The organism is Psychrobacter sp. TAE2020 (genome assembly GCF_018919485.1).
GTDB lineage: Bacteria > Pseudomonadota > Gammaproteobacteria > Pseudomonadales > Moraxellaceae > Psychrobacter.
The window spans coordinates 2,687,719-2,745,389 of sequence record NZ_JAHLMU010000001.1 but is presented as its reverse complement, the minus strand read 5'-3'; the positions used below and the strand labels follow the sequence as shown (position 1 = coordinate 2,745,389).

The following is a 57,671-nucleotide window of genomic DNA, read 5'->3' as shown; positions in this document are numbered from 1 at the left end:
CACAATATACCCTACGCCCCCTTTGGCAAGACGAGTATAAAAAGCATAGCTTTGTGAGCTGATGCTCCCATCCTTAGCTTCATAACCAGTAGTAAGTGGTGGTAACATCAAACGATTTTTAAAAGTCACACCGCCAATAGTGATAGGTTGTAGTATTTTCATTATTCTTCTCTTCTGCAATAGCCTATAAATAAACTTATTTTACTTTTGTAATAATAAAAATTCCTAATATAAGGTGCTTGTCAGTTAGGATTTACTGCCTCTAGTAAACCAACTGATGCGTCTAGCCCTGATTAGCATTAGTGAGATTGGTTGCCGAAACTAATCAGCACTATTGATTACTAGTGCTAATTAGAGCTAAAAACCTAGGAAAAAACCCTATGTAATCAAAGCTCTGCTAAAGGAAGACTTAGCTTTTCTAATTCTAATAGCTGTAAATCTTTGCGCTTTGGCTCGCCATTATTGCCGTCTTCTGGAAACGGCATAGAGACCCCTGTAAGCTTGTAGCCACGGCGCTCATAGTAAGCCAATAATTCAGGGCGATGACTCAATATACTCATAGTCAAACGGCTAGGCTGCGCGGCTGACTGACGCTTATTACCTTGTAAGTGCCGACTAGCAAAAGTCTCTGCTGCTTTTAGTATCACGTTGCCAATTCCCTCACCTTGCAGCTCAGGATGGACAGCAAACATACCAATATAGGCATTATTGCCAGACGGTACGTTGCTATTAATATCGACAGCAATACAGCCTAGCAGCTCGCCAGTCTCTTGCCCCTCTCGATCACCAGTATTGGTTTTTGGGTAGACGAAAATATAGTGCTTAGGGTCAGCAATGACCGCGGCGAGCTCAGCCTTAGTAGTGCGAACACCAGCGACTAAATCTGCCTCATTAGTCCACCCTTCTGCCTGCCGATAACAACGGTCCAGTAGCTGCTTAAGAGCGTTAAGGTCTTTTGACTGCGCTTGGCGTAAAAACACGGTGTCTTTATTCATATGACGGTCACACTTTTTATAGATAAATGGTAAAAAAGACTGCCAGAGTAGAATGGCAGCCTTTATAGTAACTTTATAAGTGCTAAATAAGTGCTAATACTTACTGTTACTTAGCACTTAAACGCTTAGCACTAACGTGATAAAGCATGCGCTTGCTCAACAAGATTAAAGCCGGCATTAATCTGTGCTCGTGTTGGCGCATGACCACGGCGTAATAGCTCACTAAAAGCCACTAACTCTTTATCACGACCTAAAGTACTAGCAGCGCTGGCACGAGTATCTTCGCCTTTATCATCAAAATAATATTCGATATAGTTGAGCGTATCAGGAGAACCCAGCAATATATTATGGTCAGGGGTAGCTGCATGACCACTATAGCGTAAGCTTTTTCCATACTGCATAGTCCAAAAGAAAGGAATTCGCTCATCTAAAGAAGGCACAGTATCGTCTCCTAAGATAGCCGCCGCCGTAACTAAGCCATGTTGCAATGCTACCCGCCAATGCTCAATACGCATACGTCCCATTTGTCCAGATGCCTTGGCAATATCGCCTAGTGCATAGACACCATCACGCAGCTGCAAATGACTATCGACTTGCACACCGTCGGGGTCATTAACCTCTTTAAGCAAGTCGGTAAGCGGCGATACACCCGTACCTAAAATTATAATATCTGCGTCTAACTTAGTGCCATTTGCCAGAGTAACGCCTCTAACCTGCTGACCGTTGCCATTGATTTCATTAACTGTAGCATCCAGTACGAAGTTAATGCCATTGTCTTCATGCAGTTTAATTAAAGCGTTGCTCACCGTTTCGGAGATGATAGTCTCCATTACTCGCATGCTCTGACCAATAACTGTAATAGACGCCGTATTGCCCGCTTGCGACAACGCTGCGGCTACTTCCATACCGATAAAGCCAGTACCAACGATCACTACGTGTTGATCTTGACTAGCCGCTTTGATAATTTTGGCATCATCCATGCTGCGTAAAGTATAGACTCCTTCTAACTGGGCGCCTGTAATAGGAGGAACGATAGGCTTAGCACCCGTTGCTACTACTAAGAAATCAGCCGTTACATTATGTTCAGCATCATGCTCATCTTTAATAATAACCGTGCGCTCATTAGCGATAACTTCACTAACTGTTTGCTTTAAGCGTAGTTCTATATTGTTTTTCTCCGCCCAATCACTACCGCCAAGCAGCAGTTTTTCCTCAGGCAGGTTACCGGCTAAAAAGGCTTTAGACAGTAATGGACGATTATACGGCGCTTTGTCATCTTTGCTTAGTAGGGTGATTTTGCCACCATAACCTGTATTACGTAATTGATGAGCGGTCATAAAGCCTGCTGCCCCGCCACCAATGATAAGCGTATGCGTGCCACTGAGCTGATCGTTTTTAATAGTCTTATCTATTTTGGCGGCAGTGTTAACGATTAGATTATCACCATCATCAGTCAACTGATATTGGGTGAGCCCCTCAGTAGCTACTGGCTCTAACAAGGTGCCGTCACTACTATCAAAAGTGGCATGATGCCAAGGGCAGATTACCCGATTGCCACAACGTAGACCTGTGCCTAAATCTGCACCAGCATGCGGACACTTGCCATCGAACGCATGAAAGGTAGTGTCATCGCGGGTGATTAAAATGATACTATTATCCGCTTGCTTATATGACTTCATACCGCCATCTTCAATATCGGCTTTATTAATAGTGACTGTTGTAATAGTGGCCTGAGACATAAGTTATCCTTAACGGTGGCGATTGCTACCTGATGAGTTATGATTGATTGCTATTGATTAGATGGTAAAATATCGACTAGCCTTACTGTAAAATAAATATTTTACTCAGCAGCAACTTATTAAATATTATGTTATGTATTGATAGTATGTTATTCATTGATAGTAACAAGACCTCTTAGCATTCGATGTATATTTGTATGTCTGCCACGTTGCAAAACGTAACTTCTGCATTCAACTACTTAGTTCCGCTATAGAAAATCTGCTTTTTAAGCCTTTTATTTGCTTATAGCTGCTTTGCCCTTAACCACAATCATAGACGATTATTTTATGGCTTCTCAAGACCCTAATATTACTGAGCCTATATCTACTGTTATGGCTAGTAATCAGACTTCTGATTCACAACACTTTGACCGCTTAAGCTCAACTGACCTAAGCCCAAATGACTTAAGCTTAGCCATTGCAAACTTCGACAGCTCAAGTTTAGAGGTTGCGGCATTGGTAGATACGGCGCTACTAGCGCAACCAACGTTGCCACCTATTAAACAAGCATACTATAAGTCATCTAATGAAGACTTTACAGTCAATGAAATAATGGCTGTAAACTTTAGCAATGAAGGCGAGCACTTGTGGCTACATATAAAAAAATCAGGCATGAATACCGCCTATATTGCCAAACTACTAGCTGAGTGGGCCGACATCCCCTTACGCGATGTCGGCTATTCAGGACTAAAGGATCGACATGCCCTAACGACACAATGGTTCAGCTTACGCATTCCCAAAAAGCAGTTACCAGAAACCGATTTTGCCCCAATCGACTTAGGGGATAATGAAACGGTAGAAATTATTGACCAACATTGGCATAATAAAAAACTCAACCGTGGCGCCCATCGTGCTAATGAATTTGTTATTACTTTGCGTGATATAGAGTTCACCAATAATCTACAAGTCACTGCTAACCATGCGCTTGTCGAGCAGCAATTGCAAACTATAATGAACACTGGAGTGCCCAACTATTTTGGTCCACAGCGCTTCGGTCGTCATGCCAGTAATATCAGAGAGGCGCTCAGACTGTTTGCTCAGCCTATTGAAAAAGATAAACCCAGCGGCAAAAAGAGTGAACGTAAACGTGTGCCACGCGAGCAACATACTATGGCACTATCTGCAGCTCGTAGTGTTATTTTTAATGACATTTTAAGCGCACGAGTGGTTAATGGCAGCTGGAACACGGGGCTGGCAGGAGAGGTATTTAATCTTGACGGCTCAGGGTCGATCTTTAGTAGTGAGCAATTGGACGATACTTTACAAGCACGTCTTGACATCGGAGATATTCATCCGACCGCGGTAATGTGGGGTATAGATAACGCTAAAGTATCAGGCCCAGCGGCCCAGCTAGAAACGCAGGTAGTACGGCAGAGCGCCTTATTGACTATGCTGGCTACAGGTCTAGAGCAACGTGAGATAAAAGCACAACGACGAGCATTAAGGTTGCCGGTAGAGACCTTGTCATGGCAGTGGCTAGACGAGCAGTCGCTAGTATTGCGTTTTAGTCTGACTACGGGTAGCTTTGCTACTAGTGTATTGGCCAGCTTGACTCAAGCTTTAAAGACAACTTAGGCCACAGCTTACATAGAAGCTTAGGTAATGTTTCACTAACCGCTTCAGTATCTGAAGCGGTTACTGGCAAGCTATGCTTCGTTATCTAGGCCGAGTATTTAAATACCATAAACCGACTCAGCTACAGGTGACTCTAAAATCCCTTCTGCTCGCAAATTATTGGCACTCACCACTTGATTGCGGCCACGATCTTTAGCTTTATATAAAGCTTTATCAGCGGTACTAATTAAGTATTGACAGATATCAGCAGGCAGCTTTACTTTTGCAAGCGCTAACGCTGCCCTTGATTGGCTATGATTGCGTGATCTAAGAAATCTTAATTTACCCTTGCCAAGTTTTCGCCGTGCTGCTGGGGTGTGGCGATTCGCATACTTCTCTTCAATCAGCCTCAATTTATTATGAGTCAAAGTATAGAGACCAAGACTGACTGTGACCATCAAGTTTATATCCTTAGTAACCCGTATGGTATGCTGAGCGATGTTTACACGCAGTTGCTCAGCGATTACCACCGCCTCATCATGAGAGGTATCCGGCAAAGCCATCAAAAACTCTTCACCGCCATAACGGCTAATAATGGCTCGATCCGGTACGGTAGTGGAAAAAATATGGGCTACTTCACGCAGCGTTTGGTCTCCTACTTCATGCCCATAACTATCATTAATATTTTTGAAAAAATCTAAATCCAATAATAGCACGCTATAATCTTTTTCCGGGCCCTGCATAAGAGTTTGCTGCATCTGTTTAAGACCATGGCGGCGATTATTCAGTAAAGTCAATTCGTCTTGGTTAGCGTGTTGCAAGATTTCGTTTTTACTATTATCTAATACTACTAATAAGGTTCGAAAGGCATAAACTATAAAGATAGCTTTGGGCAAAGCCAAATACATATGAGTTGAGCGCCAAAAAAACGCTGATGAAAGCTGTACTTCATTGACGCTATTCCAGCCCAGTGCATCATTCTTGAAGATCGAGGCAGCAATGGCATTTTCGATAGTCATAACCTCATTATAAGTAAGATAGCTATAAGCATCAAACACAGGGTAAGTTATGGTTAGCTGACGTAGATTGGGTAAGTTAATGCCGAAATAAGGAGTAGCAATTGCCAATAAAATCAAAAATACTTGTAACAAAAACACGCGCCAGACATAGACACGTCTGACTAGCATCATACCCAGCATCGAGCCACCAACTAGTGACACTCCAGCATATAAACTGCTATAGCCCATCATTACTATGACAGTAGCTATATAAAAGGTATAAGGCAATATAAGAATGATTTGCCATCTATTTAAAGCATTATCGTCATTTTTGATACGGGATAAGCGCCCTATCATCCACCAAAAAAATAACCCTGAGAAAGTTATACCTAGCCACAACGGATATAAAAAATGTATATCAACGTAATCACTAAGTGCATCTTGGCATATCCATACCATCAGACACCATAGCCAATGTAAAGCTACCTCCATCGTTATAAATAATGCTAATAGCGATGCTCGGTCTTCGGCTGGCAAATCAAAGATAATTTGAGTGAGTTTTTTATAGCTTGGTTGGTAAATCGAAACTGCCATCAATAACTGCCGCATAAAAATAAATAAGGTTAAACAACTTTATAATTTTATATTGGCAACCTTTAAAACAATTAGCAATAATTCACTCATAGAGGGCGCTAATTAAAGATGGACGGTCGTTATTGTTAGTATGACTGCTTATTAACGTCTAAAAATATGAGCTTTACTCGTGGACAGACTATCATTAACATCGAATAATAGATTACGCTAAACTGGCAAAGGCCTGCCAGATAGCTTGCTGATCAGCATTGACAGTAGGCACGTCACCGATGCGTCGCCAAGGCATATTACTACCGTGAAAATCGCTGCCAACAGAAACTGCCAGCTTATGCTCAGCAATACTACGGTCTACCATTCTACGGGTACTTAATGGCTCACTGTTAGCCGGTAGTTCACAGCCATCACCACCAAGCGCAGCAAATTCTTCAATAAGCTTACGTACTCGAGTTGCCGATAGTTGATAGCGAGTCGCATGGGCCAATACCGCCTTGCCACCGCAAGCTTGGATAAGCTCAATACCATGTTGCATACTCAGAGCTTCAATGGCAACATAAGCTGGCTTGTTATCAGCTAAGTATTTATCAAAAGCTTTTTGTACCGTTTTAACTTCGCCACGTTCAAACAACACTTGTCCGATATGAGCGCGCCCAACCGCTTTAGCGTTGCCGCCAGCTTTAGTCAGAATCTGTTGCCAAAGCTCGTCATAATCAATACTTAACAGTATGCTAAGTTTTTCAGTAATGCGTTGACCACGAGTAGCACGACTGTCTTGTAGTTGTTGTAGGGTGGCATGCATGCGCGCGCGATCAGTAAAATCTAAGCCTAGCACGTGGATAATTTTATTGGTTGATTTGTTCTTACCATAGCCACCACTTAGCGTATGCTCACAACTGATCTCTACGCCGTTAATAAGCTGCATACCATGAGAATCGGCGGCTACGCGTGCCTCATCAATGCCTAACAAGGTGTCATGATCGGTTAATGCTAGCACCGTAACCCCAGCGGCGTGGGCCCGTTCTATTACCTCTGTAGGCGCATAAGTGCCATCAGAGCAGGTACTATGACAATGTAAATCGACTTTCATGGTTGTGGCCTTATCCTAGCTTTAGATGTTTTAGAGCTAGATAAATTAGAGGGATAAATAGTCGTTACTTTAAATAAAATAATAGTTCTAAATAAAAATAACGATTCAGAGTAAGTTCTGCTAACTCATTCGCTTATGCTTATTATAGCGGTATATTATAATAGATAACGAATATAGACTGTGTTTGCTTTTTTTTAGTTCAGTAGAGGTGTAAACTATCCTCTACGTTTTTGTAGGATATTCCACCTGATATGAAAGCCTTACTAGACTTCATTCCGCTGATTGCTTTTTTTATAGCTGCTCGTACTCACGGTATTTTGGCAGCCGCGGGCGCTTTACTTGTTGCCACCCTCATCATCTATGCTATCCACTTTATCCGTCAAAAAGGTAAATTTGAGAAGCAACAATGGGTGGTTTTATTACTGACTATTGTCTTTTGTGGCGGGACTTTATTACTACGTGATGATATTTACTTACGTTGGAAGTCCCCTATTATCAATGGTATCTTCGCCTTAACCTTAGTAGTCAGTGTGGCTATCGATAAACCGTTGATGCAATTGGCTATGAAGGATGTGTTCAGTCTCTCAGTGAGGGGTTGGAAAAAGCTAACTTTGGTATGGGCAGTATTCTTCGCCATGATGGCTGTACTACATTATATCACGGCCTTTACTATGTCAGATGAGGCTTGGATTAACTTTAAAACTTATGGCTGGATTCCGATTATGCTAGTATTCGTAATCGCTCAGTTTGCTGTTTTAAAGAATCATCTCAATCCAGCATTGACTGATAAAACCGCTAAATAAGTTACTAAATCCATATACTTTTTCCTATTATTTAAGCCTTGTTGAGGAGTCCTAATGCCCTTATTTGCGATCATTGGTCATGATGTTGCTAACAGTGCTGAGCAACGTAAACTTACTCGTGAAGAGCATTTAGCACGCCTGTACACTCTCGATAGTGAGCAACGTCTACTCGTTGCTGGGCCTACTCCTATTGCACACCACCAAAGCGGCGATACAATAGAGATGTCTGGCAGTATTGTCATCGCTGACTTTGTATCCCTTGAGGCGGCACAAGCTTGGGCAAGTGCTGAGCCTTACTTACGTGATGGTGTATATAGCCATGTCGATATTAAACCTTTTATCCACGTTTTACCTAAACCTATATAAAAGGTCCGCCACCGTGAGTGCATTGTTACCCTCAAAATACTCAACACCTACTAATAAGCTAGTGTCCGTTATTTATCAGCGCTCTAGTTATCAACTTATAGCTGTTTGTCTGATTTTATTTATAACTTTTTCAGCGCAAGCATTACCAGTAGCAGTTGGTGCTCCTTCAGCTCAGCCTGCTATAGTTACTGATATAGCTACTGAGGCTAATACCGAACAGCCGACAGGTGAAGCTGCGACTATAGATAACACTTTAGCCGCGCAATTAAAGCCGTCAAATCAGGCACTTTCTGCTGCCAATCAAAAGTTGCTTAGCCAAAATGCGCAATTACAAAGACAAGTCAATGACCTGCAAACGCAGACTAATGTCTTAGTATATGAGAGTAAAGGCCAGCTGTTTTTATACGGTGCTTTTACCGTACTAATAAGTCTCTTAGTAGGTATCTTTGTCTCTTGGTTAGTGTTTGTGCGGCGGGAACGTTGGTAGTAGTATGCTAATAGCTGGTTTTTTATGAAAATCGTGCTAACTATTTTCATAATACTAACTACTTCCATAATGCTAATCCTTTAAAAAAAATACTCTAAGACCTCTAGCTGTGAATGACGCTACTCTTATAACTGATGGTGTTTATGACCAATAATGCTAATGACCATTCCAATGCCACTAACAGTGCCACTAACAATGCCAGTAAAAATGTCGCTAAAACAGACTCCATAGTACTTAGCGCTCCGAACCCTTTAATAAATGAGCAAGTTATTACCCCTGCAAAAATCGAATGGCAAAGGGACGATAGCGGCAATAAAGTGCCAGTATCAGGGGAGTTCGGTGATGTCTACTTCTCTCATGCCGATGGCTTAGCAGAGTCGCGCTATGTATTTATCAATGGTAATCAACTGACTGAACGTTTGGCAAATCTAACTGAGCAGCAGAGCTTTACTATCGTTGAGTTGGGTTTTGGTACTGCGCTTAATTTATTAGCAGTATGGCAGTTATGGCGACAACTGCGTATCACTCAGCCACAGTTAGCTGACGCTCGCTTGCATTTTATTACTACTGAAATGCACCCCTTATCCCTCGATGACTTAACTAAGATACTGAGCTTATGGGCACAGCGTGCGCCTGAACTCGCTGATCTCATCAAGCAGCTACTAGTGACTTATCCAATGCTTATTGCTGGCGCGCATCGGCTGACCTTCCCTGCTGATAACTTGACCGTCGATATCTGGCTGGGTGATGCAGCCACTAGCTTAGCCAAATTACAGAATCGCACTGCTAGTAGTCGAGCGGCGCACGTCGATGCTTGGCTATTAGATGGTTTTGCCCCTTCTTGCAATGAGTCATTATGGGCCGATGCGGTGTTTGCGCAAATACAGCGCTTGTCACAGCTGGGTACTAGTGTCGCTACTTATAGCTGTGCTGGGGTGGTCAAACGTGGTTTACAAAATAACGGTTTTGCCCTAAAAAAGATCAAAGGCTTTGGCCGTAAAAATGAGATGCTTACTGCGGTGATGACGGCAGAATCGTTGTCAGCGAATGGCGCTAGTGGCAAGATAATGTCGTCGACTTTAGAGCAAAGTACAACAACTGCTATAGAGTCAACTGTAGAAAAAACCAACGGCCATCAAACTGCCTTGGGTAACCCTAGTCATAGTTTAGTCATTGGTGCTGGAGTTGCTGGCTTATCAACAGCATGGTCATTAGCCAATCGTGGTATTAAGGTGACTTTACTAGATAAAACAGCTCCATTAGCAGGAGCCTCCGGCAACCCACGTGCCCTACTAGCTCCTAAAATGACTCCTATCCATCATGTTGATGAGCATCTGCATACTCTGGGCTATCTGTACAGCTGTCGTTTTTATCAGCAGCTCAATGAGCAAGCCGTTCAAACCGGTACAGCCTTAGTACTAGAGCCAACAGGCGCGCTCGATTTGCTAATCAAAGCCAATGTCAACGTTGAACAAATCTCAGCATATCCTCCTAAGATGGCTACTACCTTGTCAGTCGCACAAGCGCAAGATGCTACAAACTTAGGGCAGCAAGCACTAGCCGAAAACTTATATCTACCACAGTCAGGCTTAGTCAATCCGCAAGCGCTAAAAACCTTGATACTTAACCATCCATTGATTACCTATCAGCAATTAACGGTGACTGCTATTAATGAAACTGCCCTGCAGGTTTGTATTACGGGTCATAGTGCTGATACAGACTATTGGAAAAATGCATATAGCGACGCTGGTGAGAAGACTATTAAAAAAACTATCACCGCAGATAATGTGATCATTTGTGCCGCTTTTGAAAGTCATGAATTAGATAGGCGTGTTTTTGATTGTCGTAAAATTCGCGGGCAATTATCTTGGTTTACCCCGACAGCAGCACAATGGGCAAAGCTACCTAAACTACCGCTTAAATATAGCGGTTATTGTGCCCCATTTACGCCGCAAATGGACGACAGTAGCATCAATAATGTGGATGAAGGACGGCAGCAACTATTATTAGGTGCCAGCTTTGTACGTAATGATATATCTACAGAGATACGCGCTGCTGAACATCAAGTCAGTCGTGATAAATTAATAGCAGCTATCCCTGAGTTAGCAGCAGTAATACCTACGGATACTAGTGGCTGGCAAGCTCGTGCTGGGGTACGCACTCAAACCCCTGACTATCACCCGATACTAGGTCAGTTAGGGTCAGGGCAAAGTCGTATTTGGACCTTAAGTGCGATGGGGGCCAAAGGCTATGCTTATGCTCCACTGTGCGCCGAAATATTAGCAGATATCATGCTGGGCAACTTCGCTCCTGCATCTGCTGCTATGCTCGCCAGACTATCACCACAGCGTAGCCTGTTGCAGACGCCGTTGGTTTAGTGGTAGCAAAATATAAAATAGATCGGCTAAAGTTGCTATAACATAGCTACTCTATGGAGCAAAAAATCCAGTTATCCAAATGATTATTGACCACAGTCCCCATACTAGCGCTATCAGCACAATCATCCCCAAAAAATCAGGTATGTGCAGATAAAGCCAAGCAACAATAGGATTGCGCCAAAAGCGACTGTGCTGTTGCTTATCTTCTAACTGCTGATGCAAAAACGGCCGATCCATATGAATAGTATCCGTAATACCATACTCTTCATGGATATGCTTATGGACGATGCTAAGCGTTTTACGGCTAGGTCGAATAAAAATATCCAATAATGTGCCGACTCCAGGCACGATACCCACCACCATATCAATCAAGGCTAAACGTACTGCTGGAGACATCTTACTAGCAGGAACACCCAATTGCCGACCCAACATAAAGGCATAGCTAGTTAATGCTAATCCTGCTATGTCCCCAGCTAGTGGTATCGTCGATAACGCAGCATCTGCGCCAACGCCTTGCTTAGTAAAAGGCACTCGTACTAGCGAATCCATAGTATTAGCAAATTTTGCCAATTTACGCTCAGTGGCAATCACTTGCTCACGAGTCAGCCCCTGCTCTGCAAGCCTTAGCTGATAGTCGATTTTAGGTGCTGTACTAGGAGCAGATTTATTTAACTTCGCAGCTAAACCTTTAGTTTTTAGTAGCTTTGACCGCTTAGATTGGGGCGGTAAATTTGAGTTATCCATTAAAGCTCGTCCATATACAAGAGGCTGCTATCAGCAAGAACAAGTAACGTCCAACCCAAATATTAGCCAAAAAGGCTTGGAAACAAGCAGCGGCTTGCCGACTGGCGCAAGCGCTATTTTGTTTAGCGAACATCATCGCTACTAATGCTAAGCCAAATACGGGAATAAAGCCTAAACGGGTCACTGAAAAATAATGCCACAAAACTATGCCCATTAATAATAAAAACAGAGTTTGCAGTAGCGAGATAATGACTACGTCATAACGTCCAAATAAAATAGCCGTTGATTTGATTCCGATTTTTAGATCATCTTCGCGGTCAGCCATCGCATACTGCGTATCATAAGCCACAGTCCAGCACATATAAGCTAAGAATAACAGCCAACACCAAATATCAGGAACGCCGACTATCGCCACATAAGCCATAGGTATCGCCCAGCCAAAGGCCGCTGCTAAGAACAGTTGCGGTAACTGGGTAAAGCGCTTCATAAAAGGATAAATAAAAGCCAATACCACGGCGCCAAGAGACCAGTAAAACACTTGCACCGGTAAAAAGAATAGTAAGCTGGCACTCAATGCTACTAATACTAAAAACGCTGCAATAGCTTCTTTACTAGATAAGCGCCCATCAGCCAACGGCCGGCCTTTAGTACGAGTGACGAAACCGTCGACTTTACGATCAGCAAAGTCATTAATAGCACAACCTGCCGCTCGCATCAAAATTGCTCCTAGGGCAAAAATGATAAACACTTTTAAGCTTGGTAAACCTGCCGTTACGCCAGTACTAGAGCCTTGCTGTTGCGCTTGGCTCATTGCTGCAAGCAACACGCCCCACAAAGTTGGCCATAACAATAGCTCAATGCCCACGGGTTTATCAAAGCGCGTCAGCTGCATGTAAGCATGAAGTTTGTCTTTGAAATTTAAGGCTGGCCGCTTAGATATCATTAGTTAATGGTCTCTATTTTTATAGTATTTATTTTTGCTGCCATAATTGATTGGCTTCTAGCAGAGATAATTCAGGATACTGTTTTCGTAACGCTTTAATCGAAGCTACTTTATCACTGTGTACTGGCTGCTGGCGTAAATAAGTCAAGTACTCGGTTGGGTCGGTCACTTGCTTTAAGCGCTTTTCAAGCTGGCGAATGTGCCTACGCATAGCAATATGCATCAGTAGCAACCATGCACCTACTAGATAAACCACTATCATTGACATCAACAATCCCCCGTATCACTTAGCTTAAGCAGATAAAGTAAGGCAGCTAATAACCTTTAAATCAAATAACCTTTAAGTGAAATAACCGTCAAAACGTAGTGCTTCGTTCTGCCAAGTTTCAGTCGGCTGCTGTTGAGCCAATAGCGCTGCCTGCGGCGGACGCTTGACGATAACTCGCCCAGCTTGCTGTTGATTATTGCTCAAAAGCGATTGCGCACTTTGTAGTAACTGCTGCTCTTCAACTAGTGTTGGCGGCTGCGCTAAACCATGCAATGCTTGCATTTGCTTACCAACTTTAGCGCCTTTACCGGTCTTACTGTCTTGATAGCTATCTATCGGAAACATAGGGTCTAAATAAATAACATCTACCTTCTGTTTAGTGGCGCCAGAGCTTATAGAATCGTCTGTTTGGATATGCTGTAGAGAGCTGAAATAGCTTAATGCATCAGTATTAATAATATGCAAACGTGACATCAGCTTTTGCCAATTAGGCTGGGTACTCATGCGCTGCTGTTCAGTCAACAATAACAGCGCCATTAAAGGCTGCTGCTCTAGCATAGTTACTTGTGCACCAGTACTCGCTAATATCAAACTATCATGTCCAAAGCCAGCTGTAGCATCAATAACTTTGCTACCAATGCTAAGTTTAGCAGCTTGTAATAACAGCTCAGTTTTGCGCCCAGCACTGACCACTCGCCGTTGCAGCTTGTCCCATTCCGGCGCTACACTTAAACCAGCACTCAATAACGATAGCTGGTTTTTGTGGTCTAATAGTAGAAGCGCTGATGCCGATTCTGCACTCAGCTGTGCGCGACGCTTTTGAGTAAGCTTGTCAGTTATTAGCTCAGTAGTTAGCTCTAAAGATAAGTTGTGCTGACTGATCAGCGCCTGCAACTGCTGAATTTGCGCTTGCTGGACTTCGTTAACGTAAACCAACTTGCAACGTTGAATGCTGATAGCCGTTGTAGATGTTTGCAAAGTGCTCATAACTGCTATCTCTTATGACTATTCATCAAGCTATTCAACAAGCTATTCAAATATTAATAAAACCGCTTAATGATCGATTGTTGGTAAAGTTTGCTGATAAATCTAATTGACATGATCTGCAAAGACTTAGCCTGCAAACTGATAGCCGAATACCCAAGCCGCTACTAATACCACGATGCCAGTAATAATGCGCAACCAAGCAAAAATCTTAAAGTCACGGCGGCTAACCCAAGCCACTAACCAGCGAATAGACAATAGTGCGACTACAAAGGACACTAGCGTACCTATACCAAGCACCCACCAATCTTCACTAGTGGACATTACCTCATGATGCTTAATTAAATCAAGCAACCCAGCACCAATAATAACTGGAATGCCTAAAAAGAAGGAAAACTCAGCTGAGGCTTTACGAGAGACGCCAAGCCATAGCGCTCCTACGATAGTAGCGCCAGAGCGCGAAGTACCTGGTATTAAGGCAAAACATTGAAATAAACCAATCATCAGTGCCGTCTTGAGACTGACATCTTCAGCTTCCTCAGCGATAATGACTTTTGGGCGGTTTTCAACATAAAAAATCAGTAAACCACCAATGATCAGCATGATAGCTACAGTGACAGGATTGAATAAGTAAAGCTTAATTTCATCGGCAAAAGTAAAACCAAGGATCATCACTGGAATAGTAGCAACTATCAAGCTAAGACCGAGCTGGCGAGGGTTTTTTAGCACTTCAGACTTACCAGTAATTAATCCAGTAAGCGCTTGCCAGAGGCGTCCCCAATAGTCATAAATAACTGCTAAAATAGCGCCTAATTGCACTACCACTATGAACAAATCAACTTTTTCTTTAGTCCAAAAACCCATGACATCAGCTGATAAAATCAGATAGCCAGTGCTAGAGATGGGTAAAAACTCAGTGATACCTTCAACAATACCCATGATGACGGCTTGAATTAATAAAACTATATCCACTTTTATTATCCTAAAAACAGCACTACTAACTACTGGATGCTGTCATGTTATCTGTTGATGACTTTTGTACCTTTAAGGGGTTCATTAGCCGTTATAAGAATACTGTTATAAAAATACTTAGGCTAGTATTAATGCTTTATTAGCTTAGTACTGACATTAGCTTAGTACTGACCTTTAGCTGCTAGTAAAGCTTTAAGCTTTACCTTGTTCTTTCAGCGTTTTCCAAGCTTGATTACGCAAATATTTTGGTAAAGCTTGCGCCGCCTCAGTACCACCGCTCGCTACAAACTGGGCGATACCTAATTGCCCAATGATAGCCGCATCAGGATTGATATCGTCATAGCTGAGTTGTCCATCATAATGCTTGAGTAAGCTAGCACCATTGCCAACAATAGGTAAATTGAGTGGCGTTTGACTGTCATAATCTAGCAATTGCTCAGTATCCGCCGCATCCATAGATTCTGCATCTACAGGCGCTGGTTGCATAATACCGTCCATTAGACAATAGTGACCAAAATACACTTGCTGCATCCGTGCATCGAGGGCGCTATACACTTGCGTTAGACCATGCTGTACATAAGCAGACTGCGCTATAGCTTGTAAGCTAGAGATAGCCACGCATGGTAAATCTTGGGCTACCGATAAGGCTTGTACCACAGCAGTATTGATACGAATACCACTAAAAGCACCTGGGCCACGATTGAATATTAATGCTTGCACATCTGCCAATCGCAGCTGATTGCCCTTTAGTGCCGAATCTATCATCGGCAATATTTGCTGGGTTTGCTGACGCTTACCCGTTTCAGTTTGGTTTGATATTACTTTGCCGCTGCTGTCTAAAATAGCAATCGAACATTGATCAAAAACGGTATCCATGGCTAAAAACATGCTGACCTCAGTTGTACTTGCTGGCTTTACAAAATAGCGCCTATCATAGCATTTCAATTCAACAACTTTTATGACTTTCTGCACTTTCCACAGTTTATCCATCGAAAAGTATTGTCGATGCCGAAGCATTCACTAAGCGAGTAAGACATATTTATAAAAACCCCAAAGCTATAGTTAGCATTGAGGTTCTATACTGCGGTTATGATACGGCAATCAGTTTGAGCTAAAAGCGCTTTTTAAAGCCTTTTGGTGCTTGACTCTGCATCTCTTGCATTTGCTTTTGCATATCCTCAGCGCTTGGCAAATTATTAGGATCCAGTCCCATTTGCTTAGCCATTGCCGCTTGGTTGACATCTTTCATACCGCCTGATTGACCGCCGCCACCGCCAAATAACGGACCACCGCCACCTGCAGCGCCACCGCCTCCACCCATCAACCCTTGCATGGATTTCATCATTTTACCGATACCCTCAGGCTTGGAAATCATTTTCATCATTTTTGCCATTTGCTTATGTTGCTTAAGCAAGCGATTGACGTCTTGAATCTCGCGACCAGAGCCTGCGGCAATACGACGTTTACGACTAGGGTTAATCTTATCTGGGTTTTTACGCTCAAATGGGGTCATTGAATTAATCAAAGCTTCCATCTCACGTACTTTTTCTTCAGGCTTAGCATCTTCAACGGCTTTTTGCATATCAGAGCCACCCATACCCGGCATCTTATCAAGGAAGCCTGCCATGCCGCCCATGCTTTTCATTTGTTGAAACTGAGTCAGTAGATCTTCAAGGTCGAACTCGCCACCCTTTTGCATCTTTTTAGCCATTTTTTCGGCTTTGTCACGATCGATTTTTTGCTCAACTTCTTCGACTAGACTTAACACATCACCCATACCTAAGATACGTTGGGCAATACGTTCAGGATGGAACAACTCTAGCGCGTCTAATTTTTCACCGCGACCCAAGAACTTAATAGGCTTGCCAGTGATAGCACGTACTGATAGCGCAGCACCGCCACGAGCATCGCCGTCAGTCTTGGTTAAGATGACCCCAGTCAAAGGCAAGGCATCATCGAATGCTTTGGCAGTATTTGCCGCATCCTGACCGGTCATAGCATCGACTACAAATAGAGTTTCAGAAGGATTGACTGCAGCGGTTAAGGCCTTGATCTCATCCATCATAGCTTCGTCGATAGCCAGACGACCAGCGGTATCAATAATCAAGATATCTTGATACTGAATTTTAGCCTCTTCAATAGCTCGTAGCGCAATATCAATAGGGTTTTCGTCGCTGCTTGAATTGACGAACTTGGCATTGACTTGCCCAGCCACTTGCTCAAGCTGCTTGATCGCTGCTGGACGATAGACGTCAGCCGACACTAGCATAACTTTTTTCTTGTGACGCTCTTGTAGGAACTTGGCCAGTTTACCAGCAGTAGTCGTTTTACCAGCACCTTGTAAGCCTGCTAAGATATAAACTACTGGGGGTTTGCCAGTCATTTCTAACTGTTGATTGGCACTGCCCATCATTTCGGTCAGCTCATCGTGGACTATTTTTACAAAGGCTTGTCCAGGAGCTAACTCTTTTAACACTTCTGCGCCCAGCGCTTGCTCTTTGACTCGTTTAACAAAGTCACGAGTCACTGGCAAGGCTACGTCAGCTTCCAGAAGCGCCATACGTACTTCACGCAAAGTGTCTTTGATATTGTCTTCGGTTAATTGTCCACTGCCAGAGATATTGCGTAAACTCGACGATAGACGTTCGGTTAAGGTATCAAACATAAGTAATTCTCATTAGGTCATTAGTTAATATGTATTCTTTAAATCTGTTGTAGCCAATAGTGTTTTGTTTAGCTATGTTGTCGTTAGCCGTATTTTAATTAGTGTTCATCAACTGTTGCAAGCCACTGGTTTCAATTCACCCGTTTATTATTTAAGCGCTTGTGCTAGAATTTCCCAATAGTAGATCAATATTGATCCTGCGTCGTTAATAATGACTCAACAATATTGACTCGGCTAAAATAATAATGGATATGATTCTCAATTGAAGGCTGTTTTATGATAAATTGTAGGCTTATTCTAATCATACCATTTTAGCATTAACTTGAGCGGCCCTGAGTAATAATAGCCACTAGGTTGCGCTGCTGATAATTAATGAGGCTTAGCTGTGTTACTTGCTTTTGTGATAGCCAGTATGGCTTATATCGCGGTCAGTATCTACATCGGTTGGGCGCTGACGGCCAATAGTACTATTAATAAAGGCCTGAGTCTGGGCCTATTGCTACTGGGAATGCTTGCGCACGCTACCCTATTGTACCCTTACATATTCACTCTTTATGGGCTGAATTTTAACCTATTTAATGTGCTCAGTCTCATCAGCTTATTTTTCTTATTCTTTTATGTCCTGTTCTCATTGTATAGACCGATTGTCAGTTTAGGTATTTTGGCAGCGCCAACTGCCTTTATCGGTATGACTATAGGATTCATTGGTCGAGTGGCTTATCAGCCTTTAACTCATGTCAGTGTCGGTTTAGAAGCTCATATTATACTATCATTCGCCGCTTACTGTGTGCTACTGATGGCCACCGTACAAGCGCTATTTTTGCGACTGCAAATTGGTGAACTAAAACAACACACTATCCATCGTTTCTGGGTCAATAAGCTACCTTCTTTGCAAACCATGGAAGGGCTATTATTTGACATGATCCTAGTGGGTTTTGTGCTGCTCAGTATTGCGCTGGGACTAGGCTTCGTCTATGTAGAAGACTTATTTTCTCAGCATATCGTACATAAAACAGTGTTTAGTGTACTGTCATGGTTATTATTTGGGGTGCTGCTACTAGGGAATTGGCGTGCAGGGTGGCGTGGTAAGCGTGCTGCTAACATCACCATTTATGCCTTTATATTGTTAGCTATTGGTTTCGTTGGCAGTAAATTTGTTTTGGAATTAGTGCTCTAACTAGTATTGTAATTAGGGTATCTACATTACCTTACATTGGCATATGATCTGCAACACTGCTTTGATTCACTAGCAGCTATCGGCCGTCTCTACTTATCGCTGTTCAACCCGCCTTAGTGTCTTTTTCGATCATCGGCATCATTCCAGCCTCAGCCTTGCAATTTTATGCACTACTTTGGTTTTTTTATAACATTTATAGGGATAAATGTTATAATTTAGCCCGTAATAAGGTTGGCACCAATATTGCATTAACAATGCAGCGCTGGTTATTTATAATGCTAATACTAGTATTAATAACCGTACCAGTATTTTGATTTTCCAATCATTATACTCCTCTATTACCACAACGATTTGCACCTCTCATAACATGGCCTTCGACAATGAGTTCAGCACCTAGCGCCGCCTCCCAAGGTTATGGCAAAAACAGACAATGGCTCGCCGAGCTTGAACTTAAGCTAGTACCAACAGCCAATAAAACCTATCTTAAGCAGCTGTCTTTTAGCGGGCCGCTGCGTATTCAACGTCCCTTTTATCCCGAAGGTGGTGTTTGTCATTTATACATCCTGCATCCACCCGGTGGCTTAGTATCTGGTGACCAATTAAAAATACAAGCTCACTGTGTAGCCGATAGCCAAAGCCTATTAACTACTCCTTCTGCAGGCAAAGTCTATGGGCGTGATAGTGATGGCGTCGCTCAAGGTCAGTCAGTAAAGTTAACTTTGCTGGACAATGCTGAATGTGAATGGCTGCCACAAGAGACTATCGTTTTTCGAGATGCCAATGCCCGCTTAGATACCCGGATTGAATTGTCTGCTAACGCACGGTTTATAGGTTGGGACTTAGTATGTCTGGGACGCCCAGCGGCTAAAGAAGTCTTTGATAAAGGCTCACTGAGCCAGCATATTTCCTTATGGCGTGATGGCCGTTTAGTACTCAATGAGCGCTTACAGCTAACTGCTGGTAGCAAAATGCAGCAGAGCCGAGTGGGGTTGGCAGATAACGTCGTATTTGGCACTTTGCTTGCCAGCGGATTTACTCTACAACCAGGCTTTGATGCTAGCCCTCAGTCTGATTTAATCAAAGCGTTACGCGCCTGCCTGTCTAAGCAAGTTTTTACTATCACTCAGCGCCTAGGGGTGCTGCTAGTACGCTATTTGGGCAATGATATGAACGAATGCCGTGATGGCATGTGGCAAGCTTGGGCGCTAATCCGACCTGTGCTACTCCAGCGCCCTGCTTGTATCCCCCGTATTTGGCTTACCTAATTTTACTGACTATATTTAGCTCATCTAAGGAACAACACCATGGAATTAAGCCCAAGAGAAAAAGATAAATTACTGTTATTCACCGCCGGTTTAGTAGCTGAGCGTAGGCTAGCTCGCGGGTTAAGGCTCAACTATCCTGAGTCGGTTGCTTATTTATCAGCCGCTTTGTTGGAAGGAGCACGCGATGGCCGTACGGTAGCTGAGCTTATGGGTAGTGGCCGTAACTGGCTGACACGCGAGCAAGTAATGGACGGGGTGGCAGAATTAATACCAGAGATACAAGTTGAAGCTACTTTCCCCGATGGTACTAAGCTAGTTACTTTGCATAACCCCATTCAATAATACTTGCTCTACTTGTTACTAACAGTATGCTAGAAAAACACATACTCATGGCACAAGGTCATAAATACTTTTTTAACCTAATCGTAGGTCTGATTAAATCCTATCTCCATTAATACTAAATCTTATTTAACACTAGGAACCGAGATGAAACCTGGAGAGCTACAGCTAGCCACTGGCGATATTGAATTAAATGCTGGTCGTGAAAAACGTACTTTGATAGTAGCTAATACTGGTGATAGACCAATACAGGTTGGCTCTCATTATCACTTTGCCGAAGTGAACCCAGCACTGCAATTAGATCGTGAGCTGGCCATGGGCTTCCGTCTAGACATTGCTGCTGGTACTGCCGTGCGTTTTGAGCCCGGTCAGCAGCGCAGCGTGACTTTAGTTGCCCTCGGAGGTTTGCGCCGAGTTTATGGATTTAGAGGCGATGTCATGGGCCCATTATCAACATTAGTAGGAGAAGACCATGTCTAAAATCAGTCGCAGCGCTTATGCAGAAATGTTCGGTCCTACTACTGGCGATAGAATTCGTCTAGCAGATACTCAACTATGGATTGAGATTGAGCACGATCATACTTGTTATGGTGACGAGGTTACTTTTGGCGGTGGCAAAGTTATACGTGATGGCATGGGTCAGAGCCAACTTGGTGATGCTGATACCGTCGACACTATTATTACTAATGTAGTGATTTTAGATCATTGGGGCATCGTCAAGGCTGATGTTGGTATCAAGAACGGTCGTATTAGCGCCATTGGTAAAGCGGGTAATCCTGATATTCAGGATGGCGTGACTATTAACATAGGTGCTTGTAGTGAAGTCATCGCTGGTGAAGGTAAAATACTGACGGCAGGTGGTGTTGATACTCATATTCATTACATCTGTCCACAGCAAATTGAAGAGGCCATCTGCTCAGGTATTACTACTATGGTTGGTGGCGGTACTGGGCCTGCAACAGGTAGTAAAGCAACGACTTGTACGCCTGGTGCTTGGCATATTGCCCGCATGCTACAAGCGACTGATCAGCTACCGATGAACTTTGGCTTTATGGGCAAAGGTAGTGCCAGTTTACCAGGGCCGTTACGCGAGCAGTTAGATGCGGGCGCTATGGGACTGAAGATTCATGAAGATTGGGGCGCAACCCCAGCGCTGATTGATTGCTGCTTATCGGTCGCTGAAGAGTACGATGTACAAATAGCTATTCATACTGATACTTTGAATGAATCAGGATTTGTCGATGATACTTTGGGGGCGTTTAAAGGCCGCACTATTCATACTTATCATACCGAAGGCGCAGGCGGTGGTCATGCACCGGATATTCTAAAGGCTTGCAGTCTTTCTAATGTGTTGCCCTCGTCCACTAATCCGACCCGACCTTACACTGTCAATACGGTAGACGAGCATTTAGATATGCTGATGGTCTGTCATCATTTAGACCCTAATATCCCTGAAGATGTGGCGTTTGCGGACTCTCGTATTCGTAAAGAAACCATTGCTGCCGAAGATATTTTGCAAGATTTAGGGGTTATCTCAATGATTTCCTCTGACAGCCAAGCGATGGGACGCGTTGGAGAAGTAGTGTGCCGTAGTTGGCAAACTGCTGATAAAATGTTCCAGCAGCGTGGTCTATTGCCGGAAGATGAAGCGCTTGGCTGCAATAACTTTCGTGCTAAACGTTATATAGCTAAATATACTATTAACCCTGCTATTACTCATGGTATTTCCCATGTAGTGGGTTCAGTAGAAGTCGGTAAGCTTGCAGACTTAGTATTATGGGATCCGGCTTTTTTCGGTATTAAACCTGCGTTACTGTTAAAAGGCGGTAGCATTGCTTACGCACCAATGGGTGATATTAACGGCTCTATTCCTACCCCGCAGCCAGTACATTATCGTCCGATGTTTGGCGCGCTTGGTCGTGCAGCCTCTGCAAGCAGTGTAACTTTTGTCAGTAAAGCGGCGCTTGAGCGGGATTTGGTCACTCAATTAGGATTGACTCGAGAGCTAGTAGCTTGTGTTAATACTCGCAATATTCAAAAGAAAGATATGATTCATAACGACGCCACTCCAAAGATAGAAGTTGATGCGCAAACTTATGAAGTACGCTGCGACGGCGAGCTATTAAGTTGCGAGCCAGCTGAAGTATTACCACTAGCTCAACTGTATATGTTGTTTTAAGACGCCCCACCTACTATGGAGAAAGAAGTGTTAAAAATAACTCAATATTTAGCTGATAACCAACAGCCAGCTGATGACTATATAACCTTAGCCTTTGAACAGCGCCAAAAAGGTCGCTTTAAAGCGGTGAGCGACCAAGGTATCGAGGTAGGAGTGTTTTTAGAGCGTGGTCAAGTACTAGCTCAGGATGATCGCTTGCAAGCAGAAGATGGTCGTGTCTTCGCAGTAGTCGCTCAACCGGAGTCAGTAGTGACTGCTTATGCCGATGATTGGCCAAGCTTTGCACGTGCTTGCTACCATTTAGGGAATCGACACGTGACTTTGCAGTTAGGCGATTGCTGGCTACGCTTTCAACCAGATCACGTCTTAGAACATTTGGCTGAACATTTAGGCTTACGTTTAGAAGTAGGCGCCGCCCCTTTCCATCCTGAGGCTGGCGCTTATCATGGTCAACACAATCATGACAGTCATGAACCGGGCCATCATGAACATTAATAGTCCAACTAGTGTGCAAGCTAATGCTGTGCAAACTGGTGCTACACAGATCGACGCTAGTCAATTACTGGCGCTGTTACACTTATCCAGCCCTGCCCTACCTATAGGTGGTTTTGCTTACTCTAGTGGCTTAGAGTCGGCCATTGAGCTGGGCTGGGTGACTAATGAGGCCGAGCTTGAGAGTTGGCTTGATGGCATGTTACAAGCAATGGCCCATCTGGATATTCCAGTGCTATTGCGCTTGTGCGCTGCTAGGATCAACAATGATGCTCAGCAAATAGTGTACTGGAATGATTTTTTGCGAGCCAATCGTGAAACTTATGAGTTACTATTTGAAGATGATCAGCAAGCGCTAGCGTTAGTACGCTTATTGCAAGGTCAGCAGCTAGAAGTAGACTCTCTACCTGAAGAGCCTGCTTTTATGAGCGTCTATAGCTTGGCTGCGCAACATTTTGGTCTCAGCGCCCATTGGGCAGCAGTAGGGTATTTGTGGAGTTGGCTTGAGAACCAGTTAACTGTAGCTAGCAAAACTATACCTTTAGGTCAGACAGCGGCACAGCGACTATTAGTGTTACTAAAGCCAATATTATTAGCACACTTTGCAGTAGCGACTACTCTTACTGATGAGCAGCTTGGCTGGAGCCTACCTGGGCAAGTACACGCCAGCTGCTTACACGAGAGCCAATATTCGCGTTTATTTCGCAGCTAATAGCACTGATACTGAACTAGTTTAAAATCGACTGATATTGTCGCTAACGTACCTTGAAAATTCTTTTAAAATCACTCTATCTGGAGCAAATAATGACAACTCAATGTTTACGAGTCGGTGTAGGTGGTCCAGTAGGATCAGGCAAAACAGCTTTACTACGCCAGCTATGCTTAGCGTTACGCAACCATTATGATTTAGCAGTAGTCACCAACGATATCTATACTAAAGAAGATGCTGAGTTTTTACTACGTCATCAAGCTCTAAGTGAAGATCGTATCTTAGGTGTGGAGACTGGTGGATGTCCGCATACGGCTATTCGCGAAGATGCTTCTATGAACTTAGCCGCCATCGACACTTTGCAAGAGCGTCATCCCAATCTAGAGTTAGTGTTTGTAGAGAGTGGTGGTGATAATCTATCGGCAACTTTTAGCCCAGAACTATCAGATCTGACTTTATATGTGATCGATGTCTGCGCTGGTGATAAAATCCCACGTAAAGGTGGTCCCGGTATCACTAAGTCTGACTTATTGATCATTAATAAAACCGATTTAGCCCCTATGGTCAATGCTTCGTTAGAAGTTATGGATAGAGATGCTAAGCGCATGCGTGGCGAGCGTCCTTTTGTATTTAGCAACTTAGTGCGCGGTGATGGAGTCGCTGAAATCATCAACTTTATTCAGCGCGAAGGTATGCTTAGACCCTTACCAGCTGACTTCTCAGTAGAAGTGACTAGTGTGGCCAGCAATGAACAATTGGCTTAGTAAAAATACAATACCTGTTTGACCAGCAAAAATAACTCTAGGAATAAATTATGAACAAAAATAAAATCGGTCAAACCGTGTTACTGATGTTAGTTACACTAGCGCCTTCAGTAGCCTTGGCTCATCCCGGACACGATACCTCAGGTATGCTCGCAGGCATTACTCATCCTTTATTAGGCTGGGATCACTTATTAGCCATGGTGGCGGTAGGTATGTTAGCGGTGATGGGCCGTAGTAAACCGGCATGGCAACTGCCGTTAGCGTTTGTGAGCTTTATGCTAATTGGCGCGCTATTCGGTATCAATGGCATGGCTATTCCAGCCGTTGAGAACGGCATTCTACTATCCTTAGTAGTGCTAGGTGGCCTACTAGCAGTTGGACGCAGCAGTTCGCTATTGCTGCTAACGGTATGCTGTGCACTGTTTGGTACCTTACATGGTAATGCACATGGTATTGAATTAGCTGCAGGTCATGGCGCAATCAGCTATATTGTAGGCTTTATGCTCTCTACTATCGCCCTGCATACTGTCGGTTACTTAGTGGCGAGCAAGTGGCAAACCATAGCTTTGAGAGTCACTGGTGTTGCTATCGCAAGCATTGGCTTAGTAGCTATGCTAAGTGCCATGGCTTAAAGGCTAGCGGTTAAGTGTTAAGATAAGCGATTAATAAAAATACTCCAACTCTACGGAGTATTTTTTTATCTGTTATTTGCTAATTTAAATCGTTATGCTTTTTTAAGTTTGTGCTAATTAATACAAAAACTCTCCCTACGCAGTTGAGGATTATTGTGCTCAGAGTTCCTGATATTTATTCAATAATATAAGTTTGAGTCGTTGTTTCGTTGTTAGGTGAGGTAACCAATATTTCCAAAGAGTCACCGGCTTCACACTCCTGCAACCTGTAAGTATTGATCGTACCGATGTTATTACCAAGCTTACCAACAGCCATATTATCAGGTACTACTTTAACGCCTCCAATTAACTCTATAGCACAGCTGCCACTACCAACTCCAGCAGTTTTATCTATTATCGTTGCTGAAATAGTCGTTTCAGAAGGCATTGGGTTTAAATCGTAAAAGCCACCACTATTTAAATTAGTGAGTATGCCACTCAAAGGATTGCTCGCTATATCACTAACCTTAAATGATACCGTTGCCTGTACACCTGATGGTAATAGCGACGTTCCCATCGTTAGTACGCTGAGCGTCACATTAGTTGCTTGTACAGAAAAATCTAAATTGTCAGCAGCAGTATTGCCTTTATAGCTTGCATTCGCTGAAATAGTATAAGCGCCTGAAACGTTAGGTGCATTGGGTTTTAGGAAAATACGAGCTTTACCTTCACTATTTGTTAGAGTATAACCAGAGGTTGTTTGGGACAAAGCAACACCCTCAGCATCAATTGAAAAGCTAACCTTAGCATCAAAAAATGGACTTTTGTTTGTATATTTTACTTCTATTTTGTAGTAAGCGCCGTCGAGACTGACAGTAGTAATTGCGTTACCGTCAGCATCAAGCAATTTACTTTTATTAATATTGACCGCTTCAACAGCCTGCTGTTCTTCACTATTGTTATTACCACTACTTGCCTACCCACCACTCTCGCTACCATCAAACGGAAGAGCGATTGAATCTACTCCATCCCCACTACAACCTGCTAGAGCTGAGGCTAATTTAGCATTGTGAATTGAAGCAACTTAGAAGCTAGCGGACTATAGAGCATATTTTTGAACTCCAAATTAGCAAAATTTTGCCAAAAAATAAGGCGGATTGCTGGGTAATTTTATATAAACATCAGATAATCAACTTACTATCCTCAACACAGAATTTGTTAATACATTGTATTGTATTTCTAATAACGACCTTACTGAATTTTTGTTTTTTTATAACTAAAAGTTTACTCTTTGCATGAGCAATCAATAACATTACTCTATGGATTCAAGGTATAATAAGCACTTAGTAGGTTAGCGTTTACTATAAAATAATTTGAATTTTTATTGATTATATGGTATAAATGTCGCCTTTAAAATTTTCTGAATTGGTTACCTTGTCATTTGCCTTTAGATGGCAGAAAATCAGCTCAACCTTCATATAGTTTTGTTTGGTGCAATGTGCCTCTTGCTGTGTCCATGCCGCAAATTTGTGCAACTTGCCCAGACTGGTATGAGAATATCTCATACCTAATAGATTAGGAGTTCACCATGTCTAAAGTTTGTCAAGTGACTGGAAAGCGCCCTATGGTGGGTAATAATGTTTCGCACGCAAACAACAAAACCCGTCGTCGCTTTCTACCAAACCTGCATAACCATCGTTTTTGGGTAGAGTCTGAGAATCGTTTCATACGTCTACGTATATCTACTAAAGGTATGCGCATCGTTGATAAACTTGGTATTGATAAAGTGCTAGCAGATTTGCGTGCAAAAGGTCAAAAAGTTTAAGCCGAGCGCTTCACTATTCAAAGGAAAGTTGTTATGAGAGATAAAATTAAGTTGGTATCAACTGCCGGTACTGGTTACTACTACACCACTACTAAAAACAAACGCACTATGCCTGGCAAAATGGAAATGAAGAAATTCGATCCAAAAATTCGTCAGCACGTGTTATTTAAAGAAGCAAAAATTAAATAGTAATCATTAATTTTAATTAACGACTATTATTAGACGCATAAAAAAGGGTTTATCAATTGATAAACCCTTTTTTATTGGCTACGGTTTTAACTAGACCAGTTAACTATAGTGGCTAGGCTCTTTATCATAGACATGAGCATGCCAGTGACTCATTTGCTTTTGCATAATTACTTGAATAGCCGCATGGATCATATGCTGACCTATAGCTTGCGTATCACTGCCTAATAGATCTTTTAATTTATCAGAAAAATCTATAGTCATTAAAGGTTCTTCATCTTTTTCAGTGTCGCGCAATAATAAAGTACCATTTTCAGCTTCGACTAGCTCAAGAGTAGTCTCTTTGGCAAAGCCAGAAAATTGATCAGCACTATCGTTATCTAATTCTATCTCATTATCAATATCGTATGGCATTTGGCCTCTTCCTCATTATCCCGTCTTATACTAGCTAGCCTGACAATCACTCACTCTAATCACCTGATAGCAATGCGGGTAAAATAGTTCTCAACCCATACAATGGACGCTTTTCCCTTAAATTTCAAGGGCAACCAACTAAGCCTTGTATGAGTTTTAGGATTAATTTGGCAAAATAAAGTTTTTACAGCAATTACTTTAACGCCAATAGCGCAGTTTACCTATGGTAAATAGTAAAGCAACAAACATACCCATATAGTAAGTCATTTTTAACTGAAAAGTAGGATCGCGATACTTCATAGGTAGCGCAACTACAGTAGTCGCTAAAGGTAGTATCAGCAGCATCAGCAGCCAGTTCTCAATCACATTAAGCCAGCCTTGTAAACCCGTACCGTTACGCAGCGACGCTAACCCTAATAAGAGACAAGCAACAATAAGACTAGTGAATAAGACGTTGGGCAACTCTTTGGGATAAATAATATTAGCAATACGGGTTGGCATGATTTGCATACGAGTGTCCAGTCATAATAAGACTCATGACTTATTTATAAAATTAATAAAATAAGAGTGGCTATTCAATAACGAATTATTGCTTAAGCCTTCTCTGTAATGGCTACTATTATCTAACAATTAATATAAGGCCGTTAACTATAAGTGCCCATCAACCATAATAACGAGATACAAGAAGTTAAGTATCCTAAACTTATTGCATTCCAGCCTTGAATATTAGTACCTTTGATTTTGTTAAAAATACGCGATCCAATCCAAAAAAGTAAGGGAATACCGATAATAAATGCCGGTACTAACGTCGCTGCATGACGCAGAACTTCTGCCGTATCATGACCGGCTATCATACGCGCGCCATAACCCGCTAAGCTTAGTATCAAGGCAAGTACTGCCATACCAATAGTAATACCCTTAGGGACGATGCTAGGCACCTTAGGGTGCTGATTTGACTTAGGTCGCTCAGCTTGAGGCGTGACAGTATTATGAGCATGCTCAGCTGCTGCTGAACGGGAAATTACGTTCTGTGTGTCCATAAATCACCTCTGTTGACATTACAATCAGTATATAGCTCTTTAATGGTGTCAAATGCTGATAAAGCAAGTTACCCCTATTACAGCCTCTTAGTTAAAACTACTAAATTAAAGCTACTAAATTGAAAACACCTAATTAAAACCTTTAGCCGTTATTCACTGCCGCAAGCTCTGCACGCATAGCGCTGATAGCTACAGCATAATCATCTTGATTGAAAATAGCCGAACCTGCGACGAACATGTCAGCACCTGCCTCAGCGATAGCACGAATGTTATTAGCCTTGATACCACCGTCTACCTCAAGTCTAATGTCGCGACCACTAGCATCAATAAGCTGACGCACGTCACGCACCTTATTTAAGGTACTCTCAATAAAGGATTGACCACCAAAGCCTGGATTAACGCTCATCAATAAAATCTGATCAACTTTATCCATAACATAGTCTAAATAATGTAATGGTGTGGCCGGATTTAATACTAAGCCACATTTTGCGCCACCGTCTTTGATCAACTGTAGCGACCGGTCAATATGAGCGCTAGCTTCTGGGTGAAAAGTAATAACGCTTGCCCCTGCTGCTAAGAACTGTTCAATCATGCCATCGACAGGCGACACCATTAAATGCACATCAATCGGGGCATCAATACCGTAATCACGTAAAGCGCTACAAATCATACTGCCGAAAGTCAAGTTGGGCACATAATGATTGTCCATGACATCGAAGTGAATAACATCAGCGCCAGCTTTTAACACCTTCTCCACTTCCTCACCTAAACGGGCAAAGTCAGCAGATAAGATCGAAGGAGCGATTAAGTATTGCTTAGCGGGGAAAATCATAATGAGCTACCTAGTTACGGTGATTTATTAAATATTGTTTATTATAAGCCATTTATTAACCGTATTTTTTTAGCAATTGCCTATTCAACGGTGCTGCTTAACAGCTGATTTTAAAAGCTATCGGTTAACCACTACTTGCCAACCAACATATCAGCTAAAAATACTGCGCAGATTTTAGCGCTGCTTGTATTGAGTTTTACAATAAGCTCGGCCCACTTCAAAGCCTCGCTTGGCTTGGTGCTTAGTAGCGCGCCCGGTTACTCGCTCTCGCCATAAGCGAAAAGAAGACGGCTTTAACTCTTGACGCATCAGTTTGATTACTGCATCTTCGTTTAAGCCATAGCTATGCTCGATGGCTGAAAACGGGGTTCTATCTTCCCAAGCCATTTCTATTATTCGTGAGAGATGCGACTCATCGAGATTTTCGATATCTACCGCAGTAACTGGTTCTGATGTTGCCTCATTTGAGACAGTAGATCCTGTAGCCTCAGTTTCGCTAAGGCGCTGCTTCTGTTGCAACGCCTTATTCATATCAGCTTGCATAAGCGCCAGTGCAGATTTAGCGCCATTGTGCTCAGAAGACGGCTGTTGCAAGACTCTCTCATCTATTAATAAATTTTGCGCATCAGTGATAATGTCATCGGTCATAAATAGCTCCCTTTTGAGTATTTATTTAACTAATAATATCGGTATTGGCAATGAATAATCGACTATCTATTGTTGGGCAAGTCTGCCGCTTTACAATGATGATCAATGTGATCATCCATAACGCTTTGAATAAAGTAGTAACTGTGATCATGTCCAGCCTGATAACGTAAAGTTAGGGGCTGTTTGGCTTTTTCACAAGCTTGCTGCAATTTAGTAGGTTGCAGTTGTCCTTGCGCCAAAAAATTATCAGCAGCGCCTTGATCAACCAGAATAGTTGAGTATTGCTGACCGACAGTTTCGATAGTATGAGAGGCATCAAACTGCTGCCAAAGTGCTTTATCTTCACCAAAATATTCTGTGAAAGCCGCTTGGCCCCATGCTGACTCACTGGCCGCACAAACTGGTGACAACGCTGATACGCTGGCAAACTTGCTAGGGAATTTAAAGCCCAATAATAGAGCGCCGTGACCACCCATAGAGTGACCCATAATACCTATACTACTGATAGCGAATTCTGCACGGATCAAGTCATATAGTTCATCAACGATATAACTTTGCATGTTGAAGTTTTCTGCCCAAGGCGAACAACTAGCATCGACATAGTAGCTGGCTCCTTGTCCGACAAAATAACGCTCATCGTTAGGAACTTCATTTTCAGCACTAGTATTTTTGGCACTAGTATTTTTAGTACTAGTATTAGGCGAACTACGTGGCGAAGTATCAGGGGCAATAAATATCATGCCCAGCTCACTGCATTTTTTTTGAAAGTGCGCTTTATGAGTGACATTATCCGCATTACAGGTTAACCCTGAAAGATACATAATCGCTGGGCAGCTTTGACCTGTTAAAGCTTTATCAGGGAGATAAATACTAAAAGTCATCGAGGTTTTGGTAGCTGATGACTGATGGCTATAATAGTGCTGCTCCCCATCAAAACAGCGATTAGCGCTTTCTTTGGTCAACTGAGTATTAGCAGGTAAGCTATGAGCATAATAATTATTTATCATTAAAATTCCCTTTGGTAGTCCTCAAGTGGTAGTTCTCAAGTGATAGTCATCGAGTAGAAACTTGATTCTGGTTAGTCTAGACGCTTAATAGGCGCTAGATTATTATTAGGATAGCTATTTGCTACTAGTTAGATTTAATACTAGCCAGATTAGCAGCGATAGGCTCTTATTATACGAACTTTACTAAAGCTATCCGTTGGTTTTCTATAGCACTTTGTTAGGGGCTAGTTGCTCCGGTGGCAATAGGAGGCGAGATAGTGAAAGATTTGTTATCAATAGCGCCATTGTCAGCACTAATGCTAGACACCGAAGGGCGAGACTTATCGAACAAGACTTGCTCAAAAGCTGGTAACGCTGTTTGCATCAAACTACCGATAACCATTTGTGGCTCAGAGGGCTCAAAGCCCATAAATTTTTCACGCTCACTAACTCGTAAACTAGCATCTTTAAAGGCCGTCTCAAAGCTAGTATTCTCACGCAAACTCTCAGCAAAAAATGCTTGACCAAAATAAGTCATCTCAGCACTGTTAGTACAACCAAATGACATTTTATCAGCGGCTGAGGCGGTAATAACTACTGTAGTTGGTGAAGTTAAATCATCAATGAATGAGCCTGAATAACAAGCAGAGACCACGATTACTCGCCAGCGAATACCGGAAGCATCTAGAGCCTCTCGTAGCCAAGCAGCGTCTAAATTGTCCATCTCTAATGGTGGGTTGGATAACTGCACAATATCCTGATCCCCATGAGAAGATAAGGTTAAAAATAGTACGTCTTCATCAGCATTCATCTGCTGACCTATTCTTTTTAACCCCTGCAATATGCTAGTTTTGCTAGCTATTGGCTCATCAAGCCAGCTGTAACTATTATTAATTAAAGACAGCGAGCGACCGCTAGTGCCGAAACGCACATCGAAGAGCTCACGCACTTTATTAATTTCGGAACGAAAAACGTTTTGTTCGGAGAAGCCCGCGACACCCATAAAGTACCAATCACTCGCTCCTGGTACACTAGAATCGATACCATTTAGGGCTTGTTGTAATAAGCGCGGCTGCTCATAAAGGGCAGCCTCTTCTAATACTGGCTGCACTGGAATCTGCTTAAAGATAGGCTGGTCGGCCACGTTATTTTGCCAGATCGTCAGTAGGGCAACGGCACCTACCAGTACAATGATACGTTCCCACCAAGGCATACGTAGACGACGAGCAAATATCCATAATAGCGCTAGCGTTTGCCAGAGGAATAAGATTAAAAATAGTATAGGTAAAAAAGAATAACTCCAATCTGGCAACCAGCCTTGACTACCAATAAACTGCACGATACTTTGTAGCAGCGCTGATAGAGTATCAGCCACCAACCATAGCACTACCGGCACGAACAACATGCCTTGATTGCTCGTACGCCGTGCAAGAATGATGCCGCCTAATAAGATAATAGTCGGCCAAATTAAATAGCTGACTAGCCCTTGCTCATTAAAAACACTGCCATTCTCAGCGGCTAACCATGAGAACAGCACGTTACTGCCTAAGGCTAATGAAGCAAACAGGGCAAACTGCATAAAAGTCGGCTTTACCCAAGAAAAGGCACGAGTCGATCCTACTAACATCCAAAGCGTGGCGATAATATTAGCAGCGAAATTAAGCGAAAAGCGCTGAAGAGAAATGGTTTTTAGCGATGAAATTGACAAAGACTTTGACCTCTAAGCAGTCAAGAAAAATAAAGAGATGGCGAATAATGAATATTATAACTGAATTGAGTAATTTATCCTGCCAATCTAACACAGATGTAACAGACTGTGAGTTAAGACTACAACAATAATTTGTAAAATGGCACAAAAAAGAGGCCTTAATACTAAGACCTCTCCATTAATGCAACTGTACTACTTTAACGGCACTACTCGTAGTAAATAACGGCGAGCAATGACTAAATAACTAGTAAGAATTAACGCATCAAAAGCTCATTAACTCTTTTAAGATAAGCGGCTGGATCTTCTAACTGTCCCCCATCAGCCAATAACGCTTGATCAAAGATCACTTGCGCTAGCTTATCAAAGTCAGCATCAACATGCTCGCTAGACTCAAGCTTTTTGATCAATGGATGATCAGGATTGACTTCAAGCGTTGGCTTGCTCTCTGGCACTTCTTGACCCATTTGCTTGAGCATCTGAATCATCTGTGGTGACAGCTCGCCTTCACCTACTACTAAACAGGCGGGACTATCTACTAAGCGAGTAGAAACTTTAACGTCTTTAGCACGTTCACCTAGCGCTTTTTTTAACTTATCAATAACCGGTTTTAAAGTCTCTTGTGCTTTTTGCGCTTCAGCCTTTTCTTCTTCATCTTGTAAATCGCCTAAATCAACTGCACCTTTGGCGATATTTTGTAGCGGCGTCTCATCAAATGAGGTCAAGAAGTTCATTGCCCACTCATCAACCCGACTAGTCATCAAAATAACTTCAATATTTTTCTTTTTGAACAGCTCAAGTTGTGGGCTATTTTTAGCCGCTGCTAGACTATCAGCCGTTATATAATAAATGACTTTTTGACCCTCTTTCATTCGGCCTTTGTAGTCTTCAAAGCTAGTCGTTACGCTGTCTTGAGTGCTAGTTGAATAACGGAGCAATTTGGCAATACGTTCTTGATTGCCCATGTCCTCGCCGAGACCTTCTTTGATAACGTCACCGAACTCAGTATAGAATTGGGCGAACTTCTGTTGCTTTTCGCTGTCTTCGCTATTGGCCAAACTTGCTAACGTAGTAAGGATACGACGCGCATTACCATCACGAATTGATTTCACATCGCGTGACTCTTGTAGTAATTCACGACTGACGTTCAGCGGCAAATCTGCTGAATCAATTACCCCTTTTACAAAGCGCAGATACATCGGTAGCAGCTGCTCCGCATCATCCATAATAAACACGCGCTTCACATACAGCTTAAGACCATGCTGCTGCTCACGAGTATATAAATCTACTGGTGCGGTCTTAGGAATGTATAACAGCTGAGTATACTGGACACGGCCTTCAACACGGTTATGAGTCCAAGTTAATGGCGCATCCATGTCATAAGTAATGTTTTTATAGAAGTCGACATACTCTTCATCTTCGATTTCTGCTGCTGAGCGAGTCCATAAAGCGCTGGCTTTGTTGATAGTTTCCCACTCATCAGTAAGCACCATCTCGCCACCAGCTGGGGTGTCACTGTCTTCTTCGCTATCGACTACATCTTCTTGCCAAACTTCTTTACGCATCTGAATCGGTAGACTGATATGATCAGAGTACTTATTGACCAAACTCTTAATTTTGCTACGGTCTAAATAACTGTCTTCACCTTCAGAATACTCTGGTTTGAGGTGCAAAGTAATAGTAGTACCGCGGGTCGCTTTGTTGATAGGCTCAACAGTGAACATACCCGTACCATCAGATATCCAGCGTACGCCTTTGTCAGCAGAATCGCCCGCTTTGCGTGATTCGACACTGATAGTATCAGCGACGATAAAACCTGAATAAAAGCCAACTCCAAACTGACCAATCAACTGGCCTTCTTGTTTTTGTGATTCAGACAGTTTGTCTAAAAACGCTTTAGTACCTGATTTAGCAATAGTTCCTAAGTTCTCAATAGCGTCAGCTTCATTCATACCAATACCGTTATCGATAAGGGTAATAGTCTTCGCCTCTTCATCGATCACAATACGAATACGCAATTCGCCATCATCTTCATACAAACTATCATCATTAGTTGCTTCAAAACGCAATTTATCACAAGCGTCAGAGGCATTAGAGACTAGCTCACGGACAAAGATATCTGCATTAGAATAGAGAGAATGAGTCACTAAATGTAGTAATTGAGCCACTTCAGCTTCAAAGCTATGTTTTTTTAATTCTGGGCTCTGACTGGTGGTATTTGCCTGATCAGTGCTCGCTTGATCAGTGCTTTGGCTATCCATTTCTTTTCCATCAACATTTTGGTTATCAGCTTGTTCACTCATAAAAACTCCTTTAATTTTGATTAGAACTTATTATTAAATTAAGCCCACTGCTAATAATAGCTTAGCTTAACTTTAAATACCGCTAGACTGTTTATAAAGTAAGGGCACGGCAAAATATTTCAAGCCACGCCGCTCATTTAATAGTTTTTTTACTGATTTGCGGAGTTTTTACCCCTATCAAGCAGCTTTTGTTTTTATTAAGTGGCTTGTATTCAACTGCCTTGAATAAACAGCCTGCAGGCAAATTAAACTGGCAACGGACGGATAGTGAGGATTTGTTCGCTACGGCCAAAGGGCCCATGGACATCATGAAGCACAGCACTAGTGATACCGATACCGTCAATGCCGTACTGCTGCACGGCCTCAATACCTAGCCAGCGGCCTTTAGGCAGACGATGCATATGAATTTGTAAATCAGTATTAGGAAACATCCACGCTGAGTCGTTCAATCCTAGACCTGCTCTAGGCACTACGCCATTAGCAGTATCGACCATACCTAAGATATGCACTAAGTCAGAAGTCGTCACTCCCGCTATCATCTCTACATTATTGGTCATCCATACCATGCCACGGCCCGGACGACGCTCTGGCTCTGAAACTAAGCGCAAGGTTTTGATAAAGCCACCCGGCCATTTGTGCATCTCCTGCCACTCTGCTAGCTCATCAGGCTGATGCAACGCCTGCTGATCCTCAAGACCTGCAATACTACTAGTGTCTTGGGTTATCAGTCGCCAAGCACGCGCAATGATGCAATCGCGACCACGGCTGCTTAATACCGCTTCTATTAGCTCAATAGTCCTACCAGGACGAATGCAGCGAGTAGTAATAGTCGAGTCATCTAAAGGGATTTGACCCAATATATCAAGGCTAATACGGGCAATACGCATATTAGCTTGGACTGCAAACTCACTAAGCTCATGGGTGAGCAATCCCGTTGCCGATGACATGTGCTGATCGTCCGGATTCCAAGTACCTTGAGTATGCTCAGTAGGATGGTAGTGAGCTAGACTGCTGCCATCTGCTTGCCACTCACGATTAATAAGATGATAATACGCGCTCATAATAGGCCTATATTTTATTTTGTTTTATATTCAGTTTTACTCACTAAGCTGCTGTTTTCTTGACTTGAGAATGTCACGACTCTTAGCGATAAGAAATAGTAAAAAGATCATAAGTACAATTAATACAGCAGAGAACACACTTTTATCTCTGATAAAATATAAGCTATTTAGGCCTAATAAAAATAGCACTAGCACAATAACCAACAAGTTTATTTTCAGTTGCTTGTTAATGTCATGAATACTAGCTTCTGCCAATACAAATTTAGATTTTTGCTTTTCCATATTATTTTCTCTTTGACAGCCCATCTCAAAAAGCATTTATATTGCTTACTTAGCTACTTCCCTTTACTTACCGACCTCAGTCACCGGAATACGTAAGGCTTTGGGTAAGCTGAAAATCACATTTTCTTCTATACCTGCCAGCTCATGTGGTAGCTCTCCACCCCAATCCTGCAGCTGTTGTAGTACCTCTTGGATGAGTACCTCTGGGGCGGAAGCGCCCGCTGTGACCCCAACTTTTTTGATGCCATCGAACCAGTCAGACTTGATTTCATTAGCATTATCGATCAGATAAGCTTGGCAACCCATACGTTCCGCCAGTTCACGTAAACGATTTGAGTTTGATGAATTCGGTGAGCCTACTACTAATACCACTTCACAGCGGCTGGCTAAGTCTTTTACTGCATCTTGACGATTTTGGGTGGCGTAGCAAATATCATCTTTGCGTGGGCCTTGAATATTAGGAAATTTATCACGTAAAGCATCAATGACACGAGCAGTGTCATCCATAGACAGAGTTGTTTGGGTGACAAAGGCTAAACGATCGGCATCTTGCACCATTAATTTTCGCACATCGCTTTCGTTTTCGACTAAATGAATCTGTCCCCCATAACCACGGTTGAAGCGCCCCATAGTACCTTCTACTTCAGGGTGTCCAGCATGGCCAATCAGTACTGCATCCATGCCATCCTGAGCGAACTTAGCCACTTCGATATGTACTTTTGTTACTAGAGGACAAGTAGCATCGAATACCGTGAGATCACGGCGTTTAGCCTCATCCTCAACAGCTTTAGATACCCCATGAGCTGAGAAAATAACGATAGAGCCATCAGGTACTTCATGCAGCTCTTCAACGAATACTGCACCACGATTGGCTAAGTCCGAAACTACAAACTTGTTATGGACCACTTCATGGCGCACATAAATGGGCGGCTCAAAACGTGTTAACGCTTGATTAACAATCGCAATAGCGCGATCAACACCAGCACAAAACCCACGTGGATTGGCAAGATAAATTTGCATAAGGTGGCCTATCGTTAGATAATTTAAATAAAAAAGTAATGAATATAAATAATGTCCCTACTTTAGCATAATTTACTTTTATTACCTTTTAAAATACTATCGTCTCAGTCGTCTTTAGACGGTATTGAGCTAGCAATAGATTACCACCGAGCTACCACCATGTAATCACTACTAAAGGCCACTTAGTTAACCGCATTATTAGGACGACCTTTCTAAGCCCAAGCTTGATTGTTGATAATATTTATTATTCCTTATCTTTTACTATTAGGACACTTTTGTATGACAGGTTCGTTGTTTATTATTACTGCCGCTTCTGGCACTGGCAAGACTTCACTAGTCAAGCAGCTGTTAGCTACTACCAATGACTTAACCGTTAGTATCTCGCACACTACTCGTGCCCCGCGGCCAGGCGAGATTGACGGCCAACATTATCACTTCACTGACGTTGATACTTTTACTACTGCTATTACTGAAAATAACTTTTTGGAGCATGCTGAAGTTTTTGGCAACTACTACGGCACCTCCGAGCAAAGCGTTCGCGCTCAGCTACAAGCAGGCGTTGACGTCATTTTGGAGATTGACTGGCAAGGGGCCTTACAAGTCAAAAAAGTCTTCCCCGATGCCAGAATGATTTTTATTCTGCCACCGAGTCTTGCTACGTTACGCCAACGTCTCTCCACTCGCGGTCAAGACAGTGTGGAAGTGATAGAACAACGCCTTAGCGGTGCAGTCACTGAGATGCAGCAGCATATTCATTTTGATTTTGTCATTATTAATGATAATTTTGAGGTAGCGTTAACTGAGCTCAAAGCTATTATTGTCGCTGACAGACAGACGCTCAAACGTCAACAGCGCCGTCATCAGCGTACTATCACTACTTTACTCGCCAATAATAATAAAGAACTTGCTAATAGTACTGAAGATGGCCTGAACAGCGATGATAGAGCGGCAAAATAGCAATAACTGTGAGTTTAGCTTGCGATCAAATATTAACTAAAAAGCTACTACGCCCTTGAGTGAAAAAATGCTATAATGATTGGTTGTTTCAACAATAAATTTTTATATTTGTTTTTTTATAATTTAAACAAAATATTTATTACTACGTTTATCATAATGCGTGAACTATTCGGCGCTGATAAAAAAACATGAGGTAGCTATCTATGGCACGAGTAACGATTGAAGATTGTTTAGATAATGTTGATAATCGCTTTGAGTTGGTTTTAGTTGCTAGCAAACGCGCGCGTCAACTGGCTAAAGGTATTGCTGAACCAATGGTTAGTGTTGATAATGACAAACCTACTGTATTAGCGCTACGCGAGATTGCTGCTGGCAAAATCACTCGTGATATTCTTAATCAGCCTGAGCATAATTTTGTAACTAGCTCTTTAGACTTAGCTTTGTCAGGTGATCACAGTTTCTAAGATTTAAAACTTGTTCAGTAATAACAACTTGAACCGCTTAGAGCTCGTTATCAACGTACAAATCAAAAACCACAGTCTGATACTGTGGTTTTTGCCGTTCATAGGCAGTTGTTTGGTTTTTTGCCTACTGTGCTTAGTATATTTTTAGCTTAAAAATTATTCTGGCCGCCTTTTTAATAGCTCTCAAGCAACTATTTAGAGAAAAATAGCGAGAACTACTGTTAATAAGCAGCTAAAAAATACCTTGTAATTTTTGTCAAGTCTATACGCTTAACAGTTGACATTTACTGTAATTTAATATTAATTAGAGGGTGATTAGGAGTTCCTTACCCCTACCTATTAAAACCTTAGTTATTGTAAAACTATAATCAACTTTGCCCTTACATTTTGATGTGATAAACCCTAACTATCTATCATATAAGCCACAAACAATAGGATAGCCACTTTATGAGCCAAACTTTACCTAAACTCAGTCATTACATGGTTGATGAAGCTCAATATAGTCTGCTGCGTTCCGTCAGTTATCTGACAGCTGATGAACGTCGTGATGTAATTGACGCTTGCGGGTTTGGTGATGTCGCCCATATAAAAGATAAGCGTAAATCCGGTGAGCCTTATATCACTCATCCTATAGCCGTTGCTGAGATATTGGCAGGTTTTCGCTTAGATCGCGATACTATTATCGCCGCTATTTTGCATGACACAGTAGAAGATACTGAAGTTAGCGACGATCAGCTTGAGCAACGTTATGGTAAAGTCGTCGCTCGTCTGGTCGATGGGGTGACTAAATTAAAGTCATCTAGCCATAACAAGCAACAAAACAAAGCGGCAACTTTTCATAAAATACTGACAGCGACGCTCAACGATCCGAGAGTTTTGATTATAAAGCTTGCTGATCGCTTGCATAATATGTCTACCCTTGATGCCGTTCGTCCCGAAAAGCAACGAGCTACCGCTCAGGAAACTTTAGACTTCTATGTGCCTTTTGCCCGCCTTATGGGCATCAACGATATTGCTGACTATATCGAAGTGCTCTGTTATCGTAATCTTGATTCGGACATGTATAACAAGCTATCGGATAAGCTTTTACAGTACGGACTTGGCCGTAACTTTCAAAAAGAAGCCATCCATCGTTATTTAATTATAGTACTTAGTAGTTTAGGGCTTAGCGGACACGTGAAGATATTAGATAATCGAGTCACTATGTATCGACAGTTCTTCCGTAATCGTGGTGAAATCAACTCTCTATTACGTCAGTATTCTTTTGAAATTGTATTAGATACTGTCGAAGCTTGTGACAAGTTAGCTTATTACTTAATCAAAAAATATCAAATCTCTGATGATAATATCGAAGACAATATTCGCCGTCCACTGCCGGGTGGCAATCAGTCGCTTACCCTCATCTACGAACGTGATAATGACTGTATTAAAGCCACTATTATGACCAAAAAGATGCAGTATGCTTCAAGGCTTGGGGTTATCGGTGCTAAGCACGCTTCTGATATTAGCCAGTCAGTAATCCAAGCCTCACTGCGTAATATGAAGGACTTGATTAATGAGGACTCGTTAGATGATAACAGTCCTGATTTTTCAGCAGCGGTTTCTACTATTAATGAGCTGATGGATTACCTGCATTCGAGCAAGATCCTCTGCTACAGTCCGCAAGGTCGTGCTTATGAATTGCCTCAAGGAGCGACTGCACTTGATTTTGCTTATGCGGTAGGTCCTATGGTTGGTAACGTGGCAGTAGGTGCCAATATAGATGGTAAGCATGCTAAATTAGGTACCATAGTTACTAATGGCCAAACTGTGGAGATAGAAGTTGATAAAAATTCTGAGCCTAAAGCTGAATGGCTAGGATTTGTGTCGACTAACAAGGCTCGTCAGCAGATATTGCGCTGGTTTAAAGACTTGTCAGCAGAAGATAAACTACGTCATGGTCAACAAGCACTAGATCGGGCCTTGAAAACCTATCAAAAAAGTCTTGAGGATTTAAGCGATGGTGATTGGAAAAACTTACTTGAATGGCGTGGGTTGGCCGAAAAAAGTGAGCTATTTGAGCAGATTAGTTTTGGAACTTTGTTGCCACAGCTGGTAGTATCTCGTCTGTTCAATGATGATCTGAGTAGCATGCATACGGAAGATAGTAATGAGCCGATGGTCCAACCACAACAGCTAATTGCCAATGCTGCCGGAGTAGAGCTTGACTTTGCCAATTGCTGTCATCCGATTTATGGCGATCCTATCGTTGGTCATTTATCTCGACATGGCTTAGTAGCCCATCGACATAAGTGCTTTTCGCTAGATGAAATTCGTAAAGATAACCCTTATCAAGTCATTCAATTGCGCTGGCGCGATGACAAAGCCGTGAAGCAAAGCGAGTCTGAAGAATATGGAGGCAAAATACGTTTTCCTGCCTTCCTAAAGCTATCGATCGTACTAAACGATGAGCAAATTAGCGAAGTTATTTATCATCTGCGCCAGCTCAATATAGGTGTAGAAACAGTTGATGTCCGTAACAGCGATACTATCTTACAAATCGTGGTGCGTAGTCGCAGTCACTTGGCGCAAGGTATTCGCGAATTGCGCTCATTGTTAGGCTTCCCTAATATTATGCGCCTATATCAGTTATAATTTTTAGTCGGAGTTTTCTTTTTAACTACCTAGGCTAAGTTAAAGCTAAGCTTGATTTTAAAAAAACAGAAAACGACTTCAGCAGCAGTACTGTACTCATAAACAACACTCAAACCAATAAAGCTGACTAACTACAATCCATCAAGTTGGGATAGTCTAAAAAATATGACTTGTTATTGCTAAGCGCATAGCAAGTCCGAAATCCCTCATTAGCAATTTATGCTATCGATATATAACAAGGATATATTATGAGCCGTCAAACCATTCAAACGGACAAAGCCCCTGCCGCTGTTGGTACTTACTCACAAGCTATCAAAGTCGACAATACTGTCTATATCTCAGGACAGCTCGGTTTTGATCCGCAGACTATGGAGCTAAAAAATGGCTTTGAAGCGCAAGCTAAGCAAGTTTTTGAGAATATCAAAGCGATTTGTGAAGCAGCTGGCGGCACTATCAACGACGTGGTTAAATTCAATGTCTCTTTGACCGACCTGAATGATTTTGCCGCTTTAAACGAAGTGTTTATGGCCAATTTAAGTGAGCCTTATCCTGCCCGTGCAGCCGTTCAAGTCGCAGCCCTTCCTAAAGGTGGCGTGGTCGAGATTGAGTCTATTATGTATATTGCATAAATCAGAGCTCAAATACAGTCAAGATACAGCAAGTAATAACTAGGCCCAAAGCGCTGTTGTAAAAAACGGCTATTTGGGCTTAGTGGCTATTTAGCGATTATTTTTCTTTAATTTTATAAGGCTGAGAGCATTTTCATGTTGCTACAAGTTGCTCTACCAGTTCCTCTCTATCGGGTATTTGATTATAGCTCAGCAGACAGTAACAGGACACAAGGTCGAGCTTTACCTGCTATCGGTAGCCGTGTAGAAGTACCTTTTGGACGACAAACCTTAATCGGTGTGGTCATCAACTATATTGCTAAAGATCAAAGTTCAGTCCCCACACATAAGCTAAAACCTATCACTCGCTGTTTAGATGATGAACCGATTCTAAACGAGCGAATGCTGGCTTTAGCCTCTTGGCTGGCACGCTATTATCATTATCCTTTAGGCGATACATTATCAGTGATGCTACCGAGTTTGATCAGGCAAGGTAAGCCGCTAGATCTACTCATCACCCATTGGCGCATACTTCCTAATATCAATGACGATGACTTTCATGCCAATGCAAAAAAACAAAAGCAACAGTTTGATATGCTTAAATTGCATGGTAAGCGTGGCGCTAGTGAAGAGGTATTATTACTAGAGGGCATGCAACGCGCTTTTTTAAAAACCCTAGAAGAAAAAAACCTTGTAGAGCGTTATATCGAAACTAAAGCCGCCCCGCCAGCGGTCAGCTTAGCCAAAATGCCCTTGGATTTAAACCCGGAACAGCAGCAAGCAGTTACCGCCATAGTCGAAGCTCATAAAGCCAACACTTATACTGGATTTTTACTCAACGGTATTACGGGTAGCGGTAAAACTGAAGTCTATTTGCAGGCTATGCAAGCCGTGCTAGAAGCAGGCAAGCAAGTGCTTATTTTGGTGCCAGAGATTGGCCTTACCCCCCAAACACGAGCGCGTTTTGCTAGTCGTTTTGCCGCTCAAATCATATTATTACATTCAGGGATGAGCAATACCTATCGTATGCAGGGCTGGCAGGATTGCCGTACTGGTCATGCACAGATTATCATCGGTACTCGCTCAGCTGTGCTTTATCCTTTTGCTAATTTAGGGCTGATAGTCGTCGATGAAGCCCATGATGTCTCCTATAAGCAGCAAGATACTTTACGCTATCATGCCGCTGACGTGGCTCTATATCGTGGTTTTCAAGACAAAATCCCAGTGGTATTAGGCACAGCGACCCCTACTCTTGAACACCTAAAGCTCATCAATGAGCATAAACTCACTGAGTATCAGTTGCGCACTCGTCCTGGCAATGCTAAGCCTGCTACTATGCAGCTGATCGATGCGCGCTTACAAAGCACTCATCAACAAGCTCAAGATGATGGCGCCCGTTATGATACCGGTTTAACTGATGTACTGATTGGCGCTATCAAACAAACCTTAGAAGCTGGCGATCAAGTATTGATATTTTTAAACCGCCGTGGTTACGCCCCTGTATTATTGTGTGAAGCTTGTGGTTGGCAAGCGGACTGTCCACGATGCGATGCCCATCTGACTGTCCATTATAATAGCTCATCGCAAAGCAGCTCCTACAACAGTAGCTATTTAAAATGTCACCATTGTGATTGGCAAGCTTATATTCCAACTACTTGTCCTGATTGCGCCAGTCAAAACTTAGATGCTCGAGGTATGGGTACTACAAGGCTCAGCGAAAACCTACATGCTATTTTTGCCAATCCGCAAACCAGTAAACAGCTATACCCTATCATTCAGATTGACCGTGATACTACACGCCGTAAAGACAGCTGGGAGAATATTTACCAGCGCATCAATCAAGGCAAGCCTGCCATTTTAGTTGGCACTCAGATGGTCGCTAAAGGTCATCATTTCCCTAACGTCACGCTGGTTTGTTTGCCTAATGCCGATAGAGGGTTTTTGTCCGCCGACTTTCGCTCACCTGAACATACTGCCCAGCTGATGATTCAAGTCGCTGGGCGTGCTGGGCGTGGTGACAAAGCTGGCCGTGTGCTGATTCAAACCCTGCAACCTGAAAACGAGCTATTGCTAAAGCTAGTCAAAGATGGCTACTTATTGTTCGCACGCCAGCTGCTACAAGAGCGCAAGGTGATGGGATTGCCGCCTTATAGTCATGCAGCGCTTATTCGCTGTGAGGCCAAGACGCTAGCGGCTACCATACAGGCGCTAAAGGATGCTATTGCTAACTTGCCTGCCAACCATAAACTGGCAGTACTAGGCCCTATTGATGCTCCAATGAGCAAAAAGAACAGCTTATATCACTCGCAATTATTACTGTTAGCCAAAGATCGCCAGCAGTTGCATCACATATTGAACTTATGGTGGCAACCAGTACTAGCATTACCTAGCACTAAATACCTTAAACTCACTTTAGATATCGATCCGGTCGGTTGGTAGCTTATAGCTTATTTATCCGTTATCCGTTATCCGTTATCCGTTATCCGTTATCCGTTATCCGTTATCCGTTATCCGTTATCCGTTATCCGTTATAGGCTGCACTTTCTATCGGCGCTAACCACACTAAATCCCATCAGTCTTTACTTGCTTATTACAGCTTAGTAATAATAAATATGCTAAATTTCTACTGGTTAGGCTCTGCTTTATCGGTATAAAGTTAAGTGCTACTAAGAAATATTGAGAGTTGCTATGAGTTCCAAACCTTCCCATCCTGCTAGCGATAGCCATGACCACAGCCACGATCATGGACATCAACACGATCATGACGATCATGACGATCATGATAATTTAGCGGTAAATAAACCGTCAGTACAAGACACTAAGGGCTATCAACGTACTTTATTGATCAGCTTCGTCATCATTACTGGCTATATGTTTATTGAAGCCATAGGCGGCTGGATGACTGGCAGTTTGGCGCTATTATCTGACGCCGGTCATATGCTCAGCGACGCTATTGCTCTTGGTGCTACGCTGATGGCTTTCAAAATAGGCGAAAAAGCAGCTACTCGGCAAAAAACTTTTGGCTACAAACGCTTCGAAATTTTAGTCGCTGGGGTCAACGGCGCTACCCTAATTATCATTGCTTTACTAATATTTTACGAAGCCATCAAGCGTTTTAACTCACCACCGGAGATTGCCACTCAAGGTATGCTTATCATAGCTACTATCGGTATGCTGGTAAACGTTCTAGTCGCTTGGCTGATGCATAGGGGCAATAACGGTGAGGACAGTCACGGACATAGCCATAGCTCAAGCGCTGATAACTTAGATTCCAGTCTCGCCGATCCTTCAGCAACAACCGACTCTCAAGCTCCAGCAGAAAAACCTGCTAACCTCAATATGCAAAGCGCTTATTTGCATGTATTAAGCGACTTGATGGGTTCAGTAGCCGCTATCATTGCTGCTCTATTAATGATGAGCTTTGGCTGGGTGTGGGCCGATGCTGCGGCGTCGGTTATCGTTGCTATATTAATCATAATTAGTGGCTATCGAGTAGTACGTGACTCAGTACATATCTTGATGGAAGGGACACCCAAAGGTATTTCCATAGAGACTGTAGAGCAGCGTTTACTCGATCATCCACAAGTTACTAAGATGCATGATTTACATGTCTGGAGTATTACTAGTGGCTTAAATGCATTGTCCTGCCATGTGGTAGTCGATGACGAAATGAGCATTCGTGAGGCCAGCTTACTGATAGCTGAACTTGAACAACGCTTGTTACAACTAGGCATTAACCATGCAACGATTCAGGTTGAGAGTTTAAGCCATCCGCAAGCGCACAGTGATGGGTTAATCTGTGATATAGCAGAACGTCCAATAAACGCTAACGGTAGTCATATAGGCCACTCACATTAGGTATATAAGCATAAAATTATGATCTCACTTATTAATAAACAGCCAACCTTACTATTCTTTTTCCATGGTCTTGACTCCAGCTGTGAGACCAACAAGTTTACTTGTATAGAGCACACACCAAAATACTGTCTAACCGTCAATCATCGTCAAGGATTTCAACTAGCGCTGAATACTTATGAAGACCTTTTGCAACAAAAAATAGCTGAGTATCCTCAAGTAGTGCTAGCAGGACACTCGCTCGGTGGCTGGTTTGCCAACCACTTCGCTCATAAGTATGGGCTAAAGTCGTTATTAATTGCGCCTTGTATCAACCCTAACGTGGTGCTCTTTAATAGAGCCGCTAATATAGATGACTTACCTTTTCCTCACCATAATAGCCAGATGACTAAAGTGATGATTGAAGTCAATGATGAGATATTAGATGTGGCTACTGCGCGCCAAACCTTAATCAATGTGCCCGAAAGCTGGGAGGTAGATTATTTTGAGGGCGGTCATCATCGCATTGCCCGTGAAGACAAGATTAGAGATTATATTGATGAGCTAACAAAATAATATCAGCGTAAATTATTCATTGTTAACGCTATAAATTATATATACTTGTTTAACTTAAACATTTATTTGATGATACGCCTTATGTCTAGACGCTCTGCTCCCTTTGTTGCCCCCGATTTTATGGAAGGTCAGCTCGATGAGCTTGACTCAAAACAAGGAAAGAAACGCGCTAAAGCGTTGCTATCGACCCTACAAGAAGATATCGCCAGCTTTCGTGATCAGCAGTTCCCCCCTGATATTTTACGTCAGATTTTTGACATGCCTATTTTTGCAGGCAATTTAGCAGAAGTGCAAGCTTATCAGCAGCGCTGGCAGAACTTACTTGAGCGCGCTATGGCTTTTTATCCTGCCGCTTATCTACCGCCTGATCATTTGCCCTTGCCTGCTAGCCTTGAGATCCCTCAGTTTATCTATAATGTTCAGCGTTTACACTTAACCAAAACCCTTGCTAAAGAATCTAAAAGCTTTGGTTCAGTGGCCGCTTTGACAGATAAATGCGGTGATTATAGTGCACAAGAGCTTGAACGCATGGCTGCGGTATTTGAGCAAGATGATGAAGCAAGATTGGTGGCCCATCGTGAGTTTATTGATTTGCGTGCTTATGTTTTTTGCCGAGACAGTAAAGGCAAGATGTTGGAGCCGGAGCGGTTACGTTTCTATCGTACGGGCCTGATTATACAGGCCTTACCAGACTTTAAAGTTGTTGATAGTCGGCAGACCCCACGTAAGCGTCGTAATGACGCTTATAGCCAGCCGTTGGCTAATAATGACTTCTGGAAGATCTATAAAAAGAAATGAATAATCTAACTTGTCACCTCAATTATATTTTTTTTAATAGCTAGGGATTTACTATGTTCGCTGCCGCTGCCGGCTCACCAAATTTGATGCTTCAAGCTACTATATTTTTGGGAGCAGCGCTGCTGTTTGTCCCGCTCGGCAAGCGCTTTGGTATTGCCACTGTTCTTGGCTATTTGATTACCGGCTTGATATTAGGCCCAAGCGCCCTTGATGTCGCAGGCGATGCTGAGAGCTTATTACACTTTTCTGAGTTTGGGGTGGTGATGCTATTGTTCATCATTGGCCTTGAATTGCAGCCTTCACGGCTTTGGGCATTGCGCCGCTCTATCTTCGTACTCGGTGGCTTACAAGTCGGGGTTACTGGTACAATATTGATGGCTATTTTGTATGAGGTTTTCTCTCTACATTTAGATACTGCTTTTATTGTCGGTTTTGGTCTAGCCCTCTCCTCTACTGCGTTTGTATTGCAGATTTTGACCGAGAAGGAGCAGCTCTCTAGTACGCATGGCCGTGAAGCCTTTACTATTTTACTATTCCAAGATATCGCCGTTATCCCCTTACTAGCGGTTATTCCCTTCTTTTCTGGAGTACGGGAACAGAGCTACGACCTTATTTATTTCGCTAAAGTTTTTGCAGTGTTTGCTGGCTTAATCATTGCTAGCCGTTACATTGTGCGACCATTTTTTAAGTTTGTAGCCTCAAGTGGTGCAACAGAATTATTGACAGCAGTGGCACTATTCATTGTCATGGGTGTGTCCATCTTGATGGGACAGATTGGTCTATCAATGGCCTTAGGGGCATTTTTAACCGGTGTCCTGCTTGCCGATTCTGAGTATCGTCATGAGTTAGAGGCTAGTATTGAGCCCTTTAAAGGACTACTACTTGGCTTATTTTTTATGTCAGTCGGTATGCTTACTGATGTAAAACTTATTATAGCTAAGCCGCTATTTATCATTGGTTGTGCCATCGCCCTGATGCTGATTAAGTTTGCAGTAGTAGCAGCCATCGCTAAACTTTCAGGTAATCGCGGACCTACTAGTATTCGGCTCGGTGTCACCTTAGCGCAAGGGGGTGAGTTTGCATTTGTACTGTTTAGTGTGGCCTCAGCGCAAAATGTTCTGCCTCCTGAGCTGGCTAATATGCTCAACCTTATCGTGACTATTTCTATGGCGCTCACGCCAGTTGCTTTTTTATTACTCGAAAAACTCGGAGAGCCATTTTTTGCTAAGAGCAAACCCAGTCGTGACTACGATACTATCCCTGATCACGAGCATCCGGTCATTATTGCCGGTTTTGGCCGTGTCGGGCAGATCATAGGTCGGGTACTACGTATGCATAATATTGAGTTTACCGCTATTGAGCGCTCTGCTAATCGGGTAGATTTCGTGCGTAAGTTTGGCAACCAAGTCTACTATGGCGACCCAAAAAACCCTGAGATTTTACGAGCTGCGGGTATTGATAAAGCGCGAATATTTATTATTGCCGTCGACGATTTGGAACGTTCTATCACTACTGCACAGTATCTGCATCGCAACTATCCTGATCTAGTCATCTTAGCTCGGGCACGTGATCGTCAGCATTATTATCGCCTACGTGAAGTGGGTGTGCGCCACATCTGGCGCGAGACTTATTTATCGTCACTCGATATGTCACGTGAGTCACTGCAGCTTTTGGGCATTTCCCCTGAAAAAGCCCGCGAAACCATTGAGACTTTCCGTGATTATGACGACGATTTGATAGAGCGTCAGCAAGCTATCTATGACGATGAAGCCAGTATGATTGCTTCCGCTCAATCGGCAAGGGCGGAACTTGAGAGCTTGTTTGATGAGGATATTGATAAGGGGCGCAAGTTAGATCTTACTGAGTTTTATGAAGCTCTAAAGAACCAAGCGACGCCGGTTGATAACACTAATGACTCAAGTAAAGATAGTATTGTAACTGAGCCGAAACGGTAATGATTTTTACCTTCTATCCTTGCTATACCCTGTTGATTTTCTAGAGCTATGACTGTGCAAACTATCGACTAAAAAATAGCTGTTTTTGCAACAGCAGCTGTCATAAGTAGCTTCTATAAAAATTAGCAATACTTGATGCTTAAAGTTTAGTCATTAGCGCAGTATGGAGGTGCTTGTTTTTCATTGAGTGAGCTTGTGCAACGCCAGCTATCAGTGTCAGTATGGTGATAGAACATAAAGGTTTGATTATTAAGATGGCGTATAGGAAACCTGACCTTTTGGATAGTGCCAATAATCGCACAGTCTGCTAAAGGCTGGCCCTCTACTTGGGTACTCAGACTTATACGTACTTGTGGATTATCACTATCTACTGGTAAATCAGTAGGACAACGACCGGTTTGCTCATAAATAATGGCTACTCGATTTTGGGCGGTCTTGGTAATATCATAAGCATCGAACAATACTTCATTCTCTTTTGGCTTAGCAATAATGGGCAAGAACTGCACATAAATGACCATCATTGCAAAACCAAAGAAGCCAAAACCTAGGCTAAGACCAAATAGACTTACCCCACCTTCACGTTTGAGATGGGCTTTTTGTACCGCTTCATCACGTGGATTGTCTTCAAGCGCATCAGCAATTTCACGACGCGCCATGCGGTAATAATACGCATCTGTCCAACGGGCCACCATAAATGACCAAAACAGCCAAATAATAGCAGCAATGCCGAAGCGTATCGGCATCTGATAGGCCTCAGGTATAAAAGACATAGCCACAAATTCAAAAGCAACCAATACAATAGCAATATTCAGCTGAATAAATGACCACCCCGCTACGCTGTAGACCAGTGCATCCATATAGCGCTTACGATAGAGCAGCCAAGGAAAAGTAATAAAAAAGGCGGCCCAATGCCATTGGGGTGACAAATAGCCTTGTTGGTCAAATTCTGCAAAACGCTTGAGATAATAGTTTTGAGTACGATGACCAATAAACCATTGATCCAGCTGTTTACGCTTAGTAGCTGTAAGCTTTGGTTGATAAAATGGCGGTGGAGAATCGGTCTCGATAAATAACATGACAGTAGACTCTTCTGTTGGTTATTAAAATAGGGCTGATGAGGTCTTTTAACTATTTTTTAACGTCGGTATTTTTATAAAAACATCTCTCATTATAAGACAACTTATAATGGCTTACGTTGCTTATAAGCAAAAGTGTGATATACGTTCACAGTAGAAACTATTTCGCCTATAATGTGCTTATATTTTTCTCTTATTAAGTGCCACTAATCTTATGAGTCAACATCCTCACCGTGATAAACCTACTGACGACCAAGCTGATAACTTTACAGATATTATTAGTGAGGATTCAGTAGTAGCTTCTGAAGATATGGAAGCCGCTAACAGCAAGCATATGCGTATCGTTAATACTTTTATGAAACGTCGTACTCATATGAATAAAAATGCTGAGCAAGCTCTGACTGATCCAGAGTTTGCCCAATACTTAGTTAATAATAGCTATGGCGATGGCAATTTAGACAACATTCATGATCTACGCATATTATTCGCTGATACTGTTAACGGCAGTGCAGCGCCTCTCACCCTAGAGATTGGCTTTGGCCTTGGCGATTCGCTAATTGAGATGGCAGCTGCTGAGCCTACACGTAACTTCGTCGGCGTAGAAGTACATGAACCCGGTATTGGCAAATGTGCTTATATGGCGGGTACGCAGAATTTAACCAATATAAAGATTATCAATGGTGATGCTATCCAGCTACTCAGACAACTTCCTGAGAATCACATCGATCGTATTCAATTATACTTTCCTGATCCATGGCAAAAAAAGCGCCATTATAAACGTCGTTTTGTCAGCCCAGAGCGCATGGCTATCGTTACTCGTAGCCTGAAACAAGGTGGCTGGTTCCATACTGCCACTGACTGGGAGCATTATGCATTTTGGATGATTGAGGTGCTAGATGATTTTAACGGGATAACCAATCAGGCGGGTAAAGGCAGTTTTACTAGTCGACCCGACTTTCGTCCGTTAACTAAATTTGAGCGTCGTGGATTGCAGAGTGGTCATGGGGTCTGGGATCTTATTTACAGTAAAGACTAAACCAGTAGCCAGCTGATAACTACTGTTACAACAATACACATAGCGACTGCTTAGACAGTCGCTTTTTTAGGTCTATGGCTAAATAGCTGATAGCTTACTTTAGATAGACTAGATTTTTTTGCTTATTCCTCTAAAGGATAGTTTTTCTCGATGCTCGCCCAGCTCATTTAATTAATTATCATTTTTATCTTAGCTGCTGTTTTATGCTATCAGCCGTCAGCTAGTTATAATAAGCCCTCTACAGATAACCGTAGCTGATGTGAAACCTCGCTGTTATTAGTGATTCTAGTAGTAGTGATTACCAATAGTTACCCGTTTTTAACTCTGATATATAAGCGCCAGTAGTTCTGCCGTCTGCGCAAGCATTGACAGTATAAGGGTTTGCTGAGTTCTCCCCAGAAGCTGTGGATAACCCTGTGGATAAGTCACTACTTGACAGCGATCTGAGTTGATAGCCTAAAGGATAAGGTAAAATTGATCACTTTTTATACAATTTATAATTTTAATAAAATCAACAGCTTATACATAATTTAAATAGATATAAAATTATTTTAGATTATTTTTGATTAAGGTAGTAATAATATCTATGTTTCACAGCTTAAGAATTAATACTAATTATTTTATAGCCCTAAGTTAATTAAATATTGACAACGGCACTCAATAATGTTGCAAGTTTATTGAAGTGTTAACGGCTAATAGGTTAGCTACTTGAGGATATAAATAACACTAAAGCTTAAACCGTTATCAACAGCTTTAAATTATAAAGTATAAAGTATAAATAATAATAGCTAACGCTTATTTATAGCATCTTTTGTCTAACAAGTAACCCTAACTAGCTACTAAAATATTAAAAATTTACGCGACAACAATTGTCGCTTAGCGTCTAGGGTCACTAAATAAAAGCCTTGGATTTTGCTATAATTACCTCATCTAGTAAACAGGTGGCCGTAACAGCAAACGTCTAATCCTCTTCTATAATGTCTGTGCAAAGCCTAACTATTATTGACTTTTTATCCTTAATATCGTTGATATTTCCTGTATAGTAAGATGATATGTCACTCATATCATCTTGCACTGTTTGTCTCACTCTCAATGCTATACCTTTGGTATGACCTTAATGGTTATATGATTTAACGCTAGCGATTATAGCAAGGTAAGCACTATTTACTAATTAAACGACTTACTCGCTATTAAGATAGTTTACTTATTAGGTGATGCTAAGTGTCAGTCATTAATTGCTGGCTGAGATGGTTTTATATTTAAATTATCTGTTAATAATATTTGTTGATAACAAGGAGTCCATTATGGACGAGAACAAAGCTAAAGCACTTAAAGCAGCATTAGGTCAAATCGAAAAGCAATTTGGCAAAAATACTATTATGCATCTGGGTGATGATTCAGCCGCTATGGATGTTGATGTAGTATCAACAGGCTCGCTTGGATTAGATATTGCTCTCGGTATTGGCGGTCTCCCTAAAGGTCGTATTATTGAGATTTATGGTCCTGAAAGCTCAGGAAAAACCACTATGACCCTACAAGCAATCGCCCAGTGCCAAAAGCAAGGCGGTACTTGTGCCTTTATCGATGCTGAGCATGCTCTAGATCCAGTCTATGCGCGCAAACTTGGTATTAACACTGACGATTTGTTGATCTCTCAGCCTGATAATGGCGAACAAGCGCTTGAAATCACTGATATGCTGGTACGGTCAGGTGCAGTCGATATGATTGTTATTGACTCGGTAGCTGCTTTGACGCCACGTGCTGAAATCGAAGGTGAGATGGGTGATTCACATATGGGCTTACAAGCACGCTTGATGAGCCAAGCCCTACGTAAAATTACTGGTAATGCCAAACGTTCTAACTGTATGGTAGTGTTTATTAACCAAATCCGTATGAAAATCGGGGTAATGTTTGGTAGCCCAGAGACGACTACCGGCGGTAACGCTCTAAAGTTCTACGCTTCTGTACGTATGGACATTCGCCGTATTGGTGCAGTCAAAAATGGTGATGAAATCATCGGTAACCAGACTCGAGTCAAAGTTATCAAAAATAAAATGGCTCCGCCTTTTCGTCAAGCAGAGTTCGAAATTACTTATGGTGAAGGTACTAACCATTTAGCAGAAGTAATCGACTTAGGCGTTGAAATCGGTGCCGTAGGCAAAGCTGGATCTTGGTATAGCTATGGCGATGAAAAAATTGGTCAAGGTAAAGCCAATTCCGTCATCTATCTCAAAGAAAACCCTGCTATTGCTGAAGAAATTGAAGCCAAAATCCGTGCTGAGAAATTAGGCCCAGTTGATGATGGTAAACCAGCAAAAGTTGAGCAAACTGATAAAGAGCTAACAGCAGAACCAATACAGTAGCAGTTGCAGTTGCTTGCTTAGGCGCTCTGATATAACTCGCGTGATTAACTATTATGCAGATTAAAACCTTAGCCGAAATACTAGCTGAGTCGTCAGGCGACTCGGCTAGTTCTACTGTATCTGAGCGTAAGCAAAATAAAAAACATAAAGCTTACTACTCAAATAATGAACAGCCAACCAAGTCTAGCGTAGACAACGCACTTCTTACCCAGACTACCTATCCAAAGTCTACTATCGACTCTTCGATTCAAGCTGCTAAATCCAACTCCAATAGTAAGAAAAAAAGGAAAAAAGCCTTTCACCCCGCCTCAGACTTTATCGCTGAGCCTAATGACGCACCTGTCTATAAGACTCCTACAGCACAGAGTATCAAACAGATGCTCGCAGAAATCAAGCAAGATGGCTACCTTAGTCAAAACCATGCTGCTGATAGCAATGATGACAGCAATAGCAATAACAAAACTGCTAATCCAACAGATAACCTACCGCCTGCTTTAAAGGCCTATCTACGCACGCCTGAGCAAAAACAAGCCGAGTTAGATGCCATCAAAGCTGAAAGTCGCTTACGTTGGCTGGCTTTTTATTACTTGTCTCGGCGTGAGTATGGTCGAGCTGAACTCAAACAAAAGCTACTCGACAAGGAGCAAGACCCAGATAGCATTGATATCTTACTCGATGAGTTTGCGGACAAAGGTTATCAAAGCGATTATCGTACTACTTTAATGCTGATTCGTGAAAGCATTCGTAAGGGTCGTGGCCGTGGCCGTATTAGACAAGAGTTTTATAAGAAAAACATCGCTATGCCCAGTAATATTGATGAGCTTATTGATATGGCTAACACTGAGTCTGAAGAGTTTAGTGAGTTTGTTGATGAAAATGAGGACAGCTTAGTTGAGGGAGTTGATTGGCTTAAACTAGCAGTCACTGCCCGTACCAAAAAATATGGCGACCATATTCCTACTGAACAAAAAGAAAAAGCCAAACAGCTCCGCTTTTTACAATATCGCGGTTTTAATGGTGACGTTTGCTTTCAAGCGCTCAACTATACCTTAGACACTTTAGATGAACGCTTTTAGCCGTAGAGACTTAAGCTTACTTAGTAAGCTTGCGTGAATTTTTAGTTATAACTAGCATCTGATATCAATTCAGAGTCAAATTAATAATAGCCCAAAAATTTCCACCATATTAGCCCTGCTCCAATCCAAACCACTAAGTTCACTATACTCATTACTGCGCCAACTCCCCACCATTCTGCGAGTGTCACATAGCCTGAGTTAAAAATGACTGGTGCCGTACCAGTTGCATAATGGGTTAGGGTCATCATAATATTACCAGCTGCTGCCAAAATTAGCGCATACAGCATCGGCGGAGCACCTAAGCTTAGTCCAACCGCATAGAAAGCTGCGAATAGAGCAGTAATGTGCGCCGTAGTGCTTGCAAAGAAGTAGTGAATATAAAGATATACTAAAGTTAGAATCGCTACCGCTCCGATCCAACCTAAGCCCGTCATCGCAATCGTAGATTCAATATTTTCTGAAAACCAACTGATTAGCCCTAGTTTATTTAGGTATGAGGCCATCATAATCAAGGCACCAAACCAAATAATAGTGTCCCAAGCCGACTTCTCTTGGAGTATATCGTCCCAAGTCAGCACCCCAGTCAGTATCAAAGTGGAGAGGCCAATAAAGGCTGTAGTGGTAGCATCGACGCTATACTGCTCGCCTAAGAGTAGCGCCGGTATATTGGCCCATAATATAAGCATTAGCGCAAAGACCCCAAGCATGATCTTCTCTTGAGTACTTACCTGACCCATCTCCAGCAAATTGTCTTTTGCAAAATTCTTAGCATCAGGGGTTTCTTTAACTTCGGGAGGATAAATAAGATAAATAACTATTGGCATCAATATCAAACACAACATACCTGGTATAAACATCGCCACTGCCCATGTAGTCCATGACAGCTGAATATCACCACCAGTAGCTTTATTGACTAAGTCAACGACTAAAGGGTTTGGAGCGGTTGCGGTAATAAACATCCCTGAAGTGATAGGGTTAGCGTGATAATTAACCATCGCTAGGTAACTACCGATCTTTTTTTGACTGCCCTCCTCAGGAGTCGAGTGAAAACTTTGGGCAATAGACTTCATAATCGGATGAATAATACCCCCTCCTCGTGCAGTATTAGAGGGAGTAATAGGGGCAATCATTAATTCAGCTGCGGTTAGTGAATAAGCCACGCCGATAGTTTTTTTACCAAAAATTGAGATAAAGTAATAAGCAATACGCCGCCCTAGACCAGTTTTTATCAAGCCTCGTGAGATCATAACTGCTATCCCAATCAACCAAATCAGTGGGCTTGAATAGCTAGATAAGGCATCGGCAATAGCTTCTTTTGGGCTTTCATTAGTAACACCAGTAAGCGCTACTAAAGTTACGGCGATAATAGCAATAGCCCCAATCGGTAAGGCTTTACCGATAATAGCCACAATAGTACCAATAAATAGCGCTAACATATGCCAAGCTTCAGGGGTCACGCCAGTAGGTACAGGAATGATAAACCAAATAATTAAAGCGACTAAAATAGCAATGGCACTGGGTATGGGCTTAAACGGCATCATCTACTCTCTTCTATAATTTATTGATCTAATAGGCTTAATATATAACATTAAATCTTACTAACTTATAATTAAAACACAGTTAATCTGTTAAGTAACCATAAACTAACTCTATAGATGACGTATAACCACTATATGAGTACTGTTTTATAGTAGACAATAAAAAAGAGTACGCTATTTAGCGCACTCTTTAGCTATCTACAAACTCACATTTATAATAACAATCTATTTATCTCTTCATAGTAAATAGCATAAAACTATTATTTTAAGCTACCTAAACGGCTAGATAGTTGACTAATAATTTGGTCGATCTCTTGGTTGGCTTCAGATTCGTGATCTAAGTTACCGTTAGGAGTCAGCTGATTCATTACTTCAGGTAATAGCTCCGCTAAACCTTGACGGACTTCGCTATCATTAGCTCCTGTATGCGCAGCTACTTGCTGAATCTCATTTTCATCAAATAAGCGACTGACTTCGTTAGGATCAAGATTGTCATTTTGTTGGTTATTGCTCATCCAAGACTTAGCTTGGCTCTCATAGCCCATGCCCGTTATCTTAGATAGTGCGCCACCGAGGCCACCATTACGTTGTACCCAGCTGAGTACCATAGGCATTAAAGCAGCTACTAGCATGCCTTTGCCACCGAAGCCACTGCGGCGTTGTCCACCACCTAGCACACTGCCTAAAATATCGCCTAAGCCGCCTGCACCTGAACTCATACCGCCACGTTGGTTACCGCCCATCAGTCCACCTAAGCCGCCTATAATATCATCCAGACCAAAACCATTGTCTTGCTGACGCTCATACTGCTGCGGATTGTAGTCTCGTGGCTGATGGCTACCGCCAGTCAATACGCTACCCAATATATCCCCTAGTCCACCAGTACGACGTGGCGCACTTTGTTGATTAACAGGATTGCGCTGAGCGTCTTGTGGGTCTAAAGCACTACGGGCAACTTGTGAAACTAAATTTCCTAATAAACTCATGGTATTATCCTTTTATTATTGAGATATTGGTTTGACCAAATAACGATTAGTAACTTTCATGTCAGCACCCCTATCAAGGAGATAGGGAATAGCTATTTAAGATAGCAGATATCAATAAGTATCTAGATAGGCATTTTGTTATAGGCTGTAGCACTTAAATAACCAACATTGTAAATTTAGTTATCGGTTAACAGACCGCTTTGGATCAACATATTTAATTCTTGTACCCCACTCTCAAGTCTGCACATAGGTAACCGTAGCCAATATATTTAGCTGTTGCCACTGATCCCTACTCATCTGGTCACGATATACTGTCACT

The 57,671-nt window shown here is 42.3% G+C and carries 56 protein-coding genes (2 of these 56 only partly in view); 28 read left to right on the top strand and 28 right to left on the bottom strand.

Translation table 11 applies throughout. From position 1 onward, the window contains the following. From bilR to KPY62_RS11320, 3 genes are all read right to left on the bottom strand, one after another. Window positions 1-162, bottom strand: partial view of a bilirubin reductase, long form gene (gene bilR, locus KPY62_RS11330; RefSeq protein WP_216582108.1) — the 5' end (the start) only. It extends 1,755 nt beyond the left edge of the window; the window shows 162 of its 1,917 coding nt (coding positions 1-162); the start codon lies at window positions 160-162; the stop codon falls past the left edge of the window. 224 nt (window positions 163-386) lie between these two features. Next, on the bottom strand, window positions 387-995 hold the full coding sequence (locus KPY62_RS11325; RefSeq protein ID WP_216582106.1) for a GNAT family N-acetyltransferase: 609 nt from the start codon (window positions 993-995) through the stop codon (window positions 387-389). A gap of 131 nt (window positions 996-1,126) precedes the next feature. Next, window positions 1,127-2,734: an FAD-dependent oxidoreductase gene (locus tag KPY62_RS11320; RefSeq protein WP_216582098.1), complete on the bottom strand. Its 1,608-nt coding sequence runs from the start codon at window positions 2,732-2,734 to the stop codon at window positions 1,127-1,129. 327 nt (window positions 2,735-3,061) lie between these two features. Between KPY62_RS11320 and truD the strand changes: the two genes are divergently transcribed. Beyond that, window positions 3,062-4,348: a tRNA pseudouridine(13) synthase TruD gene (gene truD, locus KPY62_RS11315; protein WP_228730676.1), complete on the top strand. Its 1,287-nt coding sequence runs from the start codon at window positions 3,062-3,064 to the stop codon at window positions 4,346-4,348. Between the two features lie 98 nt (window positions 4,349-4,446). Here truD and KPY62_RS11310 read toward each other — a convergent pair whose 3' ends face one another. Both KPY62_RS11310 and KPY62_RS11305 read right to left on the bottom strand, forming a co-directional pair. After that, the gene (locus KPY62_RS11310; protein ID WP_216582096.1) at window positions 4,447-5,919 is read right to left on the bottom strand and encodes a diguanylate cyclase; all 1,473 of its coding nucleotides are present in this window, start codon (window positions 5,917-5,919) and stop codon (window positions 4,447-4,449) included. 202 nt (window positions 5,920-6,121) lie between these two features. After that, window positions 6,122-7,003 carry a PHP domain-containing protein gene (locus KPY62_RS11305; protein ID WP_216582094.1) on the bottom strand — a complete coding sequence of 294 codons (882 nt, stop codon included), beginning with the start codon at window positions 7,001-7,003 and terminating at the stop codon, window positions 6,122-6,124. A gap of 251 nt (window positions 7,004-7,254) precedes the next feature. Between KPY62_RS11305 and ispZ the strand changes: the two genes are divergently transcribed. From ispZ to mnmC, 4 genes are all read left to right on the top strand, one after another. Then, window positions 7,255-7,806 carry a septation protein IspZ gene (gene ispZ, locus KPY62_RS11300; RefSeq protein ID WP_216582092.1) on the top strand — a complete coding sequence of 184 codons (552 nt, stop codon included), beginning with the start codon at window positions 7,255-7,257 and terminating at the stop codon, window positions 7,804-7,806. Between the two features lie 54 nt (window positions 7,807-7,860). Next, on the top strand, window positions 7,861-8,172 hold the full coding sequence (locus KPY62_RS11295) for a YciI family protein (protein ID WP_216582084.1): 312 nt from the start codon (window positions 7,861-7,863) through the stop codon (window positions 8,170-8,172). Between the two features lie 13 nt (window positions 8,173-8,185). Beyond that, complete coding sequence (locus tag KPY62_RS13805) at window positions 8,186-8,659, top strand: hypothetical protein (RefSeq protein WP_324033921.1); 474 nt, start codon at window positions 8,186-8,188, stop codon at window positions 8,657-8,659. A 143-nt stretch (window positions 8,660-8,802) separates the two neighbouring features. Beyond that, entirely contained in the window at window positions 8,803-11,037 is a 2,235-nt protein-coding gene (gene mnmC, locus KPY62_RS11285; RefSeq protein WP_216582077.1) for an FAD-dependent 5-carboxymethylaminomethyl-2-thiouridine(34) oxidoreductase MnmC, read from the top strand. 51 nt (window positions 11,038-11,088) lie between these two features. Here mnmC and KPY62_RS11280 read toward each other — a convergent pair whose 3' ends face one another. From KPY62_RS11280 to ffh, 7 genes are all read right to left on the bottom strand, one after another. Continuing rightward, a complete protein-coding gene (locus KPY62_RS11280) occupies window positions 11,089-11,781 on the bottom strand; it encodes a DUF4112 domain-containing protein (protein ID WP_216582062.1) in 693 nt (230 codons plus the stop codon). After that, window positions 11,774-12,724, bottom strand: a complete 951-nt coding sequence (ubiA, locus tag KPY62_RS11275; RefSeq protein ID WP_216582061.1) for a 4-hydroxybenzoate octaprenyltransferase — start codon at window positions 12,722-12,724, stop codon at window positions 11,774-11,776. Before ubiA ends, KPY62_RS11280 begins: the two co-directional genes overlap by 8 nt. 28 nt (window positions 12,725-12,752) lie before the next feature. Continuing rightward, complete coding sequence (locus tag KPY62_RS11270) at window positions 12,753-12,992, bottom strand: hypothetical protein (protein WP_216582060.1); 240 nt, start codon at window positions 12,990-12,992, stop codon at window positions 12,753-12,755. 72 nt (window positions 12,993-13,064) lie between these two features. Continuing rightward, window positions 13,065-13,979 carry a class I SAM-dependent methyltransferase gene (locus KPY62_RS11265; RefSeq protein WP_216582059.1) on the bottom strand — a complete coding sequence of 305 codons (915 nt, stop codon included), beginning with the start codon at window positions 13,977-13,979 and terminating at the stop codon, window positions 13,065-13,067. A 126-nt stretch (window positions 13,980-14,105) separates the two neighbouring features. Beyond that, window positions 14,106-14,948 (bottom strand): undecaprenyl-diphosphate phosphatase, encoded by an 843-nt coding sequence (locus KPY62_RS11260; RefSeq protein WP_216582058.1) that lies wholly within the window; start codon window positions 14,946-14,948, stop codon window positions 14,106-14,108. 192 nt (window positions 14,949-15,140) lie between these two features. After that, on the bottom strand, window positions 15,141-15,836 hold the full coding sequence (gene tsaB / locus KPY62_RS11255) for a tRNA (adenosine(37)-N6)-threonylcarbamoyltransferase complex dimerization subunit type 1 TsaB (protein WP_216582057.1): 696 nt from the start codon (window positions 15,834-15,836) through the stop codon (window positions 15,141-15,143). Window positions 15,837-16,059: 223 nt separating this feature from the next. Continuing rightward, a complete protein-coding gene (ffh, locus tag KPY62_RS11250) occupies window positions 16,060-17,613 on the bottom strand; it encodes a signal recognition particle protein (RefSeq protein ID WP_216582056.1) in 1,554 nt (517 codons plus the stop codon). Between the two features lie 385 nt (window positions 17,614-17,998). On the opposite strand from ffh, the gene KPY62_RS11245 reads away from it, so the two are divergent. From KPY62_RS11245 to KPY62_RS11205, 9 genes are all read left to right on the top strand, one after another. Further along, window positions 17,999-18,790, top strand: coding sequence for a cytochrome C assembly family protein (locus KPY62_RS11245; protein ID WP_216582055.1), 792 nt, complete (start codon window positions 17,999-18,001; stop codon window positions 18,788-18,790). 380 nt (window positions 18,791-19,170) lie between these two features. Then, entirely contained in the window at window positions 19,171-20,055 is an 885-nt protein-coding gene (locus KPY62_RS11240) for an urease accessory protein UreD (RefSeq protein WP_216582052.1), read from the top strand. A gap of 39 nt (window positions 20,056-20,094) precedes the next feature. Beyond that, entirely contained in the window at window positions 20,095-20,397 is a 303-nt protein-coding gene (locus tag KPY62_RS11235; protein WP_216582050.1) for an urease subunit gamma, read from the top strand. A gap of 144 nt (window positions 20,398-20,541) precedes the next feature. Next, window positions 20,542-20,874, top strand: coding sequence for an urease subunit beta (locus KPY62_RS11230; protein WP_201623855.1), 333 nt, complete (start codon window positions 20,542-20,544; stop codon window positions 20,872-20,874). Further along, window positions 20,867-22,573, top strand: a complete 1,707-nt coding sequence (ureC, locus tag KPY62_RS11225; protein WP_216582049.1) for an urease subunit alpha — start codon at window positions 20,867-20,869, stop codon at window positions 22,571-22,573. Before KPY62_RS11230 ends, ureC begins: the two co-directional genes overlap by 8 nt. 27 nt (window positions 22,574-22,600) lie before the next feature. Then, window positions 22,601-23,068, top strand: coding sequence for an urease accessory protein UreE (gene ureE / locus KPY62_RS11220; RefSeq protein ID WP_216582048.1), 468 nt, complete (start codon window positions 22,601-22,603; stop codon window positions 23,066-23,068). Next, entirely contained in the window at window positions 23,034-23,777 is a 744-nt protein-coding gene (locus KPY62_RS11215) for an urease accessory protein UreF (protein WP_228730674.1), read from the top strand. Before ureE ends, KPY62_RS11215 begins: the two co-directional genes overlap by 35 nt. 92 nt (window positions 23,778-23,869) lie before the next feature. Beyond that, window positions 23,870-24,538, top strand: coding sequence for an urease accessory protein UreG (gene ureG, locus KPY62_RS11210; protein ID WP_201623861.1), 669 nt, complete (start codon window positions 23,870-23,872; stop codon window positions 24,536-24,538). A gap of 50 nt (window positions 24,539-24,588) precedes the next feature. Next, the gene (locus KPY62_RS11205) at window positions 24,589-25,170 is read left to right on the top strand and encodes a HupE/UreJ family protein (RefSeq protein WP_216582047.1); all 582 of its coding nucleotides are present in this window, start codon (window positions 24,589-24,591) and stop codon (window positions 25,168-25,170) included. 175 nt (window positions 25,171-25,345) lie between these two features. Here KPY62_RS11205 and KPY62_RS11200 read toward each other — a convergent pair whose 3' ends face one another. After that, window positions 25,346-26,056 (bottom strand): hypothetical protein, encoded by a 711-nt coding sequence (locus KPY62_RS11200; protein WP_216582046.1) that lies wholly within the window; start codon window positions 26,054-26,056, stop codon window positions 25,346-25,348. A gap of 681 nt (window positions 26,057-26,737) precedes the next feature. Here KPY62_RS11200 and rpmB point away from each other — a divergent pair. After that, window positions 26,738-26,974, top strand: a complete 237-nt coding sequence (gene rpmB / locus KPY62_RS11195) for a 50S ribosomal protein L28 (protein WP_201623866.1) — start codon at window positions 26,738-26,740, stop codon at window positions 26,972-26,974. Between the two features lie 33 nt (window positions 26,975-27,007). After that, the gene (gene rpmG, locus KPY62_RS11190; RefSeq protein ID WP_062533708.1) at window positions 27,008-27,163 is read left to right on the top strand and encodes a 50S ribosomal protein L33; all 156 of its coding nucleotides are present in this window, start codon (window positions 27,008-27,010) and stop codon (window positions 27,161-27,163) included. Between the two features lie 99 nt (window positions 27,164-27,262). Here the strand turns inward: rpmG and KPY62_RS11185 are convergent, their stop codons facing one another. The 11 genes from KPY62_RS11185 to ispH form a co-directional block, all read right to left on the bottom strand. Then, window positions 27,263-27,574 carry a hypothetical protein gene (locus KPY62_RS11185; protein ID WP_201623868.1) on the bottom strand — a complete coding sequence of 104 codons (312 nt, stop codon included), beginning with the start codon at window positions 27,572-27,574 and terminating at the stop codon, window positions 27,263-27,265. Window positions 27,575-27,772: 198 nt separating this feature from the next. Then, entirely contained in the window at window positions 27,773-28,084 is a 312-nt protein-coding gene (locus KPY62_RS11180) for a hypothetical protein (RefSeq protein WP_216582045.1), read from the bottom strand. Between the two features lie 134 nt (window positions 28,085-28,218). Beyond that, on the bottom strand, window positions 28,219-28,614 hold the full coding sequence (locus KPY62_RS11175; RefSeq protein WP_228730673.1) for a hypothetical protein: 396 nt from the start codon (window positions 28,612-28,614) through the stop codon (window positions 28,219-28,221). Between the two features lie 142 nt (window positions 28,615-28,756). Continuing rightward, on the bottom strand, window positions 28,757-29,446 hold the full coding sequence (gene rpe / locus KPY62_RS11170) for a ribulose-phosphate 3-epimerase (protein ID WP_216582044.1): 690 nt from the start codon (window positions 29,444-29,446) through the stop codon (window positions 28,757-28,759). 174 nt (window positions 29,447-29,620) lie between these two features. Continuing rightward, window positions 29,621-29,875 carry a TIGR03643 family protein gene (locus KPY62_RS14035; protein WP_227677309.1) on the bottom strand — a complete coding sequence of 85 codons (255 nt, stop codon included), beginning with the start codon at window positions 29,873-29,875 and terminating at the stop codon, window positions 29,621-29,623. A gap of 281 nt (window positions 29,876-30,156) precedes the next feature. Continuing rightward, the gene (fghA, locus tag KPY62_RS11160; protein ID WP_216583353.1) at window positions 30,157-31,098 is read right to left on the bottom strand and encodes an S-formylglutathione hydrolase; all 942 of its coding nucleotides are present in this window, start codon (window positions 31,096-31,098) and stop codon (window positions 30,157-30,159) included. A 220-nt stretch (window positions 31,099-31,318) separates the two neighbouring features. Further along, window positions 31,319-32,788: a C13 family peptidase gene (locus tag KPY62_RS11155; protein WP_216582043.1), complete on the bottom strand. Its 1,470-nt coding sequence runs from the start codon at window positions 32,786-32,788 to the stop codon at window positions 31,319-31,321. Between the two features lie 254 nt (window positions 32,789-33,042). After that, window positions 33,043-35,046, bottom strand: a complete 2,004-nt coding sequence (gene htpG / locus KPY62_RS11150; RefSeq protein WP_216583351.1) for a molecular chaperone HtpG — start codon at window positions 35,044-35,046, stop codon at window positions 33,043-33,045. 287 nt (window positions 35,047-35,333) lie between these two features. After that, window positions 35,334-36,149 (bottom strand): thioesterase family protein, encoded by an 816-nt coding sequence (locus KPY62_RS11145; RefSeq protein ID WP_216582042.1) that lies wholly within the window; start codon window positions 36,147-36,149, stop codon window positions 35,334-35,336. A 36-nt stretch (window positions 36,150-36,185) separates the two neighbouring features. Next, a complete protein-coding gene (locus KPY62_RS11140; RefSeq protein WP_216582041.1) occupies window positions 36,186-36,431 on the bottom strand; it encodes a hypothetical protein in 246 nt (81 codons plus the stop codon). Between the two features lie 63 nt (window positions 36,432-36,494). Beyond that, a complete protein-coding gene (ispH, locus tag KPY62_RS11135) occupies window positions 36,495-37,451 on the bottom strand; it encodes a 4-hydroxy-3-methylbut-2-enyl diphosphate reductase (protein ID WP_216582040.1) in 957 nt (318 codons plus the stop codon). Window positions 37,452-37,730: 279 nt separating this feature from the next. On the opposite strand from ispH, the gene gmk reads away from it, so the two are divergent. From gmk to KPY62_RS11090, 9 genes are all read left to right on the top strand, one after another. Then, on the top strand, window positions 37,731-38,408 hold the full coding sequence (gmk, locus tag KPY62_RS11130; protein WP_216582039.1) for a guanylate kinase: 678 nt from the start codon (window positions 37,731-37,733) through the stop codon (window positions 38,406-38,408). 203 nt (window positions 38,409-38,611) lie between these two features. Beyond that, complete coding sequence (rpoZ, locus tag KPY62_RS11125; RefSeq protein WP_216582038.1) at window positions 38,612-38,872, top strand: DNA-directed RNA polymerase subunit omega; 261 nt, start codon at window positions 38,612-38,614, stop codon at window positions 38,870-38,872. A gap of 447 nt (window positions 38,873-39,319) precedes the next feature. Further along, the gene (locus KPY62_RS11120) at window positions 39,320-41,506 is read left to right on the top strand and encodes a RelA/SpoT family protein (RefSeq protein ID WP_216582037.1); all 2,187 of its coding nucleotides are present in this window, start codon (window positions 39,320-39,322) and stop codon (window positions 41,504-41,506) included. 248 nt (window positions 41,507-41,754) lie between these two features. Continuing rightward, a complete protein-coding gene (locus tag KPY62_RS11115) occupies window positions 41,755-42,135 on the top strand; it encodes a RidA family protein (protein ID WP_216582036.1) in 381 nt (126 codons plus the stop codon). Between the two features lie 135 nt (window positions 42,136-42,270). Then, complete coding sequence (locus KPY62_RS11110) at window positions 42,271-44,553, top strand: primosomal protein N' (RefSeq protein WP_216582035.1); 2,283 nt, start codon at window positions 42,271-42,273, stop codon at window positions 44,551-44,553. 249 nt (window positions 44,554-44,802) lie between these two features. After that, a complete protein-coding gene (locus KPY62_RS11105) occupies window positions 44,803-45,972 on the top strand; it encodes a cation diffusion facilitator family transporter (protein ID WP_216582034.1) in 1,170 nt (389 codons plus the stop codon). A gap of 18 nt (window positions 45,973-45,990) precedes the next feature. Further along, window positions 45,991-46,524 (top strand): YqiA/YcfP family alpha/beta fold hydrolase, encoded by a 534-nt coding sequence (locus KPY62_RS11100; protein WP_216582033.1) that lies wholly within the window; start codon window positions 45,991-45,993, stop codon window positions 46,522-46,524. Window positions 46,525-46,605: 81 nt separating this feature from the next. Further along, window positions 46,606-47,322 carry a hypothetical protein gene (locus KPY62_RS11095; protein WP_216582032.1) on the top strand — a complete coding sequence of 239 codons (717 nt, stop codon included), beginning with the start codon at window positions 46,606-46,608 and terminating at the stop codon, window positions 47,320-47,322. A 53-nt stretch (window positions 47,323-47,375) separates the two neighbouring features. Continuing rightward, a complete protein-coding gene (locus KPY62_RS11090) occupies window positions 47,376-49,277 on the top strand; it encodes a monovalent cation:proton antiporter-2 (CPA2) family protein (protein WP_216582031.1) in 1,902 nt (633 codons plus the stop codon). A 146-nt stretch (window positions 49,278-49,423) separates the two neighbouring features. Here KPY62_RS11090 and KPY62_RS11085 read toward each other — a convergent pair whose 3' ends face one another. After that, on the bottom strand, window positions 49,424-50,353 hold the full coding sequence (locus KPY62_RS11085; RefSeq protein ID WP_216582030.1) for a DUF2628 domain-containing protein: 930 nt from the start codon (window positions 50,351-50,353) through the stop codon (window positions 49,424-49,426). A 214-nt stretch (window positions 50,354-50,567) separates the two neighbouring features. Between KPY62_RS11085 and trmB the strand changes: the two genes are divergently transcribed. The 3 genes from trmB to KPY62_RS11070 all read left to right on the top strand — a co-directional run bounded on the left by trmB (window position 50,568) and on the right by KPY62_RS11070 (window position 54,828). Further along, the gene (gene trmB / locus KPY62_RS11080; protein WP_216582029.1) at window positions 50,568-51,389 is read left to right on the top strand and encodes a tRNA (guanosine(46)-N7)-methyltransferase TrmB; all 822 of its coding nucleotides are present in this window, start codon (window positions 50,568-50,570) and stop codon (window positions 51,387-51,389) included. A gap of 1,304 nt (window positions 51,390-52,693) precedes the next feature. Beyond that, a complete protein-coding gene (gene recA / locus KPY62_RS11075; RefSeq protein WP_216582028.1) occupies window positions 52,694-53,752 on the top strand; it encodes a recombinase RecA in 1,059 nt (352 codons plus the stop codon). A 53-nt stretch (window positions 53,753-53,805) separates the two neighbouring features. Then, a complete protein-coding gene (locus KPY62_RS11070) occupies window positions 53,806-54,828 on the top strand; it encodes a regulatory protein RecX (protein ID WP_216582027.1) in 1,023 nt (340 codons plus the stop codon). A gap of 80 nt (window positions 54,829-54,908) precedes the next feature. On the opposite strand, the gene KPY62_RS11065 is transcribed toward KPY62_RS11070, so the two are convergent. The 3 genes from KPY62_RS11065 to KPY62_RS11055 all read right to left on the bottom strand — a co-directional run. Next, the gene (locus KPY62_RS11065) at window positions 54,909-56,366 is read right to left on the bottom strand and encodes an anion permease (protein ID WP_216583349.1); all 1,458 of its coding nucleotides are present in this window, start codon (window positions 56,364-56,366) and stop codon (window positions 54,909-54,911) included. 260 nt (window positions 56,367-56,626) lie between these two features. After that, complete coding sequence (locus KPY62_RS11060; protein ID WP_216582026.1) at window positions 56,627-57,352, bottom strand: YidB family protein; 726 nt, start codon at window positions 57,350-57,352, stop codon at window positions 56,627-56,629. Window positions 57,353-57,586: 234 nt separating this feature from the next. Further along, window positions 57,587-57,671 carry the end of a hypothetical protein gene (locus KPY62_RS11055; RefSeq protein WP_216582025.1) on the bottom strand. It continues 362 nt past the right edge of the window, so the window shows 85 of its 447 coding nt (coding positions 363-447); the start codon falls outside the window, past its right edge; the stop codon is at window positions 57,587-57,589.

Coding starts and splice junctions, on each gene's coding strand:
- KPY62_RS11325 (WP_216582106.1), bottom strand. CDS start 995: ATGAATAAAGACACCGTGTTTTTACGCCAAGCGCAGTCAAAAGACCTT.
- KPY62_RS11320 (WP_216582098.1), bottom strand. CDS start 2,734: ATGTCTCAGGCCACTATTACAACAGTCACTATTAATAAAGCCGATATT.
- truD (WP_228730676.1), top strand. CDS start 3,062: ATGGCTTCTCAAGACCCTAATATTACTGAGCCTATATCTACTGTTATG.
- KPY62_RS11310 (WP_216582096.1), bottom strand. CDS start 5,919: ATGGCAGTTTCGATTTACCAACCAAGCTATAAAAAACTCACTCAAATT.
- KPY62_RS11305 (WP_216582094.1), bottom strand. CDS start 7,003: ATGAAAGTCGATTTACATTGTCATAGTACCTGCTCTGATGGCACTTAT.
- ispZ (WP_216582092.1), top strand. CDS start 7,255: ATGAAAGCCTTACTAGACTTCATTCCGCTGATTGCTTTTTTTATAGCT.
- KPY62_RS11295 (WP_216582084.1), top strand. CDS start 7,861: ATGCCCTTATTTGCGATCATTGGTCATGATGTTGCTAACAGTGCTGAG.
- mnmC (WP_216582077.1), top strand. CDS start 8,803: ATGACCAATAATGCTAATGACCATTCCAATGCCACTAACAGTGCCACT.
- KPY62_RS11280 (WP_216582062.1), bottom strand. CDS start 11,781: ATGGATAACTCAAATTTACCGCCCCAATCTAAGCGGTCAAAGCTACTA.
- ubiA (WP_216582061.1), bottom strand. CDS start 12,724: ATGATATCTAAGCGGCCAGCCTTAAATTTCAAAGACAAACTTCATGCT.
- KPY62_RS11270 (WP_216582060.1), bottom strand. CDS start 12,992: ATGTCAATGATAGTGGTTTATCTAGTAGGTGCATGGTTGCTACTGATG.
- KPY62_RS11265 (WP_216582059.1), bottom strand. CDS start 13,979: ATGAGCACTTTGCAAACATCTACAACGGCTATCAGCATTCAACGTTGC.
- tsaB (WP_216582057.1), bottom strand. CDS start 15,836: ATGTTTTTAGCCATGGATACCGTTTTTGATCAATGTTCGATTGCTATT.
- ffh (WP_216582056.1), bottom strand. CDS start 17,613: ATGTTTGATACCTTAACCGAACGTCTATCGTCGAGTTTACGCAATATC.
- KPY62_RS11240 (WP_216582052.1), top strand. CDS start 19,171: ATGAGTTCAGCACCTAGCGCCGCCTCCCAAGGTTATGGCAAAAACAGA.
- KPY62_RS11235 (WP_216582050.1), top strand. CDS start 20,095: ATGGAATTAAGCCCAAGAGAAAAAGATAAATTACTGTTATTCACCGCC.
- KPY62_RS11230 (WP_201623855.1), top strand. CDS start 20,542: ATGAAACCTGGAGAGCTACAGCTAGCCACTGGCGATATTGAATTAAAT.
- ureC (WP_216582049.1), top strand. CDS start 20,867: ATGTCTAAAATCAGTCGCAGCGCTTATGCAGAAATGTTCGGTCCTACT.
- KPY62_RS11215 (WP_228730674.1), top strand. CDS start 23,034: ATGACAGTCATGAACCGGGCCATCATGAACATTAATAGTCCAACTAGT.
- ureG (WP_201623861.1), top strand. CDS start 23,870: ATGACAACTCAATGTTTACGAGTCGGTGTAGGTGGTCCAGTAGGATCA.
- KPY62_RS11205 (WP_216582047.1), top strand. CDS start 24,589: ATGAACAAAAATAAAATCGGTCAAACCGTGTTACTGATGTTAGTTACA.
- rpmB (WP_201623866.1), top strand. CDS start 26,738: ATGTCTAAAGTTTGTCAAGTGACTGGAAAGCGCCCTATGGTGGGTAAT.
- rpmG (WP_062533708.1), top strand. CDS start 27,008: ATGAGAGATAAAATTAAGTTGGTATCAACTGCCGGTACTGGTTACTAC.
- KPY62_RS11185 (WP_201623868.1), bottom strand. CDS start 27,574: ATGCCATACGATATTGATAATGAGATAGAATTAGATAACGATAGTGCT.
- KPY62_RS11180 (WP_216582045.1), bottom strand. CDS start 28,084: ATGCAAATCATGCCAACCCGTATTGCTAATATTATTTATCCCAAAGAG.
- KPY62_RS11175 (WP_228730673.1), bottom strand. CDS start 28,614: ATGGACACACAGAACGTAATTTCCCGTTCAGCAGCAGCTGAGCATGCT.
- rpe (WP_216582044.1), bottom strand. CDS start 29,446: ATGATTTTCCCCGCTAAGCAATACTTAATCGCTCCTTCGATCTTATCT.
- htpG (WP_216583351.1), bottom strand. CDS start 35,046: ATGGATAGCCAAAGCACTGATCAAGCGAGCACTGATCAGGCAAATACC.
- KPY62_RS11145 (WP_216582042.1), bottom strand. CDS start 36,149: ATGAGCGCGTATTATCATCTTATTAATCGTGAGTGGCAAGCAGATGGC.
- KPY62_RS11140 (WP_216582041.1), bottom strand. CDS start 36,431: ATGGAAAAGCAAAAATCTAAATTTGTATTGGCAGAAGCTAGTATTCAT.
- ispH (WP_216582040.1), bottom strand. CDS start 37,451: ATGCAAATTTATCTTGCCAATCCACGTGGGTTTTGTGCTGGTGTTGAT.
- gmk (WP_216582039.1), top strand. CDS start 37,731: ATGACAGGTTCGTTGTTTATTATTACTGCCGCTTCTGGCACTGGCAAG.
- rpoZ (WP_216582038.1), top strand. CDS start 38,612: ATGGCACGAGTAACGATTGAAGATTGTTTAGATAATGTTGATAATCGC.
- KPY62_RS11120 (WP_216582037.1), top strand. CDS start 39,320: ATGAGCCAAACTTTACCTAAACTCAGTCATTACATGGTTGATGAAGCT.
- KPY62_RS11115 (WP_216582036.1), top strand. CDS start 41,755: ATGAGCCGTCAAACCATTCAAACGGACAAAGCCCCTGCCGCTGTTGGT.
- KPY62_RS11110 (WP_216582035.1), top strand. CDS start 42,271: ATGTTGCTACAAGTTGCTCTACCAGTTCCTCTCTATCGGGTATTTGAT.
- KPY62_RS11105 (WP_216582034.1), top strand. CDS start 44,803: ATGAGTTCCAAACCTTCCCATCCTGCTAGCGATAGCCATGACCACAGC.
- KPY62_RS11100 (WP_216582033.1), top strand. CDS start 45,991: ATGATCTCACTTATTAATAAACAGCCAACCTTACTATTCTTTTTCCAT.
- KPY62_RS11095 (WP_216582032.1), top strand. CDS start 46,606: ATGTCTAGACGCTCTGCTCCCTTTGTTGCCCCCGATTTTATGGAAGGT.
- KPY62_RS11090 (WP_216582031.1), top strand. CDS start 47,376: ATGTTCGCTGCCGCTGCCGGCTCACCAAATTTGATGCTTCAAGCTACT.
- KPY62_RS11085 (WP_216582030.1), bottom strand. CDS start 50,353: ATGTTATTTATCGAGACCGATTCTCCACCGCCATTTTATCAACCAAAG.
- trmB (WP_216582029.1), top strand. CDS start 50,568: ATGAGTCAACATCCTCACCGTGATAAACCTACTGACGACCAAGCTGAT.
- recA (WP_216582028.1), top strand. CDS start 52,694: ATGGACGAGAACAAAGCTAAAGCACTTAAAGCAGCATTAGGTCAAATC.
- KPY62_RS11070 (WP_216582027.1), top strand. CDS start 53,806: ATGCAGATTAAAACCTTAGCCGAAATACTAGCTGAGTCGTCAGGCGAC.
- KPY62_RS11065 (WP_216583349.1), bottom strand. CDS start 56,366: ATGCCGTTTAAGCCCATACCCAGTGCCATTGCTATTTTAGTCGCTTTA.
- KPY62_RS11060 (WP_216582026.1), bottom strand. CDS start 57,352: ATGAGTTTATTAGGAAATTTAGTTTCACAAGTTGCCCGTAGTGCTTTA.